Annotated in this window: 65 protein-coding genes and 1 tRNA gene (2 of these 66 cut by a window edge); 14 read left to right on the top strand and 52 right to left on the bottom strand. The window is 29.9% G+C overall.

What is annotated here, in order from left to right; genetic code table 11:
* The 9 genes in view from rnc to dapA are tightly spaced (at most 20 nt apart) and all read right to left on the bottom strand, a layout consistent with a single transcriptional unit that may run on beyond the window.
* Window positions 1-438, bottom strand: the 5' portion of a protein-coding gene (gene rnc, locus ACTTBM_RS02560) for a ribonuclease III (RefSeq protein ID WP_440634583.1). Its footprint begins 228 nt before the window's first position; the window shows 438 of its 666 coding nt (coding positions 1-438); it begins with the start codon at window positions 436-438; its stop codon lies off the left edge, out of view.
* Window positions 438-1,175: a signal peptidase I gene (gene lepB / locus ACTTBM_RS02555; protein WP_440634582.1), complete on the bottom strand. Its 738-nt coding sequence runs from the start codon at window positions 1,173-1,175 to the stop codon at window positions 438-440. Before lepB ends, rnc begins: the two co-directional genes overlap by 1 nt.
* Window positions 1,175-1,558 carry a holo-ACP synthase gene (gene acpS, locus ACTTBM_RS02550; RefSeq protein WP_440634581.1) on the bottom strand — a complete coding sequence of 128 codons (384 nt, stop codon included), beginning with the start codon at window positions 1,556-1,558 and terminating at the stop codon, window positions 1,175-1,177. The genes lepB and acpS overlap by 1 nt, the downstream gene beginning before the upstream one ends.
* The gene (locus tag ACTTBM_RS02545) at window positions 1,558-2,277 is read right to left on the bottom strand and encodes a pyridoxine 5'-phosphate synthase (RefSeq protein ID WP_440634580.1); all 720 of its coding nucleotides are present in this window, start codon (window positions 2,275-2,277) and stop codon (window positions 1,558-1,560) included. Before ACTTBM_RS02545 ends, acpS begins: the two co-directional genes overlap by 1 nt.
* Window positions 2,274-2,861: an orotate phosphoribosyltransferase gene (pyrE, locus tag ACTTBM_RS02540; protein WP_075506756.1), complete on the bottom strand. Its 588-nt coding sequence runs from the start codon at window positions 2,859-2,861 to the stop codon at window positions 2,274-2,276. The genes ACTTBM_RS02545 and pyrE overlap by 4 nt, the downstream gene beginning before the upstream one ends.
* Window positions 2,818-4,563: a RelA/SpoT family protein gene (locus ACTTBM_RS02535; RefSeq protein WP_440634579.1), complete on the bottom strand. Its 1,746-nt coding sequence runs from the start codon at window positions 4,561-4,563 to the stop codon at window positions 2,818-2,820. The genes pyrE and ACTTBM_RS02535 overlap by 44 nt, the downstream gene beginning before the upstream one ends.
* Window positions 4,564-4,583: 20 nt before the next feature.
* Window positions 4,584-5,102, bottom strand: a complete 519-nt coding sequence (folK, locus tag ACTTBM_RS02530; protein WP_440634578.1) for a 2-amino-4-hydroxy-6-hydroxymethyldihydropteridine diphosphokinase — start codon at window positions 5,100-5,102, stop codon at window positions 4,584-4,586.
* Window positions 5,068-5,538, bottom strand: a complete 471-nt coding sequence (smpB, locus tag ACTTBM_RS02525; protein WP_075506759.1) for an SsrA-binding protein SmpB — start codon at window positions 5,536-5,538, stop codon at window positions 5,068-5,070. Before smpB ends, folK begins: the two co-directional genes overlap by 35 nt.
* Window positions 5,538-6,413: a 4-hydroxy-tetrahydrodipicolinate synthase gene (gene dapA / locus ACTTBM_RS02520; protein WP_440634577.1), complete on the bottom strand. Its 876-nt coding sequence runs from the start codon at window positions 6,411-6,413 to the stop codon at window positions 5,538-5,540. The genes smpB and dapA overlap by 1 nt, the downstream gene beginning before the upstream one ends.
* Window positions 6,414-6,456: 43 nt before the next feature.
* Between dapA and ACTTBM_RS02515 the strand changes: the two genes are divergently transcribed.
* Window positions 6,457-8,643 carry a lytic transglycosylase domain-containing protein gene (locus ACTTBM_RS02515; RefSeq protein ID WP_440634576.1) on the top strand — a complete coding sequence of 729 codons (2,187 nt, stop codon included), beginning with the start codon at window positions 6,457-6,459 and terminating at the stop codon, window positions 8,641-8,643.
* Here ACTTBM_RS02515 and ACTTBM_RS02510 read toward each other — a convergent pair.
* Window positions 8,644-8,735 (bottom strand) — tRNA-Ser (locus ACTTBM_RS02510). It lies immediately after the preceding gene.
* Between the two features lie 67 nt (window positions 8,736-8,802).
* Between ACTTBM_RS02510 and ACTTBM_RS02505 the strand changes: the two genes are divergently transcribed.
* Genes ACTTBM_RS02505 through ACTTBM_RS02490 form a run of 4 tightly spaced genes read left to right on the top strand, consistent with a single transcriptional unit; the run spans window position 8,803 to window position 13,898 of the window.
* Entirely contained in the window at window positions 8,803-10,056 is a 1,254-nt protein-coding gene (locus tag ACTTBM_RS02505) for a sarcosine oxidase subunit beta family protein (protein ID WP_440634575.1), read from the top strand.
* Complete coding sequence (locus ACTTBM_RS02500; RefSeq protein ID WP_440634574.1) at window positions 10,056-10,331, top strand: sarcosine oxidase subunit delta; 276 nt, start codon at window positions 10,056-10,058, stop codon at window positions 10,329-10,331. The genes ACTTBM_RS02505 and ACTTBM_RS02500 overlap by 1 nt, the downstream gene beginning before the upstream one ends.
* 5 nt (window positions 10,332-10,336) lie before the next feature.
* Complete coding sequence (locus ACTTBM_RS02495; protein ID WP_440634573.1) at window positions 10,337-13,342, top strand: sarcosine oxidase subunit alpha family protein; 3,006 nt, start codon at window positions 10,337-10,339, stop codon at window positions 13,340-13,342.
* Window positions 13,335-13,898 carry a sarcosine oxidase subunit gamma gene (locus tag ACTTBM_RS02490; RefSeq protein WP_440634572.1) on the top strand — a complete coding sequence of 188 codons (564 nt, stop codon included), beginning with the start codon at window positions 13,335-13,337 and terminating at the stop codon, window positions 13,896-13,898. The genes ACTTBM_RS02495 and ACTTBM_RS02490 overlap by 8 nt, the downstream gene beginning before the upstream one ends.
* A 3-nt stretch (window positions 13,899-13,901) precedes the next feature.
* Here the strand turns inward: ACTTBM_RS02490 and ACTTBM_RS02485 are convergent, their stop codons facing one another.
* Genes ACTTBM_RS02485 through gatC form a run of 7 tightly spaced genes read right to left on the bottom strand, consistent with a single transcriptional unit; the run spans window position 13,902 to window position 20,551 of the window.
* The gene (locus ACTTBM_RS02485; protein ID WP_440634571.1) at window positions 13,902-14,429 is read right to left on the bottom strand and encodes a thermonuclease family protein; all 528 of its coding nucleotides are present in this window, start codon (window positions 14,427-14,429) and stop codon (window positions 13,902-13,904) included.
* Window positions 14,429-15,766 (bottom strand): MATE family efflux transporter, encoded by a 1,338-nt coding sequence (locus tag ACTTBM_RS02480; protein WP_440634570.1) that lies wholly within the window; start codon window positions 15,764-15,766, stop codon window positions 14,429-14,431. Before ACTTBM_RS02480 ends, ACTTBM_RS02485 begins: the two co-directional genes overlap by 1 nt.
* Before the next feature lie 20 nt (window positions 15,767-15,786).
* A complete protein-coding gene (trhO, locus tag ACTTBM_RS02475) occupies window positions 15,787-16,692 on the bottom strand; it encodes an oxygen-dependent tRNA uridine(34) hydroxylase TrhO (protein ID WP_440634569.1) in 906 nt (301 codons plus the stop codon).
* The gene (locus ACTTBM_RS02470; RefSeq protein ID WP_440634568.1) at window positions 16,692-17,342 is read right to left on the bottom strand and encodes an O-methyltransferase; all 651 of its coding nucleotides are present in this window, start codon (window positions 17,340-17,342) and stop codon (window positions 16,692-16,694) included. The genes trhO and ACTTBM_RS02470 overlap by 1 nt, the downstream gene beginning before the upstream one ends.
* Before the next feature lie 4 nt (window positions 17,343-17,346).
* Window positions 17,347-18,810: an Asp-tRNA(Asn)/Glu-tRNA(Gln) amidotransferase subunit GatB gene (gene gatB / locus ACTTBM_RS02465; RefSeq protein WP_440634567.1), complete on the bottom strand. Its 1,464-nt coding sequence runs from the start codon at window positions 18,808-18,810 to the stop codon at window positions 17,347-17,349.
* A complete protein-coding gene (gene gatA / locus ACTTBM_RS02460) occupies window positions 18,807-20,264 on the bottom strand; it encodes an Asp-tRNA(Asn)/Glu-tRNA(Gln) amidotransferase subunit GatA (RefSeq protein WP_440634566.1) in 1,458 nt (485 codons plus the stop codon). The genes gatB and gatA overlap by 4 nt, the downstream gene beginning before the upstream one ends.
* Window positions 20,264-20,551: an Asp-tRNA(Asn)/Glu-tRNA(Gln) amidotransferase subunit GatC gene (gene gatC / locus ACTTBM_RS02455; RefSeq protein WP_075506772.1), complete on the bottom strand. Its 288-nt coding sequence runs from the start codon at window positions 20,549-20,551 to the stop codon at window positions 20,264-20,266. The genes gatA and gatC overlap by 1 nt, the downstream gene beginning before the upstream one ends.
* Before the next feature lie 50 nt (window positions 20,552-20,601).
* Between gatC and ruvX the strand changes: the two genes are divergently transcribed.
* Genes ruvX through ACTTBM_RS02420 form a run of 7 tightly spaced genes read left to right on the top strand, consistent with a single transcriptional unit; the run spans window position 20,602 to window position 27,278 of the window.
* Window positions 20,602-21,057, top strand: a complete 456-nt coding sequence (gene ruvX, locus ACTTBM_RS02450; RefSeq protein WP_440634565.1) for a Holliday junction resolvase RuvX — start codon at window positions 20,602-20,604, stop codon at window positions 21,055-21,057.
* 42 nt (window positions 21,058-21,099) lie between these two features.
* Window positions 21,100-22,038 (top strand): aspartate carbamoyltransferase catalytic subunit, encoded by a 939-nt coding sequence (locus ACTTBM_RS02445; protein ID WP_262589128.1) that lies wholly within the window; start codon window positions 21,100-21,102, stop codon window positions 22,036-22,038.
* Window positions 22,039-23,325: a dihydroorotase gene (gene pyrC, locus ACTTBM_RS02440; RefSeq protein ID WP_440634564.1), complete on the top strand. Its 1,287-nt coding sequence runs from the start codon at window positions 22,039-22,041 to the stop codon at window positions 23,323-23,325. It begins immediately after the preceding gene.
* 2 nt (window positions 23,326-23,327) lie between these two features.
* Complete coding sequence (gene plsY, locus ACTTBM_RS02435; RefSeq protein ID WP_440634563.1) at window positions 23,328-23,906, top strand: glycerol-3-phosphate 1-O-acyltransferase PlsY; 579 nt, start codon at window positions 23,328-23,330, stop codon at window positions 23,904-23,906.
* A gap of 37 nt (window positions 23,907-23,943) precedes the next feature.
* Window positions 23,944-26,529: a type I DNA topoisomerase gene (topA, locus tag ACTTBM_RS02430; protein ID WP_440634562.1), complete on the top strand. Its 2,586-nt coding sequence runs from the start codon at window positions 23,944-23,946 to the stop codon at window positions 26,527-26,529.
* Complete coding sequence (locus ACTTBM_RS02425) at window positions 26,526-26,813, top strand: hypothetical protein (protein WP_440634561.1); 288 nt, start codon at window positions 26,526-26,528, stop codon at window positions 26,811-26,813. The genes topA and ACTTBM_RS02425 overlap by 4 nt, the downstream gene beginning before the upstream one ends.
* A 3-nt stretch (window positions 26,814-26,816) precedes the next feature.
* Complete coding sequence (locus tag ACTTBM_RS02420; RefSeq protein WP_440634560.1) at window positions 26,817-27,278, top strand: RidA family protein; 462 nt, start codon at window positions 26,817-26,819, stop codon at window positions 27,276-27,278.
* Window position 27,279: 1 nt separating this feature from the next.
* Here the strand turns inward: ACTTBM_RS02420 and ACTTBM_RS02415 are convergent, their stop codons facing one another.
* Window positions 27,280-28,578: a UDP-glucose dehydrogenase family protein gene (locus ACTTBM_RS02415; RefSeq protein WP_440634559.1), complete on the bottom strand. Its 1,299-nt coding sequence runs from the start codon at window positions 28,576-28,578 to the stop codon at window positions 27,280-27,282.
* The gene (locus tag ACTTBM_RS02410) at window positions 28,575-29,390 is read right to left on the bottom strand and encodes a sugar phosphate nucleotidyltransferase (RefSeq protein WP_440634557.1); all 816 of its coding nucleotides are present in this window, start codon (window positions 29,388-29,390) and stop codon (window positions 28,575-28,577) included. The genes ACTTBM_RS02415 and ACTTBM_RS02410 overlap by 4 nt, the downstream gene beginning before the upstream one ends.
* Before the next feature lie 34 nt (window positions 29,391-29,424).
* Between ACTTBM_RS02410 and ACTTBM_RS02405 the strand changes: the two genes are divergently transcribed.
* Window positions 29,425-30,240, top strand: a complete 816-nt coding sequence (locus tag ACTTBM_RS02405) for a pantoate--beta-alanine ligase (protein ID WP_440634556.1) — start codon at window positions 29,425-29,427, stop codon at window positions 30,238-30,240.
* Here the strand turns inward: ACTTBM_RS02405 and mgtE are convergent.
* On the bottom strand, window positions 30,237-31,610 hold the full coding sequence (mgtE, locus tag ACTTBM_RS02400) for a magnesium transporter (RefSeq protein WP_440634554.1): 1,374 nt from the start codon (window positions 31,608-31,610) through the stop codon (window positions 30,237-30,239). The two genes, ACTTBM_RS02405 and mgtE, sit on opposite strands and share 4 nt — an antisense overlap.
* A 61-nt stretch (window positions 31,611-31,671) precedes the next feature.
* On the opposite strand from mgtE, the gene lipB reads away from it, so the two are divergent.
* Window positions 31,672-32,289 (top strand): lipoyl(octanoyl) transferase LipB, encoded by a 618-nt coding sequence (lipB, locus tag ACTTBM_RS02395; protein WP_440634553.1) that lies wholly within the window; start codon window positions 31,672-31,674, stop codon window positions 32,287-32,289.
* On the opposite strand, the gene ACTTBM_RS02390 is transcribed toward lipB, so the two are convergent.
* The 32 genes from ACTTBM_RS02390 to rpoB all read right to left on the bottom strand — a co-directional run.
* Entirely contained in the window at window positions 32,267-33,184 is a 918-nt protein-coding gene (locus ACTTBM_RS02390; RefSeq protein WP_440634552.1) for an RluA family pseudouridine synthase, read from the bottom strand. The two genes, lipB and ACTTBM_RS02390, sit on opposite strands and share 23 nt — an antisense overlap.
* A gap of 10 nt (window positions 33,185-33,194) precedes the next feature.
* On the bottom strand, window positions 33,195-33,638 hold the full coding sequence (gene rplQ / locus ACTTBM_RS02385; protein ID WP_262589113.1) for a 50S ribosomal protein L17: 444 nt from the start codon (window positions 33,636-33,638) through the stop codon (window positions 33,195-33,197).
* Window positions 33,638-34,666, bottom strand: a complete 1,029-nt coding sequence (locus ACTTBM_RS02380) for a DNA-directed RNA polymerase subunit alpha (RefSeq protein ID WP_075506787.1) — start codon at window positions 34,664-34,666, stop codon at window positions 33,638-33,640. The genes rplQ and ACTTBM_RS02380 overlap by 1 nt, the downstream gene beginning before the upstream one ends.
* Window positions 34,666-35,115, bottom strand: coding sequence for a 30S ribosomal protein S11 (rpsK, locus tag ACTTBM_RS02375; RefSeq protein ID WP_075506788.1), 450 nt, complete (start codon window positions 35,113-35,115; stop codon window positions 34,666-34,668). Before rpsK ends, ACTTBM_RS02380 begins: the two co-directional genes overlap by 1 nt.
* A gap of 2 nt (window positions 35,116-35,117) precedes the next feature.
* A complete protein-coding gene (gene rpsM, locus ACTTBM_RS02370; protein ID WP_075506789.1) occupies window positions 35,118-35,501 on the bottom strand; it encodes a 30S ribosomal protein S13 in 384 nt (127 codons plus the stop codon).
* Between the two features lie 55 nt (window positions 35,502-35,556).
* Window positions 35,557-36,120, bottom strand: coding sequence for an adenylate kinase (locus tag ACTTBM_RS02365; protein WP_440634551.1), 564 nt, complete (start codon window positions 36,118-36,120; stop codon window positions 35,557-35,559).
* On the bottom strand, window positions 36,121-37,401 hold the full coding sequence (secY, locus tag ACTTBM_RS02360) for a preprotein translocase subunit SecY (protein WP_075506791.1): 1,281 nt from the start codon (window positions 37,399-37,401) through the stop codon (window positions 36,121-36,123).
* 9 nt (window positions 37,402-37,410) lie between these two features.
* Window positions 37,411-37,863: a 50S ribosomal protein L15 gene (rplO, locus tag ACTTBM_RS02355; protein ID WP_075506792.1), complete on the bottom strand. Its 453-nt coding sequence runs from the start codon at window positions 37,861-37,863 to the stop codon at window positions 37,411-37,413.
* Complete coding sequence (rpsE, locus tag ACTTBM_RS02350) at window positions 37,863-38,378, bottom strand: 30S ribosomal protein S5 (protein ID WP_075506793.1); 516 nt, start codon at window positions 38,376-38,378, stop codon at window positions 37,863-37,865. Before rpsE ends, rplO begins: the two co-directional genes overlap by 1 nt.
* A 2-nt stretch (window positions 38,379-38,380) precedes the next feature.
* Window positions 38,381-38,737, bottom strand: a complete 357-nt coding sequence (gene rplR, locus ACTTBM_RS02345; protein WP_440633445.1) for a 50S ribosomal protein L18 — start codon at window positions 38,735-38,737, stop codon at window positions 38,381-38,383.
* The gene (rplF, locus tag ACTTBM_RS02340; RefSeq protein WP_262589108.1) at window positions 38,737-39,276 is read right to left on the bottom strand and encodes a 50S ribosomal protein L6; all 540 of its coding nucleotides are present in this window, start codon (window positions 39,274-39,276) and stop codon (window positions 38,737-38,739) included. The genes rplR and rplF overlap by 1 nt, the downstream gene beginning before the upstream one ends.
* Window positions 39,276-39,671 carry a 30S ribosomal protein S8 gene (gene rpsH, locus ACTTBM_RS02335; protein WP_428080012.1) on the bottom strand — a complete coding sequence of 132 codons (396 nt, stop codon included), beginning with the start codon at window positions 39,669-39,671 and terminating at the stop codon, window positions 39,276-39,278. Before rpsH ends, rplF begins: the two co-directional genes overlap by 1 nt.
* Window positions 39,672-39,682: 11 nt before the next feature.
* Window positions 39,683-39,988, bottom strand: a complete 306-nt coding sequence (rpsN, locus tag ACTTBM_RS02330) for a 30S ribosomal protein S14 (RefSeq protein ID WP_075506797.1) — start codon at window positions 39,986-39,988, stop codon at window positions 39,683-39,685.
* 2 nt (window positions 39,989-39,990) lie between these two features.
* Window positions 39,991-40,545, bottom strand: coding sequence for a 50S ribosomal protein L5 (rplE, locus tag ACTTBM_RS02325; protein WP_440634550.1), 555 nt, complete (start codon window positions 40,543-40,545; stop codon window positions 39,991-39,993).
* On the bottom strand, window positions 40,545-40,790 hold the full coding sequence (gene rplX, locus ACTTBM_RS02320) for a 50S ribosomal protein L24 (protein ID WP_262589105.1): 246 nt from the start codon (window positions 40,788-40,790) through the stop codon (window positions 40,545-40,547). The genes rplE and rplX overlap by 1 nt, the downstream gene beginning before the upstream one ends.
* A gap of 1 nt (window position 40,791) precedes the next feature.
* Complete coding sequence (rplN, locus tag ACTTBM_RS02315) at window positions 40,792-41,160, bottom strand: 50S ribosomal protein L14 (RefSeq protein WP_008544079.1); 369 nt, start codon at window positions 41,158-41,160, stop codon at window positions 40,792-40,794.
* A complete protein-coding gene (rpsQ, locus tag ACTTBM_RS02310) occupies window positions 41,160-41,396 on the bottom strand; it encodes a 30S ribosomal protein S17 (protein WP_428080011.1) in 237 nt (78 codons plus the stop codon). The genes rplN and rpsQ overlap by 1 nt, the downstream gene beginning before the upstream one ends.
* Window positions 41,389-41,580: a 50S ribosomal protein L29 gene (gene rpmC / locus ACTTBM_RS02305; RefSeq protein ID WP_440634549.1), complete on the bottom strand. Its 192-nt coding sequence runs from the start codon at window positions 41,578-41,580 to the stop codon at window positions 41,389-41,391. The genes rpsQ and rpmC overlap by 8 nt, the downstream gene beginning before the upstream one ends.
* Complete coding sequence (gene rplP / locus ACTTBM_RS02300) at window positions 41,581-41,991, bottom strand: 50S ribosomal protein L16 (protein ID WP_075506803.1); 411 nt, start codon at window positions 41,989-41,991, stop codon at window positions 41,581-41,583.
* Entirely contained in the window at window positions 41,991-42,671 is a 681-nt protein-coding gene (rpsC, locus tag ACTTBM_RS02295) for a 30S ribosomal protein S3 (protein WP_075506804.1), read from the bottom strand. The genes rplP and rpsC overlap by 1 nt, the downstream gene beginning before the upstream one ends.
* Window positions 42,655-43,053: a 50S ribosomal protein L22 gene (gene rplV / locus ACTTBM_RS02290; RefSeq protein ID WP_440634548.1), complete on the bottom strand. Its 399-nt coding sequence runs from the start codon at window positions 43,051-43,053 to the stop codon at window positions 42,655-42,657. Before rplV ends, rpsC begins: the two co-directional genes overlap by 17 nt.
* A gap of 2 nt (window positions 43,054-43,055) precedes the next feature.
* On the bottom strand, window positions 43,056-43,346 hold the full coding sequence (gene rpsS, locus ACTTBM_RS02285) for a 30S ribosomal protein S19 (protein ID WP_075506806.1): 291 nt from the start codon (window positions 43,344-43,346) through the stop codon (window positions 43,056-43,058).
* Entirely contained in the window at window positions 43,346-44,185 is an 840-nt protein-coding gene (gene rplB / locus ACTTBM_RS02280) for a 50S ribosomal protein L2 (RefSeq protein ID WP_075506807.1), read from the bottom strand. Before rplB ends, rpsS begins: the two co-directional genes overlap by 1 nt.
* Window positions 44,186-44,189: 4 nt before the next feature.
* On the bottom strand, window positions 44,190-44,483 hold the full coding sequence (gene rplW / locus ACTTBM_RS02275) for a 50S ribosomal protein L23 (RefSeq protein ID WP_262589101.1): 294 nt from the start codon (window positions 44,481-44,483) through the stop codon (window positions 44,190-44,192).
* A 1-nt stretch (window position 44,484) separates the two neighbouring features.
* Entirely contained in the window at window positions 44,485-45,108 is a 624-nt protein-coding gene (rplD, locus tag ACTTBM_RS02270; RefSeq protein WP_262589100.1) for a 50S ribosomal protein L4, read from the bottom strand.
* Window positions 45,108-45,818: a 50S ribosomal protein L3 gene (gene rplC / locus ACTTBM_RS02265; RefSeq protein WP_440614291.1), complete on the bottom strand. Its 711-nt coding sequence runs from the start codon at window positions 45,816-45,818 to the stop codon at window positions 45,108-45,110. The genes rplD and rplC overlap by 1 nt, the downstream gene beginning before the upstream one ends.
* Window positions 45,819-45,820: 2 nt before the next feature.
* Window positions 45,821-46,129 (bottom strand): 30S ribosomal protein S10, encoded by a 309-nt coding sequence (gene rpsJ / locus ACTTBM_RS02260; protein ID WP_023853699.1) that lies wholly within the window; start codon window positions 46,127-46,129, stop codon window positions 45,821-45,823.
* A complete protein-coding gene (gene fusA, locus ACTTBM_RS02255; RefSeq protein WP_440634547.1) occupies window positions 46,129-48,207 on the bottom strand; it encodes an elongation factor G in 2,079 nt (692 codons plus the stop codon). The genes rpsJ and fusA overlap by 1 nt, the downstream gene beginning before the upstream one ends.
* A gap of 6 nt (window positions 48,208-48,213) precedes the next feature.
* A complete protein-coding gene (gene rpsG / locus ACTTBM_RS02250) occupies window positions 48,214-48,684 on the bottom strand; it encodes a 30S ribosomal protein S7 (RefSeq protein WP_075506812.1) in 471 nt (156 codons plus the stop codon).
* Window positions 48,684-49,055, bottom strand: a complete 372-nt coding sequence (rpsL, locus tag ACTTBM_RS02245; protein ID WP_075506813.1) for a 30S ribosomal protein S12 — start codon at window positions 49,053-49,055, stop codon at window positions 48,684-48,686. Before rpsL ends, rpsG begins: the two co-directional genes overlap by 1 nt.
* 169 nt (window positions 49,056-49,224) lie before the next feature.
* Window positions 49,225-53,397: a DNA-directed RNA polymerase subunit beta' gene (rpoC, locus tag ACTTBM_RS02240; protein WP_440634546.1), complete on the bottom strand. Its 4,173-nt coding sequence runs from the start codon at window positions 53,395-53,397 to the stop codon at window positions 49,225-49,227.
* Window positions 53,397-56,233, bottom strand: the 3' portion of a protein-coding gene (gene rpoB, locus ACTTBM_RS02235; RefSeq protein ID WP_440634545.1) for a DNA-directed RNA polymerase subunit beta. Its footprint extends 1,249 nt past the window's final position; only the last 2,837 of its 4,086 coding nucleotides appear in the window; the start codon falls outside the window, past its right edge; the stop codon is at window positions 53,397-53,399. The genes rpoC and rpoB overlap by 1 nt, the downstream gene beginning before the upstream one ends.

The following is a 56,233-nucleotide window of genomic DNA, read 5'->3' as shown; positions in this document are numbered from 1 at the left end:
ACTATCGCTAATTTTTGCTTCCCACTGCTTTAAAATAAATTTTTCAACAATATTAAAGCCTTTATCGAGATAAATTGCTCCTATTAAAGCTTCACAACTATCTGCAATAATTTTATCTTCAATTTTTATTTTTTTATTTCTTGGATTAAAAGTTTTAATATATTTTTCTAAATTAATTGATTTTGCAATTTCAAGACAAGATTTTTTATTAACAAGTGAAGCAAATTTCTTATCAAGTATTCCCTCTTTTTCATTGGGATAAATTTCTAATAATTTTTTAGCCATGACCAGTCCTAGTACACGATCACCTAAAAATTCAATTTTCTCATTATTTTTAGAGGAATTAAAACTTTTATGAGTAAGAGATTGGTCTAATAAATTTTTGTTTTTAAAAACTATATTTATTTTTTTTTCTAGTTCTTGATGCTTTATTTTCATTAATTAATAACATTAAAGGTTCTTTTAAATCTTATAGATTTATGCCATTTCCAAAATTCAATAAAACTTCCTATTTTTTTATCAGATGAAAAAAAAATAAATTGAGCCTTACCAACCAGGTTATCTTTATGAACATAACCAACACTTGAAAGAAATCTGCTATCCTTAGAACAATCTCTATTATCACCCAAAAAAAAATAATGATCATCTGGAACTGTAAAAACATCTGAATTTTGATAGGTATAATTTTTTAAATAAACTGTATGAAATTTTTTACCGTTAGGTAATTTTTCCTCAAACTTTAAGACATCTATTGTTGTGTCACCACAATAAATTTTAGTTTTAAGTGGGATTTTAGATTTAAGTATTTCGCTACTATTTAAATATAAATTGGCATCAATAAACTGGATTTTATCTCCTGGGAGCCCAATTAAACGTTTTATATAATCTGTTCTATTGTCAGCTGGTGTTTTAAATACAATTACATCCCCTCTTTCAGGACTTTTAAACATTATTCTTTTACTAAGTATTGGCGGACTAAAAGGGAAAGAATGTTTACTATACCCATATGAATATTTCGTAACAAATAATCTGTCACCTACAAGTAATGTGGGTTCCATTGAAGAAGAAGGTATATAAAAAGGTTGCACTAAAAGTGATCTAATTATTACTGCAATTATCAAAGCATAAAATAAAGTTTTTATATTTTCTGAAAAAAAGTTTTTATCTAGTTTCATTATGATTGAATAATAGCAAATGCTGTTGAATATTTTTTTTCATCAGAAATGGATAGAAAACAATTATATTTTTTAATTTTAAATTTATTTTGGATCATTTTGGTGATTTTTTTGTTTGTAACATAATTTGGTTTACCCATTTTATCGTTAACTACTTCTATATCCTTAAAGTTCAATTTCATTCTAAATCCGGTACCCAAAGCTTTTGAAAATGCCTCTTTTGCTGCAAATCTTTTTGAAAAAAAAGCCACTTTATTCTTTATTAAGTTTGATTGTCTTTGTTCTCTAACACTATAAACTCGATTAATAAAAGATTTACTTTTTATAGCTTCTTTAATTCTTTTATTTTCAATTATATCAATTCCAATACCTAAAATTTTCATTAATTTTTAATAATTTTTTTAAAATCTTTAATTACTTTGGTTAGACCATAAAATATCGCCTCTCCAATAATAAAATGTCCTATGTTAAATTCCTCTATTTCTTTAATTTTTGTTAAAATTTTAGTAGTTTTGTAATCTAATCCATGACCTGCATGTACTTCTATATCTAATTTAGATGCAAGTTTTGAGCTTTTTTTAATTCTATTTAATTCGCCTGAAAAATTTTTATGCGACTTAACATAATTAGCTAGTTTTCCAGTATGAATTTCAACACAATCAACATTTAATTTTTTTGAAAGTTTAATATCATTTAAATTGGGGTTGATAAATAAACTGGTTCTAATATTTGACTTTTTAAATTTAAAAATTATTTCTTTTAATTTTTTATAATTGTCTTTTAGATTTAAACCACCTTCTGTAGTTATTTCTTTTCTATTTTCTGGAACAATACAAATGTAATTTGGTTTATATTTTAAAGCTTTTTTAATTATTTCACTATTCATTGAGACTTCGAGATTCACTAACACTTTATTTAAAGCACAAATCTCTTTAGTATCTAAATCATTTATGTGCCTTCTATCTTCTCTTAAATGAATAGTTACTGAGTCTGCACCCAACTTTATAACTTCTTTTGCTGCAAAAACAGGATTGGGATGTTTTTCACCACGTGCATTACGCAGTGTTGCAATGTGATCTATATTTACGCCTAGTCTTTTCACTTAATAAATCTACTTCCTGGAGTAGTAATGGGAATTGATTTTAAAGATTTAGGTATATTTTTAAGGTTGTAGCTAGGCACATCTATTTTTAAATGAGAAACAATTTTATTTTTTATTTTCAGAGATTTTTTTGTTGATCTGTCAATTATTGAAGCAAATCCAACAAGTCTTGCATTTGATTTTTTAATAAGTTTTACGCATTCCAAACTAGATTTACCTGTCGTAATAACATCTTCTATAATTAAAACTCTTGCTCCTTTTTTTATACTAAAACCTCTTCTGAGAGTAAATTTTCCATTCACCCTTTCACAAAAAATTGTTTCTTTTTTTAAAATTTTACCAATTTCATAACCTATTATTACACCACCCATAGCAGGAGCGAGTATTAAATCTATTTTTTTAAAATTTTTTTTAATTTTATTTGCTAGTGATTTGCAAATTTTTTCAGCTAAATAAGGAAAGCTTAAAAGTTTAGCACATTGAATATACTTTGGAGAGTGTAGTCCTGAGGATAAAACAAAATGTCCTTCTAATAACGCATCAGTCTTTTTTAAAATATTTAAGGATTTTTTGAGTGAAAGCATTTCTTTTTTCTTCGTGTCTAATTATCTTAAATTTTATACCTTTTTGCTTTAGCTCTGCAATAAAATTTGTAAAATTCTTAAGATTTCTGATTATTAATCTAAATTTAAAATTAATATAGTTTGGATTTTTACCCGCCATCTCTAAATTAGAAATGTTAAGTTTATGACTTCCAATTAAAGAACTTATATCGCCAAGTTGACCAGGTTTATCAGGCAATGAAATCCAAAGTGTAGTGTTATATTTTTTTGTTTTTTCCTCTTTTTGTTCACCTTTATCATGCCAATATCTTCTAATAGCAGCTCTTGCTTTACCTGTTTTGGTAGAAGGTATCCAATGCAAAGATGGTGAACTATTTTTAGATGTGAGAATGTTAACCCTATCACCATTTCTTAATATTGTTTGTAATTCACTGTTATTTCCATTTACTTCACATCCAATTGCAGAATTACCAATTTTAGTGTGAACAGCATAAGCAAAATCGATTGCTGTTGCATCTTTTGGTAATTTAATTACAGATCCTTTTGGTGTGAAGCAAAAGACATTTTCCTGAAACATTTGAAGCTTTGTATACTCATAAGAGTCCTCAGGATTTTCGTTTTTTTCAATAATCTCAACTAAATCTTTTAACCAATCATACTCTTTCCAACTTAATGAATTGAATTTTTCAGAAGATTTATACTGCCAATGCGATGCAACACCTCTTTGTGCAAAGTCATGCATTTCTTTTGTTCTAATTTGAATCTCTATAGGCTTTTTATTTGAGCCAATTACTGAAGTGTGAATTGACTTATATCCATTTATTTTAGGAGAAGAGATGTAATCTTTAAATTTGCCAGGAATACAGTTCCACTTCTTATGAAATATACCAAGAGTTTTATAACAGTCATCAATAGTATCTAGTATAATTCTAAAGCCAATTATGTCTGTTATCTGTTCTAAAGAAACTCTTTTTTTTTGAACTTTTCTCCATATTGAAAATGGAGTTTTTTCTCTTCCATATATTTCAGCATTTATTTCTTGATCATTCAATATTTCACTAAGTTCAAATGATTGTTCTTCAAAAATATCTTTTCTATCTAATTTTATTTCATCAAGTCTTTTTTTAATTAATTTTCTTGCATCATAATTTAAAATTTCAAATGATAAATCTTCGAGCTCATCACGTATTCTGTGCATACCCATTCTGTCTGCCAATGGAGCGTAAATTTCCATTGTTTCTTGAGCAATCCTTTGTCTTTTTTCCGCTTTAGTGATTGCTTTAATCGTTCTCATGTTGTGCAATCTGTCTGCAATTTTTACCAACAAAACTCTTATATCTTTTGATGTTGCTAAAATTAACTTTCTAAAGTTTTCTACTTTAGAATTTGATCCGGCTGTATTTTCAAAAACAGATATTTTAGTGACACCATCTACTAGGTCAGCAACCTCATCACCAAATTCAGCTTTTATTGTTTCATAAGTTGCAAAGGTATCTTCAATAGTATCATGCAATAACCCAGTAGCAATTGTAGCACTGTCTAATTTTAATTCTGTTAAAATATTTGCAACCTCAATTGGATGTACAGAGTAAGGATCACCGGAAGCTCTCTTTTGACTCTTATGGGCCTTTACAGCAAAATTATAAGCTTTATCTAATTTTTCAGGATTTAAAAATTTATTATAATTTTTAACTTTATTAATTAGTTCATTAGAATTTAGCATAACCCTATTATAACATTAATTTAAATTTGTTTAATAGACCTAATGTCTGCTTCAGAGAGTGAAGAAATCAAGCTTTTAAGATCTTTTTTAATAATTGGATGATGCCATTCTTTTTGAATTTCAAAAAAAGGAATAAGTACAAAATTTCTTTTATGCATAAGTTTATGAGGCAAAGTTAATTTGTTTTTTACTTTTAAAACCTTTTTATTAAAATCAATAATGTCAATATCACAAATACGTGGATCATTTTTTTTACCTTTTTTTCTTCCTAATAAAATTTCAATTTTCTTACATATTTTAAGGAGACTTTCTGGATCAAAACAAAACTTTGCCTTAATAACTACATTTAAAAATTTAGGTTTTTTGGGGTCCGGCCAAGAAGGTGTTTCATAAAAACTTGATATAGATAAAAAATCCAGATTATTTTCACTTAAATGAGATTTTGCAATTTCTATATTTTTTTTTCTATCACCCAAATTAGAGCCAATACCTAAATAAACAATTTTAGCTTGATTTTCTGATATATCTTGCCTTTTCACGGTTCCAGTCTCTGCTCTTTTTTGTTGCTCTTTTATCGTATTGCTTCTTTCCTTTAGCAACTGCTAATTCAATTTTGGCCTTTCCTTTTTTAAAATACATTTTTGTTGGAACAATAGTAAAGCCATCTCTTTGCATTTTTCCAATCAATTTGTTTATTTCTCTTTTATTTAGTAGCAACTTTCTTTCATCGGTTGGGTTATGATTGGAATAACTTGCTTGTTTGTAAGGTGAAATATGAGAATTAATTAAAATAATTTCTCCATTTTTTTCAACTGCATAAGAGTCTGCTATATTAACTTTTCCATCTCTTACTGATTTAATTTCTGAACCTTTAAGAACAATTCCTGCTTCTAAAATATCTTCAAAAAAATAATTAAAACTAGCTTTCCTATTTAAGCAAATTATTTTTAAACCAGAATTGGTTTTTTTGTTCATTAAATCAATTTTGCTGACTGAAGAGACTTTTTAACAATTTCCTTAGTTTGTTCGGTAACTTTTACCAGAGGTAATCTAACATCATCTTCGCATATATTTAATAATTTAGCAGCATATTTTACTGGACTAGGATTACTTTCAACAAACATTGAATGATGAATTGGCTGTAAAATTTTATCTAATTTTTCAGCTTCACCAATATCATTTTCAGATTTAGAAAATTTTTGAAAATCTGAACAAAGTTTTGGTGCTATGTTTGCTGTTACACTTATTGCACCTACTCCACCTCTTTTATTAAATTCTAGCGCATTGTCATCATTACCAGTCAATTGAACAAATTCTTTACCCATTTTTGATAACTGTTGATCAACCCTATCCAAATCTCCAGTGGCATCTTTTACACCAACTATATTTTTTAACTCGAACAGTCTTGCCATTGTATCAACATTCATATCAATAACTGATCTACCTGGTATATTGTAAATTATTATTGGTATCCCGCATTTGTCATTTATAGCTTTATAATGCTGGTACAAACCTTCTTGGGTAGGTTTATTATAATAAGGTGTTACGATTAGAGCACCATTTGCACCTGCCTTTTCAGCGTGTGAAGTTAAAGAAATAGCTTCCTCAGTAGAATTTGAACCTGTTCCAGCTATAACTGGAATTTTTCCATTACTTTCTTTTATGCAGAGATCAATTACTTTTTGATGTTCATCATGACTTAATGTTGGGGATTCTCCTGTTGTACCAGCAGGTACAAGCCCACTAGTTCCATTTTCAATATGAAAATGTATTAATTTAATATACGCCTCCTCATCTAAGAGATTGTTTTTAAACGGCGTAATTAAAGCAACATTTGATCCTTTGAACATAAATACTTATAACATAGTTTAAAGATTCATATACCAAAAGATTATGATTAAAAAATTATTATTTTTAATAATAACTTCCTTGATTAGCTTTAATTTCAGTTGGGCACAGATTGTTCCTTTAAAAAAACCATCGCTAACCTCTGAAGAATTAAACAAAAAAATAATATTAAATACAATCAAACCTCTAAAAAAACCGTCAAAAGTTAAAGTTGAGAAAAAGGTAACTAAAAAAGAAACTAAACTTAGTTTTCTTTTACCTAAAAAAAAGCCAGTTATAAGCGGGTTAATCAATTCAGGAACAGTAAAAATTTCTAAATTTTATAATAAAAAAGATTTTGGGATTGCAAAAAAAGCTATTGGCGAAATGCAAAAGGGTCAGTGGAAATCTGCAATTAACATCTCAAAAAAAGCTAAAGATAGATCTATATATAATTTTATAAAGTGGAGACATTTATTAACAACAGGTAATCAAGAGTCATTTTTTGATTACCAAGTCTTTATCGAGGAAAATTCAGATTATCCAAGAATAGATAGATTGAGATATTTGGCTGAGCATAAACTTTCTACGGAAAAAGTTTCTCCAAGAAAAATAATCAATTGGTTTTCAAAAAATGAACCTTTAAGTGGATATGGTAAGATGATTTTAGGTGAAAGTCATATTTTATCAGGAGATAAAGCAAAAGGTATTGCTCTAATTAAAAATGGATGGATTTCCGCAGATTTATCAAAAAGTGAGTTAAGGTTTTTCAGAAAAAAATATAAAAAATATCTTGATGCAAATGACTATATTAAAAGAGCTGATCATCTTGCATGGAATAGTGATCATTGGGATTTAAAAAGATTAATCAGATATTTACCTAAAGACTATGAATTGCTCTATACTGCAAGACATATTTTGATGACCAAGGGATACGGAGTAGATCAAGCAATTAAAAATGTTCCAAACAAATTTAAAAATGATGCTGGATTAAACTATGATCGTTTAAAGTGGAGGAGAAAAAAGGGACGATTGGAGTCTTCTACTGAAATTTTGCTCAAGATAAGAAATGATAAAGATTATTTAGTTAGACCTGACAAATGGTGGAAAGAAAGAGAAATCATTTCTCGAAAGTTAATTTACAAAAAACAATTTGAACTAGCTTATAAAATTAGTAGCAATCACGGAATGTCTGAAGGGTCTGAATTTGCAGAGGCAGAATGGATGAGTGGTTGGATAGCACTAAGTTTTTTAAATGATCCACTTCTTGCTAAAGATCATTTTAAAAACTTTTTTGATAATGTTAATTATCCAATAAGTGTTTCTAGGGGCGCATATTGGTTAGGTAGATCATATGAAAAACTAAAAGATAAGGATCAATCGGAAAAATGGTATAAAGAGGCTACAAAATATTTAACTACATATTACGGACAACTAGCATTTTTAAAAATTAATCCTAATGGAAAATTTGAACTTGATAAAACAATGTTGGTTGAAGATGAATATAGAAAAGCTTTTTTTAATAAAGAATTAGTAAAAATCACACATCTTTTACATGAGTTAGATAAAGACAAGTATACAAAATTCATCTTAAGACATCTTGCTAATGATAACGTTTCTGAAGGCAGTGAACTTTTAGCTGCTGAACTTGCTACAAGTATCAGTAGATATGATTTTGCAATACAAGTATCAAAAATTGCCTCTTATCAAAAAAGATTTCACAACAAATACAATTATCCATTAATAAGCACACCTAAATACATTAATGGAAGAAAGATTCCTGAAAGTGCATTAATTTTATCAATTATAAGACAAGAAAGTGAATTTGATTTAAAAGCAAATAGTCATGCGGGTGCAAAAGGTTTAATGCAATTAATGCCTTACACAGCAAAATTAGTTGCTAAACAAGCAAAGCTTCCTTATGCAAAATCTCGATTAACAACCGATCCAGAGTACAATATAAATTTAGGATCTCATTATATTGCCGGTTTAATTCAGCAATATGATGGTGCTTACCCATTTGCAATAGCTGCATACAATGCTGGTCCAAATAGAGTCAAATATTGGAAAAAATTAAATAAGGATCCACAAAAAAAACAGATAAATTATGTCGATTGGGTTGAGCTAATTAAATTTAGAGAAACTAGAAACTATGTTCAGCGTGTATTGGAAAATTATAATGTTTACAGATATGTACTGGAACAAAAACCAATAGTAATGAAAGATTTTTTTAAAGATCAGCCTTTATATTAATGGCGGAGAGAGAGGGATTCGAACCCTCGGTACAAGTTTCCTCGCACGGTCATTTAGCAAACGACTGGTTTCAGCCTCTCACCCATCTCTCCGTATGACATTGTGTAATAAGTGATTTTATTGAAAATTCAATATTTATAAAGTAATTATTCAATTATTATGGGAAATAAATACTCAGTATTTTCATTAATCAAAAATGCTCTTTCATATCATGAGAATTGGCAAAGAGCATGGAAAGACCCTACTCCAAAAAAAGAGTATGATGCTGTCATAGTTGGTGGAGGTGGTCATGGTTTAGCGACAGCGTACTATTTAGCAAAAAAACACAATATGAAAAATATTGCTGTTGTTGAAAAAGGATGGATTGGTGGAGGAAACACTGGTCGTAACACTACAATTATTAGATCGAATTATTTATGGGACGCTAGTGCTGGACTTTATGATCACGCGCTAAAAATTTGGGAAGGATTATCTCAAGAGTTAAATTACAATGTAATGTTTAGTCAAAGAGGTGTAATGAATCTTGCTCACAATTTGCAAGATGTAAGAGATTTAAAGAGAAGAACACACGCAAATAGACTAAATGGCATTGATGCCGTTTACTTGAGTACAGAAGAAGTTAAAAAGTTTTGTCCAATTATAAATACATCTCAAGATATAAGATATCCGGTACTTGGTGGTACGTTACAAAGAAGAGCTGGTACAGCAAGACATGATGCTGTTGCCTGGGGTTATGCTAGAGGTGCTGATGAAATGGGTGTTGATATAATTCAAAATTGTGAAGTAAAAGGTATAAAAAGAAATGGTGATAGTGTTGAAGGTATAGAAACAACAAAAGGATTTATTAAAACAAAAAAAATTGGAGTTGTAGCAGCTGGACACTCAAGTGTGATCGCTAATATGGCTGGAATAAGACTTCCTCTAGAAAGCAAACCTCTTCAAGCACTAGTGTCAGAACCGGTGAAACCAATAATTGATACAGTTGTTATGTCAAACGCTGTACACGCTTATGTAAGTCAATCTGACAAAGGTGAATTAGTTATTGGCGCTGGAACAGATGATTATGTTTCATATACTCAAAAAGGAAGTCATCAAATAGTTGAAGGTACTTTAAATGCTATTTTAGAATTGTATCCAATTTTTAGCCGTATGAGAATGTTAAGACAATGGGGAGGAATTGTAGATATATGTCCTGATGCAAGTCCAATATTAAGTAAAACTTCTATCAAAGGACTCTATTTTAATTGTGGTTGGGGTACAGGAGGTTTTAAAGCTACACCTGGATCAGGAGATTTGTTTGCACACACCATTGCTAATGATGAGCCACATAAACTTAATGCAGCATTTAATTTAAATAGATTTGTAAGTGGAGACCTTGTTGATGAACATGGTGCTGCAGCAGTTGCTCACTAATGTTTGTTATTAATTGTCCATATTGTGGTGAGAGAGATCAGCAAGAATTTAAAGCTGGTGGTGAAGCCCATATAGAAAGACCTAAACAACCGACAGAACTTAGTGATGATGAATGGGCAGAATATTTATTTATGAGAAAAAATATTAAAGGTGTTCAATATGAAAGATGGAACCACGCTCACGGTTGTCGTAAATGGTTTAATATGGTTAGAGATACTGCGAACGATGAGATTAAAGCAATCTATAAAATGGGAGAAAAACCCCCTTCGATATAAAATAAATGTCAGAAAATTTAAGAGTTAAATCTAGTCAATATATTGATGAAACAACAAGAGTTTCGTTTAAATTTAATGGTAAGACTTATTATGGATTTAAAGGAGACACACTTGCTTCTGCTTTATTGGCAAATAATGTTCATTTAGTAGGTAGAAGTTTTAAATACCATAGACCAAGAGGTATTATGACATCAGGTTCTGAGGAGCCCAATGCAATTGTTCAAATCAATCCCAATACTAATAGAACTGAACCAAATGTTAGGGCAACTGAAGTTGAAATATATGAAGGAATGGAGGCATCGAGTCAAAATTGCTGGCCAAGTGTAAACTTTGATATTGGTGGAATAAATAATTTTTTATCCCCCCTACTTCCTGCAGGATTTTATTACAAAACATTTATGTGGCCTGCAAGCTTCTGGGAAAAATATGAATACTTTATAAGACACTCAGCAGGACTGGGGAAATCACCAACATCAAACGATCCTGACATTTACGATCACAGGAATATTCATTGTGATGTTCTTGTTGTTGGTGCAGGTATATCTGGAATTCTAGCAGCTAAAAATGCTGCAAAGAATAACTACAAAACTTTACTTTTAGATGAAAAAAATGAATTGGGAGGATCAACTATTTATGAAAACAATGAAAGTAATAAAATTGATAACAAAATTTCATCTGAATGGTTAAAAAAAGAAATTGAAGAACTTAAAAATATTAAAAATTTAGAAATAAAAACTAGAACAAGTGTTGCTGCATACCATCAATATAATTATTTGCTAGCAAGAGAGAACTTAACAGATCATTTAGAAAAAAAAGATAAGACAAATAAAATTAGACAAAGGTTACTTAAAATAAGAGCAAAGAAGGTAATTTTGGCAACAGGTGCTTTGGAAAGACCGATGGTATTTAATAATAATGATAGACCTGGAATAATGCTTTCTTCTGCAATTAAAAAATACAGTGATTTTTATGGTGTTGCCTGTGGTAAGAAGATTGTATTTTTTACAAATAATGACAGTGCATATGAAAGTGCACTTTCATTAAACGATAAAGGTATCAAAGTTGAAGCAATAGTTGATATTAGAAAGCAATCCGAAACAAATTTAGAAAAAAGAGTTATTGATGCAGGTGTAAAAATATACTGGGAACATACAGTTGTTGATACCTCTGGTTATAAAAGATTAAACAATGTCTCAATAATGAAATTATCAAATGATGGAACTTCAGTAACCGGAAATAAAATTTCTATTTCATGTGATTGTTTAGGGGTTGCCGGTGGATGGACTCCGGCTGTTCACCTATATACTCAGTCAGGTAGCAAACTTGCTTTTGATGAGGATAAAAAAATATTTATTCCAAATAAAAATAATTCAGATCAAATAAGTGTTGGATCTTGTTGTGGTGATTTTAAACTTGATGAAATACTTAAAAACTTAAATGAAAAACTAAAAGATTTTTTAGATATAAATAAAACAGATTTTGAAAATATTACTGTTAATAACGACCAAGAGATTTCAAAAAGAAATATATGGTTATTACCGTCTGATAAAGCTTTAGGCAAAACTAAGCCTTTTGTTGATTATCAAAATGATGCAACTGCAAAAGATATAAAATTAGCACTAAGAGAGGGTTTCAGATCTATCGAACATGTCAAAAGATATACAACAACTGGAATGGGAACTGATCAAGGAAAATTAGGAAATATGCATGCTTTGGGAATAATAGCAGATACAGCAGGTGTTAAAATGGGAGAACTTGGAACGACTACTTTTAGACCTCCTTATACTCCTTTAACATTTGGAACAATTGTAGGACGTAATGTTGGTAAGTTTTTTGATATTTTTAGAAGAACACCTATGAATGATTGGCATGTTGAACAAAAAGCAGAATTTGAAAATGTTGGTCAATGGAAAAGAGCTTGGTACTACCCTATCAATGGAGAAACTATGCAGCAAGCAGTTCAAAGAGAAAGCAAAGCTGCAAGAGAAAGTTCAGGAATATTAGATGCGTCCACACTTGGTAAGATTGATATACAAGGAAGCGATGCCTCAGAGTTTTTAAATAGAGTTTATACAAATGCATGGTCAAAACTTGGCATTGGCAAATGTAGATATGGTTTAATGTTAAATGAAGATGGTATGGTATATGACGATGGAGTTACCACACGATTAGGCGAAAATCACTATCTAATGACAACAACAACTGGTGGGGCAGCAAATGTTCTTGGAAAATTAGAGGATTACCTTCAAACTGAATGGCCAGAATTAGATGTGTATTTAACTTCAGTTACAGATCAATTTGCAACAGCAAGTTTGTGTGGCCCTAATAGTAAAAAAATTCTTAAAAAAATTATTCCTAATTTAGATTTGTCTGATGAAAATTTTCCACACATGTCTTTTAAAGAAGCAAAAATTGGAAGTATTGTTTGCAGAATTATGAGAATAAGTTTTACAGGTGAACAAAGTTTTGAAATTAATGTTCAAGCAAGTTATGGAAAAGATCTATGGGAGAAATGTATAGAGGCAGGTAAAGAATTTAATATTACTCCTTATGGTACAGAAACTATGCACTTATTAAGAGCTGAAAAAGGTTTTATTATTGTTGGCCAAGATACAGATGGAACAATGACGCCAATAGATTTACAGATGGATTGGATTGTTAGTAAAAAGAAATATGATTTTATTGGTAAAAGATCTCTATACAGATCGGATACTATGAGAGAAGACAGAAAACAATTGGTGGGATTATTAACAGATGACCCTAAAGTTGTATTAGAGGAAGGAGCACAAATTGTTTCTGAACTAAATAAAAACCCCGTTGAAATGCTTGGACATGTTACATCAAGTTACTTTAGTCCAAATTTAAATAAATCTATAGCACTTGCCGTTGTCAGAGGTGGTAAAGATATGATGGGTAAAAAACTATTTATTCCTATGGAAGATAAAACAATTAATGTAACTGTTTCAAATCCAGTATTTTTTGATCAAACTAATGAAAGATTAAATGCTTAATTATAATCAAGTAATAAATAGTGAAATTAATAATAACGGTGTTTCCATAAAAGAAATTGCACCAATAATGAAGTTAAATTTAAGAGGTAAAACAAGAGAATTTTTTACAAATGTTGGAAAAAGTTTAAATATGATTTTGCCAACTGAAGCAAATACATCTTCATCTAGTGATAAGCTTACTGCTATATGGTTAAGTCCAGATGAATGGATGATTGTATCTAATGAGACTACTAGCAAAGAAACCAATACATACGAATTAAATGATATATTATTTAACAATATTTCAAAAACATCATTAGGAGCAGTAACTGATGTAACTGACCAATTTGTTCAATTAGAGATAAAAGGTGATAAAATATATGAACTTTTTTCTGCGGGATGTCCTTTTAATTTTAACTTATTTCGTGAAAAAAAAGGGTCGACAACACAAACTTTGCTAAATCATATAGATGTTGTTATTCACAATAAAGACAAAGATTTTGTTAATTTATTTGTTAGAAGATCATTTGCTAAACATCTTTGGGAGTGGATGGAAGATAGCTCCACAAGATTATAAAGATTAATTTTTACGCCGATAATCCCACGGCATTTCAAATTTACCTTGCCAAATACCTAATTTATTATTTTTTGCATTAATTTCATCAGATACATATTTTTTAGAATACTTTCTATATGCTACTGCATAACCATTTGAAACCATCCAAGAATTTAAATTTATATTTCTTTTAAAACACTCGCCTATTAACCTTTTATACCTATCAACACCTAAAATATCACAATTTAATTTTTGTTTATTAATCTTTTTAATTAACTTTTGAGTAGATACTTCTCCACACATATAATCTTTAGTAAAAGATACAAAAGATATTGTTAAATAAGTTTTTTTACATTTTTGTTTTTTTTCAGGTGCATCAATACCGTATAATCTAATTTTTCTTGAATTGATCTTAATTGTATCTCCATCAACAACTTTAGCAAAACCTGAGATTTTATTTATATTTTCAGATCTTACGTCGTTATATGTAAGTATAAAAAATATAGATGAAATAATTATCAAAATTATTAATTTCTTTTTTGTATAAAACATTAACCGGTAGTTAATTTATTGTTAATATAATATTTAACATAAAAGAATAGTAAGATTGATATTAACCATTGCAATATTGCCCAGATATAAAAGAAAGTTTTAAAGTCTGCATCAATAGAACGTGCTATATAATAAGATAAAAATGGAACCAAAACGTTCCTTAATATATTGTTAATCATTGCTTTCTCAGATTTTTTTAAAGCCATAAAGAAACCATTTGATAGAAAAAAAATTGGGTATGCTGGTAAGATAAATGCAGAAATTTTTAAATACATTGACCCATATTCAATAACTTCCGTGTTAGATGAGAAAAATTTTGGCATTAAATCTGCAGTTACAAACACCAATACTCCAGACGCTAACATTATAATCAAGCCGTATTTTACTGATGTAAAATAAGATTGCTTTACTCTATCATAATATTTCGCACCTATATTCTGTGCAATAATTGATATAATTGCTGTATTTATCCCCAATACAGGCAGTAAGACAACCTGCTCTATCCTTGTTGCTGCTCCATAACCAGCTACAGCATATTCTCCTGTAAATGCAACATAAGTAAATACGATTGTTGCAGCAATTGAGTAGCCAAGAATAGCTATTGTAATTGGCATTGATTGGAAAAAAATATTTTTAATGTAGAAAAATTTAATCTTAAAATTTTGAATAGTGATCTCTTTAATACGTGCATTTTTTAATAATTTAATTAAAACGATTATTAGAGAAAGAAATTGGGCAATCAAAGTTGCATAACCTATGCCTGCAACACCAAAAGCTGGGATAAATAAAAATCCAAATATAAATATTGGATTTAATAAAATGTTTAAAAAAAAAGATAATACAAGAGCATTTCTATATGTAACTGTATCTCCCTCAGCATGAAGAAATGAGTTTAAAGCAACAACCAGAATAAAGAGAATAGTTCCATAAAATATTACATTAGTATACTCAAGGCCAAGAGTAATTACCTCTCTTGATGAATTCATGGTTAAAAATAATTTTTCAGAAAAACTAAATCCAATTATTGATACAATTATTGAAATTAATACTGAATAAAGAATGATATTTGTAAAATAACCTAATACATTTTTTTCATTTTTTTCCCCAATACTACTACCAATTAATGAGGTCCCAGCAACAGTGACACCAATAGACGTGGCAATAATTAGAAAGTAGATTGGAAAGGATTTACTTAATGCAGATAAAGCTTCAGGTGAAATTTTCCCAGCATAAAAAGTATCAACTAACGTGTATAATGTTTGAAATAATGTTCCAACACTTGCTGGTATTGCAAGTTTTTTTATAAGTTGAGAGACGTCATCTTTTAATAAATTCATTTCTTTAAACTAAAAATATTTTAATATTCTTTTTGAAAGATATGACTTTTTCCAGTTTTTTTGGCAAGGTTAATTTGTTTTTGTCTCATTCTAAATCTCGATTTTTGATCATTTGATAAATTATCGTGACAATTTGGACAAGAAACCCCTTCTTCATATTTTTTAGATTTTTTATCTTTTGGAGAAATAGGTTTTCTACAACCACTACACATTGAGTAAGAACCTATTTTCAAACCATGCTTTAAACTAATTCTGTTATCAAAGACGAAGCACTCACCTTTCCATAAACTTTTTTTTGGGTCTGTCTTTTTCAAATAGTTTAAAATACCACCCTTTAGTTGGTAGACATTATTGTAGCCTTTATTTTCCAAAAAGACTGAAGCTTTTTCACACCTAATGCCTCCAGTACAAAACATAGCAATAGGTTGATTTTTTTTTAATTTTTTAAGATATTTTGGAAAATCTCGAAAATTATCCACCTCTGGATTAATTGAACCTTTAAAAGTTCCAACTTTATACTCAAAAGGTTTTCTAGCATCAATTAAGACTGTTTTTTTGTCTTTAATCAATGAGTTCCACTTTTGAGGGTTAACATGACTATCTTTTTTTTTAATTCTCTTTTTCAAACTTAAGTTCATTGGAACCACTTCTTTTTTAATTTTTACTTTTGGTTTGTGAAACGGCTGAAAAGTGCTTTTTGAATTATTAATGCTATCAAATTTTTCAAATTTAAATAATTTGTGTAAATAATCTTTAATCAATTTAATATCTTTATTTTTTCCAGAAATAGTTCCATTTAACCCTTCATTTGAAATAATAATTGTTCCACGTATGTTTTTATTTAATAATTGATTGTGAAGTTTTTTCTGATTTTTCTTTAAATAAGAAATTTTAATAAACTTATAAAATCCAAATACTTCAAACATTATAATTTTCTACAAACTGTCATACCATCACCTAATGGTACTATAATTTTTTCAACTCTTTTATCTTTAGAAACATAATTGTTAAAATCTTTAATAGTTAAAGTGATTTTGTCATCACAATTGTCATCAACAACCTGACCGTACCATAGAACATTATCAATTATTATTAAGCCATGTTTCTTTAATAATGTTAAAGATTTTTCATAATATTCTTTATAATTTTTCTTATCAGCATCAATAAATATTAAATCAAAATCATTTTCTTTTATTTCGCTTAAACTTTCTAAAGCAGGTTTAATTATTGTTTGAATTTTTTGACTTTGTTTTGCTTTTTCAAAAAATTTTATTGCAATTTCGTTAGTTTCTTGATTTTTGTCTAAAGCAATAATTCTACCATCTTCTGGTAAAGCAAGAGCCATTGACAAAGCACTTAAGCCAGTAAAAGTTCCAATCTCTAGGATTTTTTTAACATTAGATGTTTTTACTATTAAGTGTAAAAATTGAGATTGTGAGATAGATATTTGCATCCTTTTAATATCTCCAAGAGACTCATTATAAGAAATAATCTCTTTTTGAACTGAATGAAGATCTAGTCCATTATTTAAAATGTACTCTTGAATTTTGTTGCTAATTTTTAGGTCTGAGCCCATGAACCTAAAGTTTTTTCTTTAAAATCTCATTTACTAGCTGAGGGTTAGCTTTTCCACCTGAAACTTTCATTACTTGTCCAACAAAGAAGCCAAATAATTTAACTTTACCAGATTTATATTCAGTAGCTTTATCTCTATTGCTATCAATTACTTTATCAATTAAAGCCTCTAAAGCTTTTGGATCACTTTCTTGTTTTAAACCTTTTTCTTCAACAATTTTTTTAGGATCCTTGTCCCCTTCCATCATTTGTTCAAAAACAGTTTTTGCAATTTTTCCAGAAATTGTTCCATCCTTAATTAAATTAATTAATTTTGATAAATTACCGGCACTAATTGGACTATCGGTTATTTCTAAATTTTTTTCATTAAGTGCAGCAAATAATTCACCTATGATCCAGTTTGTTGCTAATTTAACGTCTGATTTTTTAACAACATCTTCAAAATAATTTGAGGTTTCTATATCTGAAACCATGATATTTGCTTCATATGGTGTTAATTTAAATTGATCTATAAATCTCTTTTTCTTTTCATCGGGTAACTCTGGTATTTCTGATTGCAATTGGTTTATGAATTCATCAGAAACTTCTAATGGTAATAAATCAGGGTCTGGAAAATATCTATAATCATGAGCATCTTCTTTTGATCTCATGGATCTAGTTTCATTTTTTTTAGTATCAAAAAGTCTTGTTTCTTGATCAACAGATTGTCCATCTTCAATTAAATCGACTTGTCTATTTGCTTCATATTCAATTGCCATTTGCATGAATTTAATAGAATTAACGTTTTTAATTTCACATCTAGTACCAAAATCTTTTGTTCCTTTTTTTCTTACAGAAACATTAACATCTGCTCTCAAAGATCCTTCCTGCATATTACCATCACAAGTTCCTAAATATCGCATAATTGATCTTAATTTCTTAATATAAGCATTAACTTCCTCTGGTGATCTTAAATCAGGTTTGCTAACAATTTCCATTAAAGCTACACCTGACCTATTTAAATCAACAAAGGTGTTTTTTGGATCTAAATCATGGATACTTTTACCCGCATCTTGTTCTAAGTGTAATCTTTCAATACCAACCTCTTTTTGACCATCTGGCATATCCAAAATAACTTTACCTTCACCAACTATTGGGTCCTTAAATTGAGAGATCTGGTATCCTTGAGGTAAATCAGCATAAAAATAATTTTTTCTATCGAATACTGATCTTTTGTTAATTTTAGCTTTTAATCCTATTCCAGTTTTAATTGCTTGCTTAACACAAAATTCATTAATCACTGGAAGCATTCCAGGAAAAGCAGCATCTACTAAACTTACCTGTGTGTTTGGTTCAGCACCAAATTTAGTAGCTGATGTAGAAAATAACTTTGATTGGGAAAGTACTTGAGCGTGAACTTCTAAACCAATAACAACTTCGTATTGATTGTCATTTCTATTAATTAAATATTCTAACTTTTCTTTACTCACTTAATCCACCAATCAGTAATTTTGTTTTTAAAATTAATTTTTTCTTCCATTGCATAAGCAATGTTTAAGATATTTTGTTCATCAAATGCTTTTCCAATAATTTGTAAACCTAAAGGATAACCTTTGCTGTCATGACCAGCTGGAATAGAAATTCCTGGCAAACCTGCTAAATTTACAGGAACGGTAAAAATATCATTTAAGTACATTGAAACTGGGTCATTTGTTTTTTCACCAATTTTAAAAGCAGAACTTGGTGTTGATGGGGTTAATATTGCATCTACTTTTTTGTATGCTTCATCAAAATCATTTTTAATTAGTTTTCTAACTTTTTGAGCTTTCAAATAATATGCATCGTAATAACCTGAAGATAAAACATATGTGCCTATCATTATCCTTCTTTGAACTTCGGCTCCAAATCCCTCTGATCTAGTTTTTTCATACATATCAATAAGATTTTCTCCATCAGCTCTAAAGCCATATTTAACACCATCATATCTTGCAAGATTAGAAGATGCTTCAGCTGGTGCCACTATATAGTAAGTTGGTAAAGCGTAATTTGTGTGCGGGAGAGAAATATCAATTATTTCTGCACCACAATCTTTAGCGTATTCAATACCTTTTTGCCAAAGATCATCAATTTCTTTTGGCATTCCATCAACTCTATATTCTTTTGGTATACCTATTTTTTTTCCTTTAATATCTTTTGTTAATTCTTTGCTGTACAGGTTTCTTTTAAAATCAATAGAAGTTGAATCTTTTTGATCGTATGAGCTAATTACCTCTTGCAACAAAGCACAATCTTTAACATTTTGAGCCATTGGACCAGCTTGATCAAGAGAAGATGCAAAAGCAACTATTCCGTATCTAGAACAACTACCATAAGTTGGTTTTAAACCCACTGTACCTGTAAATGACGCCGGTTGTCTAATAGATCCACCTGTATCAGTTCCAATTGTAATTGGAGTTAATTGTGCTGCTACAGCAGAAGATGAACCACCAGATGAACCACCTGGAACTAAATTTTTATCAATCGGATTTTGAACATTGCCAAAAAAACTAGTTTCATTTGATGATCCCATTGCAAATTCATCGCAATTTAATTTACCAATAAGAATTGCTCCCTCATTCCAGATATTCTGAGTAACAGTAGACTCATAAGTAGGTACAAAATTGTTTAATATTTTGCTACCAGCTGTTGTTCTTACATTAGCTGTACAAAATAAATCTTTTACAGCCATTGGTATTCCTGGTAATTTTAAATCCAATTTTGGGTTGTCATCAAATTTTTTAGCTTTATCTAAAGCATTACTAAAATCTTCAGTAATATAAGTGTTTAATTCTTTTGATTTTTCTGATCTATCAACAAAAGCTTGTGTAATTTCTGAAGAAGAAAGTTTTTTTTCTTTAATATTATTAACTAATTCAGAAAGCGTTTGCTTGGTTATATCAGACATTATTCTATAACTTTTGGTACAACAAAATAATCTTCATTATCTTTTGGAGAATTTTTTATTATTTGTTCCCTTAAATTTTTACTTTTAACTTCATCAGGTCTTAATTTTAAAGTCGTTTCAGCCACTGATGTAAGTGGTTCAACATTTTCAGTTTTAAGTTCATTGAGTTTTTCAATGAAATCAAAAATTGAATTCAAATCACTAGCAAGTTTTTCAGCTTTTTTCTCATCTACTGAAATTCTTGATAATTTAGATATATGCTTTATGGTTTTAAGATCGATGCTCATATGATATTTAAATATGACGCAAACTATCACTATAGTTTAAAATATACAACATGATCACAATAGAAGAATTTAAAAAAAAACAGTCAGAAAAATGTCGTTTGATAGGTTTAGATTTGGGCTCAAAAAGAATTGGTGTATCAATTTGTGACGAAAAGCAATTAATTGCTACCCCTTATAAAACTATACATAAATCAAAAAATAATGAATTAATTGAAGAGTTAAAAAACATTATTCAAGAGAATGACATCAAGGCAATTATCATTGGTTATCCTTTAAATATGGATGGATCTTCAGGCTCTTCAGCACAGTCAGTCAATGATGTATCTAAAAATATAGATAAAGAGATAGATGTTGATGTGTGCCTTTGGGATGAAAGGCTATCAACTGTTGGGGCTTTTAATTTATCAAGCCAATTAGATGTTAATGTGTCTAAGAGAGAAAAGAATATAGATCAGAACGCAGCAGCTTTTATTCTTCAGGGAGCCATAGACTATCTAAATAATTAATCCTTGCCATTCAATGGCTTTATAGTTATAGAGTTAATTTTAATGGCAAAAAACATCAAAGCTATTAAAATTTCTCAAAAACATTTGTTAGGTATCCAAGATCTATCAGTTAGTGATATTAACTACATTTTAGATGAGTCTGAAACTTTCATTAAATTAAATCAGAGCAAGAACAAGAAAATTGATGTTCTTAGAGGCAAAACTCAAATTAATCTATTTTTTGAACCATCAACAAGAACACAAAGTTCATTTGAGTTAGCTGGAAAAAGACTTGGTGCTGATGTGATGTCAATGAATATGAATAATTCAGCAATTAAAAAAGGTGAAACTTTAATTGATACAGCAATGACTCTAAATGCGATGCATCCTGACATTATTGTAATAAGACATCAAGACTCTGGAGCATGCAATTTATTATCTCAGAAAGTAAATTGTGTAGTATTAAATGCTGGTGATGGAAGGCGTGAGCACCCTACTCAAGCATTGCTGGATGCTTTAACAATAAGAAATAGAAAGAAAAAAATTGAAGGATTAAAAATTGCTATATGTGGAGATATTCTTCACTCAAGAGTCGCAAGATCAAATATTTATTTACTAACTATGCTTGGTGCTGAAGTAAATATTGTTGCCCCAACAAATTTGATGCCAAAAGAAATTGAAAAGTTTGGTGTTAATACTTTTACTGATATGAAAAAAGGATTGAAAGATTGTGACATTGTAATGATGCTAAGATTACAAAATGAGAGAATGACAAGTTCTTATTTGTCATCAAATAGAGAGTATTATGAATATTACGGTTTAACACCTGATAAATTAGATCATGCTAAACCTGATGCACTAATAATGCATCCTGGCCCAATGAATAGAGGCATCGAAATAGATACCAGATTGGCTGACGATATAAATAAAAGTGTAATCAAAGAACAAGTTGAACTTGGAGTTGCTGTAAGGATGGCCTGTTTAAAAATATTTTGTGAATAAATGAAAAAACAATATTTTATCAACGCAAATATAATTGATCCTCAAAATGCAATTAATGAAAATGGAGGATTAATTATTAGCGAAGAGGGCAAAATTGAAGCAATAGGAAAAAAAGTAAATACAAATAATTTACCATCCAGAGAAAAACCAATTGATTTAAAAGGAAAATATATATTCCCTGGTTTAGTCGATATGAGAGTTTTTGTTGGAGAACCTGGGTATGAGTATAAGGAAAATTTTAGAACTCTAAGTAATGCAGCTCTATCTGGAGGAGTAACATCTGTAGTAACAATGCCTAATACAGATCCCGTAATTGATAATGTTTCAATAGTAGATTTTTTAAAACGAAGAGGACGAGATAAATCTAAGATTAATATATTTCCATGCGCATCTCTTACGCAAAATGTAGAGGGAACAAATATGACGGAATTTGGATTATTAGCTAATAAAGGGATTGTAGCTTTTACAGATGGTGTAAAGACAATTCAAAATACTAGGCTAATGTCAAGAATAATGAATTCAGCAAAGGATTTGGGATGCCTAATAATGCAACATGCTGAGGATTATGAGTTAGCAAAAAACGGTATGATAAATTCAGGTATAATCGCTACAAAACTTGGGCTATCAAGTATACCAGATGTGGCTGAGAGAATAATTATTGAAAGAGATTTAACATTGTTAGAAAAAGCAAAGTGTCGATATCATATATCTCAACTATCATCAGGAAAATCAGTAGAAATCATTAAACAAAGGAAAAATGATATTAAATTTTCTTGCGGAGTTTCAATAAATAACCTTTCCTTAAATGAAAATGATATTGGAGATTTTAAAACATTTTTAAAATTATCTCCGCCACTAAGAAAAGAAGAAGATAGATTGGCTTTAGTCCAAGGATTAAAAGATCAAACAATTGATGTCATTGTTTCAGATCATAAACCTGAGGATGAAGAATCAAAACGATTGACATTTTCGCAAGCAGCAACAGGTGCTTCAGGTATTGAAACTTTATTATCTTTAAGTCTAGAACTATTTCATAATGGATCTGTAAAACTTGAAACAATAATCCAAGCACTAACATCTAATCCAGCTAAAATTTTGAATATCAATAAAGGAAATCTTTCAATTGGTAATGATGCTGACTTTTGTATAGTTGATATAAATAAACCTTGGATTGTAAAAAAAGAAAATTTAATTTCAAAATCTAAAAATACCTCTATAGAAGACAAAAAACTTCAAGGAAAAGTAACCAATACATTTGTAAAAGGTAAAGAATTATTTAAGATATAAAAATGGAATTATTGACAATAGGTATTGTCTCGTACCTAATGGGTTCTATCCCTTTTGGATTGATATTAACTAAAATATTTTTAAAAAAAGATATTAGAGAAATTGGATCAGGTAACATTGGAGCAACAAATGCTCTAAGAACTGGTAATAAATTTATTGGTTATTCAACTTTAATACTTGATATAGTTAAAGCTGTTATCCCAGTTTTATATGTAAAAGTAAATTTTCCAGATTTAATTTATGTATCGGCTTTATGTGCTTTTCTAGGTCATGTTTTTCCAGTTTGGTTAAGGTTTAAAGGTGGTAAGGGAGTAGCAACTTATGTTGGTATATTATGTAGTATAAACATAATATTTGGGTTAGTTTTTGGCATTTGTTGGCTTGTAACTTTTTTTATTTCTAAATTTTCGTCATTAGCATCACTGATTGGATCATTCTCAGTTCCTATTTATTTGTTAATTTTTGATTCAATAGAAAATGAATTATTTTTTGGAATAATGTTTATTTTAATTTTCTATACTCATAGAGAAAATATTAAACGACTGATAAATAAAGAGGAAAACAAGACTAAAATTTATTAATTTGACTATCAAACACTTTTAAGTAGTTTGTTAAATTATGAATCTAGTGATAGTTGAAAGTCCTGCAAAAGCTAAAACTATAAACAAATATCTTGGCGATGATTATACTGTTTTGGCAAGTTATGGACATATAAGAGATTTACCATCTAAAAATGGATCAGTTGATCCTGATCATAATTTTAAAATGGAATGGGAAGTTGATAGTTTTTCAAAAAAATATTTAAAAGAAATAACTGATGTTGCAAAAGAATCCTCTAAAATAATACTTGCTACTGACCCTGACCGTGAAGGTGAAGCTATAGCATGGCATGTTAAAGAATATCTTGATGAAAAAAAACTTTTAAAAGATAAAGAAATTGAAAGAGTTGTTTTTAATGAGATAACAAAAAAAGCCGTAATTCATGGTATTGAAAATCCACGACAAATCGAACCTTTATTAGTGGATGCCTACATGGCAAGAAGAGCTCTTGATTACTTGGTTGGTTTTAACATTTCTCCAATACTTTGGACTAAACTACCTGGGTCAAAATCAGCTGGAAGAGTTCAGTCTGTAGCTTTAAAATTAATCACTGAAAGAGAGCATGAAATAGAATTATTTAATCCTGAGGAATTTTGGACACTTACTCTTAAATTTGGAGATGATAATAAAAACACTATTACTGCAAGCATCTCACAATTAAATGGTAACAAAGTAGAAAAATTTACTTTTAGAGACAAGAGTAGCATTGAAAAAGCAATCAAAGAAATAAAAGAGAAAAAATTTCAAATAACAGATATTTCATCAAAAGTTGTAAAAAGAAACCCCTCTGGTCCATTTACAACCTCAACATTACAACAAGTTGCATCTAGTAGATTAGGTTTTGGAGCTTCAAGAACAATGCAAATTGCACAAAAATTATATCAAGGTGTTGAGATTGATGGAGATACTGTTGGATTGATTACTTATATGAGAACTGATGGAACTAACTTATCAGCTGATGCAGTAAATGATTTTAGAAATTTTATTAAAAGTGAGTATGGTAATGAATATTTACCTGCATCTGCAAATAATTATTCTGGTAAAAAAGCTAAGAACGCACAAGAAGCTCATGAAGCTATTAGGCCAACAGATATAAATAGAGCACCAGACACTTTAAAAAAATATTTAAGCAATGATCAACAAAAACTATACAATTTAATTTGGTCCAGAGCTTTGTCCTCACAAATGGAAGTTGCCCAATTTGATAGAAATACCATAACAATAGAATCTGAAGATAAACAAACAATATGTAAGGCAAGTGGCTCTGTACTTAAATTTGATGGTTTTTTAAAAGTTTACTCAAATACAAGTAAAGATGATGATGAAGAAATTTTACCAGAAATGTCTAAAGGGCCAGTTAATATTGAAGCATTAATGGATGAACAACATTTTACACAACCACCTCCAAGGTATTCTGAAGCAAGTTTAGTAAAAAAATTAGAAGAATTGGGAATCGGTAGACCTTCTACTTATGCAAGTATAATTTCAACTATAGCTAATCGTGGTTATGCAGAAATAGTAAATAAAAGGTTTTTTCCAACTGATCGTGGAAAACTTATCTCTGCCTTTTTAGAAAAATTATTTTCTAAATATGTAGATTATAACTTTACTGCAGGTTTGGAAGATCAATTAGATGAAATTACAACTGGTAAAGAAAGCTGGATAAAAGTTTTAGAAATGTTTTGGAAAGATTTTAATAATAACGTTTCTGAGGTTAAAGAGAAAAGAACTAGAGAAGTTTTAGATCTTTTAAATGAAAGTTTAGGTGCTTTAATTTTTGATACTGATAAAGATGGAAACGTTGTTCGAAAGTGCCAACTATGTGATACGGGTTCACTAAGTCTTAAAAATAGTTTTAGAGGTGGAGCTTTTATAGGATGTTCAAATTATCCAGATTGTAAATTTACTAGACCCTTGTCTAAAGCAAAAGCAGCAGCTCAATCGCAGTTAGCAGAACCAAAATTTTTAGGAAAACATGAGAATGGTAATGATATATATTTGAAAAATGGAAGATTTGGTCCCTATCTTCAATATGAAAAACTTAAGGAAGAAGAAATAGAAGAGCCAAAAACAAAAAAAAAGAAAAAAACCAAAAAATCTAAACCAGATGTTAATGAATTAATTAAAAATGTTTCTATACCAAAAGGTTTAGAGCTAGAAAGTATAGATTTAGAAAAAGCTCAGTTTTTATGCTCCCTACCAAAATCAATTGGAGTTAACCCTGATAATCAAAAAGAAATTATTTTAAATACTGGAAGATTTGGTCCTTATCTTAAGTGTGAAAACAAATCTGCTAGAATAGAGAATATTGATGAAATTTTCTCTATAGGATTAAATCGAGCAATTACTCTTATTGCTGAAGCAAAACCAGGAAGAATGTCTTCTTCAATTATTAAGGATTTAGGAGAACACCCAGAAGATAAAAAACCAGTTAGAGTTATGAAAGGACAATATGGTCCTTATATTAAATATAAATCTTTAAATGCAACAATTCCTGAAGAAAAAGATCCAACAGAGCTTACAATGGAAGAAGCTTTAATCTTAATTGAAAAAAGAAAAGAATACGACAAAAACAAAAAAGGGAAAAATAAAAAGAAAAAATGAGAAAACTATTTATAATTTTCATAGTTTTTTTTTTCAAAAGTGCCTTTTCATTTGCAGAAGAAAATAAATGTAATGAATTTAAAAAATTATCAAAAGAGTACATAGAATGTAATGCAAAAAAGTTAAAAAAAGCGAGTTCAAAAAAAGCCAAAGAAATAAAGGATGGAACTTCAAAAAAAACTCAAGAATTAAAAGAAGGAACATCTAAAAAAGCCAAAAAACTGAAAGAAAATCTTGTAGAAATTGGAGATAAAGTTAAAAATAAGATTAAAAAAAAAGAATAGTTAATGAATTTTGAAAAAAAAATAGAAGAATTAAAAATAATACTTCCAGAGGCGAAGCCTCCTGTTGGATCTTATGTAGCAACAAAAAAATCTGGAAATTTACTTTTTATCTCTGGTCAAATTTCGATTAATGAAAATGGAGAATTAATTAAGGGAAAAGTTGGAAAAGATTTAACCACAGAACAAGGTTATGAGGCTGCAAAAAGATGTGGATTAAGTTTGGTTGCTCAAGCAAAGGGTGCTTGTAATGGAGATTTATCTAAAATAAAATCATGTATCAAATTAACTGGATTTGTTAATTCAACAAATGACTTTACTGAACAACCAAAAGTAATAAATGGAGCTTCAGATTTAATTGCATCAATATTTGGAGATGCTGGCATGCATACAAGAGCTGCAGTAAGTACTAATAGTTTACCATTAGGAGTTTCTGTAGAAGTTGATGCTATTTTTGAGCTAAACTAGACTATCTTCCAATACCAAAATAATTGATATTTAATTTTTTCATTTTTGAAGGAGAATACATGTTTCTCATGTCATAAATTTTAAAATTCTTCTTTTTTACTAATTTTTTAAAATTTAATAATTTAAAATCATTCCATTCAGTATGTAAAATTATTAAATCACTATTCAAGCATGCGGTATTTATATTATTAAAATGCTTAACATTTTTTAAATTTTTGAATTCCTCCTTCTCACCAGTTGGATCAAAGTATCTAATTTTACAATTTTTTTTATTAAAATACTTAATCATGGGTATGCTAGAGGCTTCTCTCATATCATCTGTATTTGGTTTAAATGTTACTCCAAGAAAAGTAATTGTTTTATTTAAAAGTTTACTATTTAAAATTTTCTCAACTCTTTTTATTGATAAAAATCTACGTTTATCATTCGATGAAACTACAGTTTTAACAATAGACAAATCTGTATTAAATTTTTTACCTGTATCAATTAAAGCCCTGGTATCTTTTGGAAAGCATGATCCTCCATAGGCTGGTCCTGCTCTCAAAAATCTATCACCAATACGCTCATCAGATCCCATACCAAATGAAATATCTTTTACATCTATATCCGCTTTTTCACAGAGATTTGCAATTTCATTAATAAATGAAATTTTTGTAGCTAGAAAAGCATTTGAAGCATATTTTATTAGCTCAGCACCTCTTCTAGAAGTACTAAAATATCTACTATTTTTCTTTATTATGGGCATGTAAAGTGTCTTTAAAATCTTATTAGCTTTTTTACTATCAGTTCCAATCACTACTCTATCTGGATAAATAAAATCTCTTATGGCCTCACCTTCTCTTAAAAACTCAGGATTAGAAACGATATCAACTAATTTTTTTTTTTTTAAATTTTTTAAAATATTTTCAATTTTATCACCAGTCGTCACTGGAACTGTAGATTTAGTTATTATTATTTTGTAACTTTTAATTATTTTTTTTAATTCTTTTGCAACACTAAAAACATATTTTAAATCAGCTGAATTGCTATTTTTTTTAGTTGGAGTTCCAACACATATAAAAATTATATCAGAACTTGAAACGGCTTTTTTTAAATCTGTAGTAAATTTCAAACGATTTTGTTTATAATTTTTTTTTAATATTTCTTCTAAACCAGGCTCATAAATAGGAACATTGCCTTTATTCAATTCTTCTATTTTTTTTTTATCTTTATCTACACAGTAAACAGTATTACCTACATCAGAAAAACAGACACCACTAACCAAACCAACATAACCTGTACCTATCATACAAAGTTTCATATTTTTCCTATTTCTTTATTTGAATTAATAAATCCTTGCATCGTACCACAATCTAAATATTTACCAGAAAAATTATGTGCAATAAATTTTTCACCTTCTTTAATTAAAGTTTGAATAGCATCTGTTATGTGTATTTCACCACCATTACCAGGTTTTTGCTTGGATAGTTTATTAAATATTGTTTTAGGAAGGATGTATCGTCCAATTACTGCTTTATTAGAGGGAGCATTTTTAATTGAAGGTTTTTCTACTACACCATCAATGAAATAATCATTTTTAGATATTTTTTTGTTTAAACTGTAGATGCCCCATCTTGAAACTGTTTTTGAATTAACTTTCATACTGGCCATTACAGAAGATTTATGTTGATGATGTACTTTAATCATGTCTTTGGAGCAGTTTTTTTTTATTATTAAATCATCAGGTAATAACATTAAAAAATATTTATCTTTTATATATTTTTTTGTTTTAAAAACGGCATCGCCTGTTCCTTTCGGTATATTTTGATATACAAATTTTATTAATTTTTTATATTTTAATATTTTTTTATATTCAGCAATTATTCGAGGATCTTTTTTCTTTTTAATAATTTTTTTATAAAAAGAATCACTATAAAAATAATTTTTAATCATCTTTTTTTTATTTGATATGATGAAAACAACTTCTTTAATTCCAGCCTCAATACACTCATCTAAAATATATTCAATTCCTGGCTTTCCATTTATTGGTAGAAGTTCTTTAGCAAAAACACTTGTTAGAGGTAAAAGTCTGGTTCCTTGACCGGCTAGTGGAATAATTGCTTGTTTAATCATATAAATGTTTTACTTATCTAGATTTTTAATACAAATGAAAATTATATTAAATAATAGAGTATTATTTAAATCTTTAAGGTCTTTTAATGATATTGGCTTCGTTCCGACAATGGGAAGTATCCATGAGGGTCATTTATCACTTATAGATAGATCAAATCGAACTTGCAAAAAAACGATAGTAAGTATTTTCGTAAATCCAAAACAATTTAACAGTAGAAAAGATTATAGGAACTATCCTATAAATATCAAAAAGGACATAAAAATTTTAAAAAAAACTAAAAAAGTAGATTTCTTATACATCCCAAAATTCAAAAATATTTACGATAATGATAAAAAATCTAACATAAAAATCTCAAAAAAAGATAAAATTTTATGCGCCAAATACAGAAAAGGCCATTTTGAAGGAGTGCTAGATGTAATGGAAAGACTAAATAATTTGATAAATCCAAAAAAAATATTTATGGGTAAAAAAGATTATCAACAATATTTCTTAATAAAAAAATATCTTAAAAATAAATATAAAACTACTGTTATTCCATGCAAAACGATAAGAGATGAAAACAAAATAGCGTTATCTTCAAGAAATAATCATTTAGATTTGAATGCAATTAAAAAAGCAAGTTTTTTAAGTAAAAGTTTAATTAAATTAAAAAAAAATTTAGCAAATAATAAAAAGATAAAACAAAATTTAAGAACTAAAATGAAATATTTAGAAAAATTTTTAAAAATTAAAATTGAATACTTAGAATTAAGATCAATTAAAAATCTTAAAATATCCAATACTATCAGTGGATCACGTCTATTTATTGCGTATTACATTGATAATGTAAGATTAATTGATAACTTTTAAAGAAAGTAAGCCCCAACACCTAAAAATGAGACAAAACCTATGACATCAGTAATGGTGGTAACAAAAACACTTGATGCAATTGCTGGATCAATTTTCATTTTTTTTAAAGTAAAAGGAACAAGAATACCAAACAAGCCAGCTATAATCATTGTAAGTACCATTGATATTGAAATAATTAGTGAAAGAATACTATCTTCAAACCAAATTTGTACTATTAAAGCACTTATGGTAGCAAATATAATTCCATTTAATATACCAATTGAAAATTCTTTAAAAACATTTGATGAAAAATTATTTTGAGTTAAGTCATTTGTTGCAATTGTTCTGACTGTAACAGCTAATGTTTGCATCCCTGCATTTCCTCCCATAGAGGCGACAATGGGCATGAGAAAAGCAAGCACAACCATTTGCTCAATGGTAGCTCCAAACAAACTAATACACCAGGTTGCTAGAAAAGCTGTAAATAAATTTAACAAAAGCCAGTTAAATCTTCTTTTAGTTTTTGTTACAATACCATCGGTTATTTCTTCATCACCAACTCCAGATAATCTTAATGCATCTTCTTCTGCTTCTTCTTTAAGTACAGTAAGGACGTCATTGTTCATAATCATTCCAACTAATTTATTATTTTTATCTACAACAGCTGCGGAATTAAGATTATAATTTTCAAATAAGTTCGCCACCTCTTCTCTATCCATATCAACAGGCACTAATAGTTGAGACTCTGACATGATGCTTGCCATTTTTGTGTCTCTTGGTGAAGTTAATACTCTTGATGATGGAACTGTTCCAATAGGTTTAAATTCTTCATTAACAATAAAAATTTCCAAAAATTCTTCAGGTAAATCTTTATTTTCTCTTAAATAGTCAATTGTTTGACCTACAGACCAGTTGCTTGGTATAGCTGTAAACTCACGCTGCATAAGTCTAGCAGCAGTATCTTCTGGATAGCTTAAGCTTTCTAACAGAGCAAATCTGTCTTTAGGTGGTAATGAGCTTAATATAGTATTCTTGTCTTCTTCGGGTACATTTTCTAAAATCGAAATAGCATCATCTGACTCTAAGTTAGTAAGAATAGTTACAATTGAATCTGAAGATAAATATTTAATTATTTCAGTTTGTATAGACTCATTTAATTCTACAAAAACCTCTGCATCAATATTAAAGTTATTTAATTTAATTAAACTTTCTCTATCACTAATGCTTAAGTGTTCAATTATGTCTGCTGCATCAGCTGGATGCATTTCATTGAATGAGTCATTAATAAATTTTGCATCATTGTTAGCTATTTTAGAGGTAACAACTCTCAAATATTCTTTATTGAATTCAAAATTTACTTTTTTATCTTTAGTTTTTTTAATTAAAGACATAAATGTACCTATAATTTAGTTGTGCACTATTAATACATAATTAAAATATTACAAATTTTAAATGGATATAGAGATCAAAAAGTCAATAAAACCGGTAAATTATTTTGAGGCAATTGATCTATTAGAGTCTAGATTAAAAAATATTACAGCTAATAAAGAAAAAGAATTAATTTGGATTTTAGAGCATCCTGAAATTTTTACTGCAGGTACATCGTATAAAGAAAATGAAATAATTGATAAATCAATTGATCTATTAAAAACTAACAGAGGTGGAAAAATTACGTATCATGGTCCAGGTCAATTAATTTGTTATTTTGTTATTGATCTAAGAGAAAAAAAAGACATTAGAAAATTTATTACAACCATTGAAAACACAATTATTCAAAGTTTAAAAAAATATAATATTGAAGCCTTTCCTGATAAAGAAAATATTGGAATATGGTATAAAGACAAAAATGAAATTCAAAAAATTGCTGCGATAGGTATTAGAGTGAGTAAGTGGATTGCATATCATGGATTTGCAATAAATGTTGATAACAACTTAGAAAATTATAAAAAAATAGTACCTTGTGGAATTTCAAATAAAGGTGTTACAAATTTAAAAAAAATTTCAAATCAAGATTATTCTAACTTAAATAATGAAATTATCGAAAATTTTATTTCAAATTTGAAAAACTAAGTCTTTTTGATTTTAACAACTTTTTAAAATATTCTGGTAATAAGGCTGAATAAGTATACTTCATATCATTTATTTTAAATTTAATTTGATACGAGTGCAGCATAAGATTTTTATTTATACCTTTGTCTGACTTAGACAGTTTGTATTTTGTATCACCAAATATAGGATTTCCAATTGCAAAAAGTTGTTTACGTAACTGATGTTTTCTTCCAGTTATTGGTTTTAACTCCAATAAAGATGCTTCAGAATTTTTATCTATTACCTTGAATATAGTTTTTGCTTTTTCTACTAACTTTTTATCTCCATCGTATCTTATTAAGTCATCATCCCAAACACCTGAGTTTTTATTTATTTCTCCTTGGCATATAGCAAGATAAGTTTTATGTACTTTTCTTAATCTAAATAATGACGTTAGTAACTGTGCGCTCTCTCTATTTTTCGCCATTATAAATACACCAGATGTATCTTTGTCTAATCTATGAACAGAATAAGGTTTTGTTCCTTTAAAAATTTCACTCTTAGCAAAAATATCAACTAAGTTTTTTTTAGATTTTGTACCACCCTGTACTGATATTCCAGATTCTTTATTTAATACAACAAAATTATCGTTATCATCAATTATTTGATCTTCGTTTGATTTTATTATTTCTTTAGTTGGTAAAAATTTTATTTTTTTTTGTTCTACCCTTTCTTTAAATTCAATATTAAATATATTTATTTGATCTCCTTTTTTTATTTTATGAGAACTTTTAACTTTTTTTTTGTTAATTTTAATTTTTCCTATCCTGAGATATTTTTCAATTAAACCTTGAGGTATTTTTCCAATATTTAATCTTATCCATCTATCAATACGCATATCATTACACGTTGAATCAACGATGTATGACTTGTTCATGACTTAGGATTTAAGCTGTAGCTTGTTTATTTTCTTCTGTTTTTGGAGCTTCTTTTGACGTATCTTTTTTCTTCTTATCTACTCTTTTTGCTTCAACATCTCTATCTACAAATTCTATAATTGCCATTGGAGCATTATCACCATATCTGAAACCCGCTTTAATAATTCTAGTATAGCCACCTTTTCTATTTGAATACCTTTTAGAAAGGGTTTTTTTTACTTTATTAGCTGATTTAATATCCTGCAGTTGAGACACAAGCATCTTAGTTGTTTGCAATGTATCTTTTTTACCTAAAGTAATAATTTTATCAGCTTGAGGTCTTAAAAACTTTGCTTTTGGCAATGTAGTTTTAATCTGTTCATATTTTATTAAAGAATTTAACATATTCTTTAACAGAGCTTTTCTATGCTCAGAAGTTCTATTTAACTTTTTGTTGGCTAAGCCGTGTCTCATTAAATTGCTTCCTCTAATTTTTTAGACATTTCTGCAATGTTATCTGGTGGCCAGTTTGGTATTTCCATACCTAAATACAGAGACATTCCAGTTAAAACTTCTTTAATCTCATTTAAAGATTTTCTTCCAAAATTTGGTGTTCTTAACATTTCACCCTCAGATTTTTGAACCAAATCACCAATATAAATTATGTTGTCATTTTTTAAGCAATTCATTGATCTAACTGATAGCTCTAATTCATCAACTTTTCTTAATAAATTCTTATTAAACTCAGGTTCAGATGAAACTTCTTTTACTGGGGCTTCAACTGGCTCATCAAAATTAACAAACATTTTCAACTGGTCTTGAAAAATCCTAGCAGAATACGCAACGGCATCTTCTGCAGAAATTGAACCGTTAGTCTCTACTTCCATTGTTAATTTATCATAATCAAGAGCCTTACCTTCTCTTGCTGTGCTAACAGAATAAGAAACTTTTTTTACAGGACTATACAGAGAGTCAATGGCAATTAAACCTAGTGGTGGCTCCTCTGGTTTATTTAGCTCAGCTGGAACATAACCTTTTCCAGTGTTTACATTCATTTCCATGTGAAAAGTAGTGTTTTCATCTAAGTTACAAATTACTAACTCAGGATTTAATATTTCTACATCCGTCACAGGAGCAATGTCTGAAGCTTTTATTTCACCCGGACCTTTTGCGTCTAAAACTAATTTTTTTGTACCTTCAGAATTACATTTTAAAGCTAGTGATTTAACATTTAATACTATGTCCGTTACATCTTCTCTTACACCTTTAATTGATGTAAATTCATGTAGAACACCATCTATTTGTATCGAAGTAACTGCAGCTCCTCTGATTGAAGAAAGCAAAATTCTTCTTAAGGAGTTTCCTAAAGTTAATCCGTAACCTTTTTCTAAAGGCTCAGCTATAATCTTAGCATGTGTTAAGTCATCACTAATTTGAACATCTAATTTAGATGGTTTAATCAAAGATTTCCAATTTTTAACATTAACGTTTTCTACTTCCATTAAACTCTCCTTTTTTTTGGTGGTCTAGTTCCGTTATGAGGCATCGGTGTTGTGTCTTTAATTGACAAAATTTTAAAACCTCTTGCTTGTAAAGCTCTTAATGCTGTTTCTCTTCCTGAACCAGGCCCTTTTACTTCAACAGATAAAGTTTTCATTCCATACTCTAATGCTTTTGATGCTGCGGAGTCCGCTGCTATTTGAGCTGCATAAGGTGTAGATTTTCTTGATCCTTTAAATCCTTTCTGTCCAGCAGATGCCCAGGATATTACATTTCCATTTGTATCAGCAATTGAAATTATTGTGTTATTAAATGTTGACTGCACATAAGCAATTCCATTTAAAATATTCTTTTTTATCTTTTTCTTTTTTGAATAAGAGCTCTTTGCACTTTTTTTAGAAGATTTTTCTACCTTCTGATCTTTATTGTCAGTTTTTTCTGTTTTTGCCATTATTATTTTTTAGTTGGTGTTAATTTCTTCCCTGCAATAGCGATTGCTTTTCCTTTTCTTGTTCTTGCATTACATCTTGTTCTTTGACCTCTTACAGGTAATTTTTTTCTATGTCTTGTTCCTCTATAACATGCAAGATCTATCAATCTTTTAATACTTAAAGAATAATCTCTTCTAAGATCTCCTTCGACTTTAAAATTTTGATCGATGTATTCTCTTATTTTTAAAATTTCATCATCAGTTAACTCATTCACTCTTTTGGCTCTTGGAATTTCTAAAGAAGAACAAATTTGTTGTGAGAATTTATCTCCAATTCCATAAATATATGTCAGTCCAATGTGGACAAGTTTATTTTGTGGAATGTTTATACCTGCGATACGAGCCATAATTTTTGTGATAAATTGTGCCTTTTATATAAGAAGATTAATCAAAGTCAACGTCTTAAAAATTTATAAAAGTGTCTATTTTCCTTGTTATTTCGTCTATTTCTAAGCTTCCATCAATTTCCTTAAATTTAGGATTCTCTGAGTAGTAATTAAGCACTGGCTCTGTTGTGTTCATGTATGTATCAAAACGTTTTAGAATAGTACTTGTTTCATCGTCTGATCTATTTTCAATAATTTTTCTTTTTTCTAGTCTTTTTACCACTGTATCTTTATCAACTTTAAGATACAAAATTAAATCTATTTTTTGATTTGATGCCTCGAGTAAGATATCTAAATTTTTTGCTTGGCTCAAAGATCTAGGGTATCCATCAAATATTAATCTGTTTTTTTTTTGAGGGTCAGAAACTAAATTTTCAATAAGTTTATTTACAATTTCATCACTTACAAATTTACCATTTTTCATGTCATTAGTTATTGTCTTACCAATGTCTGAATTTTTATATATTTCTTCTCTTAAAAGTTCACCAGTTGAAATTTGAAAGGAATTTAATTTCTTTACTAAATATTTAGCTTGAGTACCTTTACCAGCACCAGGCGGTCCAAACAAAACTATATTCACTTACTTTCCAAATTTAGTTTTCTTAATTAATTGTTCGTATTGAGAGCTCATTAATCTTGTTTGAATTTGAGTTACAGTATCAATGGCTACAACAACAACAATAAGAATAGATGCACCACCCAAATAAAAAGGAATTGGGTAATTAGCTATTAAAAATTCTGGCATTAAACATACAAGTGTCAAATATAGAGCACCTATTGTAGTAAGTTTAGTTAAAATATTTTCAATATATAATGCTGTACTCTCACCAGGTCTAATTCCTGGTACAAAGCCACCATATTTTCTTAAGTTTTCTGCAGTTTCAGTTGGGTTAAATGTAATTGAAGTATAGAAAAATGTGAAAAATATTATACCAGATGCATATAGCAACATGTACAAAGGTTGACCTTGAGTGAAATAAGAACTTAAATTTAAAAAAGTTTCATTGTTCGAAAAAGAAAAATTAGAAAAAGTAACTGGTAACAATAATAAAGCAGAAGCAAAAATTGCTGGTATTACTCCTGCTTGATTAATTTTCAGTGGCAAATGAGAAGACTCTCCACCGTACATTTTGTTTCCCATTTGTCTTTTAGGATAATTGATAAGAATTTTTCTTAAAGCTCTCTCCATAAAAACAACAAATAAAATAGTTAATATTAAAAGAACAAAAATTGCTAAGATCATGAAAGTTGATACGGCACCTGTTCTACCTAATTCAAAAGTTGTAACTAAAGCTCTAGGTATTTCAGCAACGATACCTGCAAAAATAATTAAAGAAATTCCATTTCCAATTCCTCTTTGAGTGATTTGTTCTCCTAACCACATAAGAAAAATTGTACCAGCAACAATAGTTGTTACTGTTGTAATTTTAAAAAATGCTCCTGGATTAATTACTAAATCGGCAGAAGACTCTAAACCTACCGATAAACCATAACCTTGAACTGTAGCGAGTAAAACTGTTCCATATCTTGTAATTTGAGTAATCTTTGCTCTGCCAGTTTCTCCCTGAGCCTTTAAATTCTTAAAATAATCAGAAACCCCTGTTAACAACTGAACTATAATAGCTGATGATATGTATGGCATTATACCAAGAGCAAAAATTGCCATTCTACTGACGGCACCGCCAGCAAAAACATTGAACATACCAAGTAACCCTTTTTGATTACCGTCCATCATGATTTTTAATTGTTCTGGGTCAATTCCTGGTAAAGGAACAAACGTACCAAATCTATATACCGCAAGGATTGCTATGGTAAAAATTATTCTATTTCTTAGATCATTTGTTGAAGATGATGCGCTCATTTAAACAAATTATTTTTTTAATTGAATAGATCCACCAATTTTTTCTAGTTTTTCTATTGCTGATTTTGATGCCAAGTCAGCCTCAATATTAATTTTATCTTTTAACTCTCCAGTACCTAATATTTTTAATTTTGTAGAGTTTTTGTTTATTAATTTTAATTTTTTTAGAGATGAAGAATTAAGCACTTCATTTGGATTAATATTTTTTTTATCAATATAAGACTGAATTTTTTCCAAGTTTAAAATTGCAATGTTTTCTCTTGAAATTGGATTAAAACCTCTTTTAGGTAATCTTCTGTATAAAGGCATTTGACCACCTTCAAAACTTTTTATTGCAACACCAGATCTAGATTTTTGACCTTTAACACCTCTCCCAGATGTCTTACCTTTTCCAGAACCAATACCTCTTCCTACTCTAATTTTAGGTTTATTAATTTTCTGTCTTGTATTTAATGTAATCATTATCCTCTTTTTTCAATAATTTCTGATATTTTTTTATTTCTTATTGCTGAAATTTGTTTTGGTGAATTTTGTTTCATTAAAGCTTTCATAGTAGCTCTAATCACATTGTGTGCATTTGATGTGCCCATTGATTTAGCAACAATATCTTTTACACCCAATACCTCGCATACTGCTCTAACTGGACCACCTGCAATAATACCTGTACCTTTTGATGCTGCTCTTAAAACTATTCTACCAGAGCCATCTTTAGCTTTTACATCATGATGAATTGTTCTTCCTTCTCTCAAAGGTATATGTGTTAATTTTCTTCTCGCCATTTCATTAGCTTTTTTAATTGCATCTGGAACTTGTTTTGCTTTCGCGTGTGCTATTCCAATTTTTCCAGCCTGATTCCCTACTACTACAAGAGCTGAAAAACCAAATCTTCTTCCACCTTTTACAACTTTTGTAATTCTGTTGATATGAACTAACTTTTCTAAAATATCGTCTGTTTTTTTGTCTTTGTTATTTTCCATAATTAAAATTCCATTCCATTTTCTCTTAACGTGTCTGCAAATACTTTAATTCTACCATGATATTTATAAGATCCTCTATCAAAATAAATTTTTGTAATATTTTTTTCCTGAGCTTTTTTTGCAAGCTTTTGGGCAACTAATTTTGAAAGCTCTGTTTTGTTAATTTTATCAGATGATTTTACATCTTTCTCAATGGATGAAGCTGATAACAAAGTTACTTTTTTTGTATCATCAATGATTTGAGCTGAAATATTTTTGGCAGATCTTGAAATACTTAATCTAAATCTATCTTTTGGAGCAACTTTTTTTACTTTGTTGCTAACTCTAAATCTTTTTCTAATACTAGTGTTTAGTTTCATTATTTTTTCTTACCTTCTTTTTTAAGAACATATTGGCCTTTTTCTCTAACACCTTTACCCTTATATGGCTCAATTTTTCTAAATGTTTTAATTTTTGATGCAACTTCACCAACTAATTGTTTGTCTGATCCAGTGATCTTAAGTGTAGTTTGTTTTTCTACAGCAATTTTAATTCCTTCTGGAATGTCAAAATCAATATCATGACTGTAGCCTAATTGTAAATTTAGCTGATTTCCTTTTAATGCCGCTCTATATCCAACACCTACAAGCTCTAACACTTTTTCGTAGCCAGTACTTGAGCCAATCACGGCATTATTAATTAAACTTCTGTTCATACCCCAAAGTCTTTTTGAATTTTGGTCAATTTTTTTTGGTTTAATTGAAATCTCTTTTCCTTCTTTGATATCCAAATTAAACATATCTAAATCAATATTTATTGATTTCTTTCCTAGTGGCCCTTCTATATTTATAATGTTGCCAGCTAAAGCAACTTTAACCTTTTCTGGGATTGATATATTTATTTTTCCAATTTTAGACATTAAAATACCTTACAAATAATTTCACCACCAACACGTTGTTTTCTGGCGTCAATATCAGTCATTACACCTTTTGGTGTAGAAACTATTGCAATACCTAGACCGTTATTAATTTTAGGCAAACCTTCAGCACTAGAAAAAATTCTTCTTCCTGGTTTAGAAACTCTTTCAAATGCACTAATTACTGGGTTACCAGAATGATATTTAAGTTCTAAAGATAATGTTGGTTTATTATCCTCTGAACTAATTTTAAAATCTTTTATAAAACCTTCATTTTTTAGTATATCTGCAATTTTTGATTTAAAGTTTGATGATGGCAGATCTACTTTTTTATGATTTCTTGCTTGAGCGTTCTTAACTCTAGCTATCATATCTCCTATTGGGTCACTTAAACTCATAATTTTCCTTCCTACCAGCTCGACTTAACTAAGCCAGGTATTTTTCCTTGTAAACCTAATTGTCGAAGAGCAATTCTTGATATTTTCAATTTTCTATAAACACCATGTGGTCTACCTGTTATCTCACATCTATTCATCACTCTTGTTTTAGCTGAATTTCTTGGCAATTTTGATAATTTCTGCTGCGCCTTAAATCTTTCCTCTAATGGAAGTTTTTTATCCATTATTATTTTTTTTAAATTTTGTCTTTTCTTGAACATCTTGTCTGAAAGTTTAATTCTTTTTTTGTTTTTATTTACAGCACTAAGTTTAGCCATTTTTAATTGTCTCCTTTTTTAATAAACGGAAAATTCATTTTTTCTAACAATGCAAAGCTGTGCTCTTTGTTAATAGCTTTTATAACAATAACGATATCTAAGCCTCTAACTTTATCAGCTCTATCAAAACTAACTTCTGGAAAAATGATGTGTTCCTTTATGCCAAAAGTATAATTTCCGAATTTATCAAAACCTTTTGGCGACAATCCTCTAAAATCTTTAATTCTAGGAAGAGCAATATTTACTAATCTATCTAAAAATTCATACATTTTATTTTTTCTTAAAGTTACTTTTAAGCCTGCATTAGATCCTTTTCTTGTCTTAAAATTAGCTACAGATTTTTTGAATTTTGTAGTTACAGGTTTTTGGCCTGTTATCTTAGCTATATCCTCTTCACACGATTTAAGAATTTTAGAGTCTGAACCATCTAAACCAAGACCCATATTTAAAACAATTTTTTCAATTCTAGGCGCCATGTAAATATTTTTGAAGCCAAATTGGTCTTTTAAAGCTGGTTGTATTTCTTTATTAAAAATTTCTTTTAATCTTGGAGTCATTATTTCTTAGCCTCTTTTTTCTTTTCTGCTTTTTCATCTATTAATTTTAAATTTGATAAATGAATAAAACCTTCTTTTGAAAAAATACCACCTTTTTTCTCTTTTGTTGTTTTAACGTGTTTTTTAACCATATTAATTTCTTTTACTTTGGCTCTATTATTTGCTCTGTCGATTTCGATAACTTCACCCTCTTTTTTTTTGTCTTTTCCAGTTAGCACTCTTACTTTTAGACCTTTTTTAATCATCTTATAAAACCTCCGGCGCTAGTGAAATTATTTTCATTTGCCCTCTACTTCTTAATTCTCTAGTAACAGGGCCAAATATTCTAGTACCAACTGGTTCACCCTTATCGTCAACTAATACTGCTGCATTATTATCAAATTTTACTTTTGAACCATCGTTTCTATGAATTCCTTTTTTAACTCTTACTACTACAGCTTTATGAACGGTTCCTTTCTTTACTTTGCCCTTAGGGATAGCCTCTTTCACAGCAATTACAATTGTATCTCCAATGCTGGCATATCTTCTCTTAGATCCACCCAATACTTTGATGCACTCTATTCTTTTTGCACCAGTGTTGTCAGCAACTTGTAATTCTGTCTGTACACCAATCATTATTTATTATTCTCCATAACTTGAAATTTTTTATTTTTTGAAAATGGTTTGCTTTCAATAATTGAAACTTTATCACCTGTTTTAAATGTATTATTTTCGTCATGAGCATTGTAATTTTTTCTGACTCTAATGACTTTTTTCAATACAGGGTGTGAATATTTTCTCTCTACCATAACTGTAATTGTTTTATTAGGTTTGTCGCTTATCACCACTCCTGTTAATATTTTTTTAGGCATTTGATTTTCCTTTTAAAATTGTTTTCAATCTTGCAATTGTTTTTCTTGTTTCTCCAATTTTTGCAGGATTAGTTATTTGAGAATTAATTTTTTGAAATCGAAAATTAAATAAGTCTTTTTTAAGCTTATCAATATTTTTGATAACTTCATCTTTGCTTAATTTTTTAATTTCTTGTTTTTTCATTTATGCAAATCTCTTTATTGTCTTTGTTTTTATTGGTAGCTTTGCTGAAGCTTTGTAAAGTGCCTCTTTGGCAATTTGTTCAGAAACACCATCAACTTCAAATAAAATTCTTCCAGGTTTTACTCTACAAGCAAAATATTCTGGTGATCCTTTTCCTTTACCCATTCTAACTTCTATTGGTTTTTTAGAAACTGGAATATTTGGAAAAACTCTTGTCCATACTCTGCCTTGTCTTTTCATATGTCTAGTTAAAGCAACCCTAGCAGCTTCAATTTGTTTTCCAGTAACTCTTTCAGGCTGTAATGCTTTCAAGGCATATGCACCATAATTAATAGTACTTGCTCTAGTAGCATTACCATGAATTCTTCCTTTATGAGCTTTTCTCCATTTAGTTCTTACAGGCTGAAGCATTATTGTTTACCTTCCTTTGGAGTGACTTTGTTTGTTTCCTGGCTAAATTCTCTTGCAAAAACTTCACCTTTATAGATCCAAACCTTAATTCCAATAATTCCATATGTTGTAAGAGCTTCCGCTTCTGCATAATCTATATCTGCTCTTAAAGTGTGTGATGGTATACTACCATCTCTTAACCATTCAGTTCTAGCGATCTCATTACCACCTAATCTTCCACTTACCGAAACTTTAATGCCTTTTGCACCTAGTCTAATACATGATTGCATAGCTCTTTTCATGGCTCTTCTGTATGAAATCCTTTTTACTAACTGTTGTGCAATGTTTTCAGCAACTAAATATGCATTAGTTTCAGGTTTTTTAACCTCTTTGATATTTAAGTTGACTTCATTTGTCGTAAATTTTGATAAGTTATTTTTAATTTTATCAATATCACTACCTTTTTTACCAATTACAAATCCAGGTCTAGATGTGTAAATTGTAACGTAACATTTGTTTGATGTTCTCTCTATCATCACTTTAGATACACCTGAATTAATTACATTCTTCTTGATGTATTCTCTTATTTTAAAATCTTCAATTAGATAGTTGCCAAAATCTTTTTTCTTAGCATACCAAACAGAGTCCCAACCTCTGTTTACACCTAATCTAAAACCTACAGGATTAACCTTTTGTCCCATGTTTCTCCATTTGTTTTGCCTCTGATAAAATTATAGTTACTGTTGACCAAGGTTTTAAAATTGGTGCCGCTCTACCTTTTGCTCTTGGTCTAAATCTTTTCATAACAATTTTTTTTCCACAATACGCTTCTTTGACAATTAAATTGTCAATATCATATTGAAAGTTATTTTCGGCGTTTGCAATAGCTGAGCTAATTGTCTTTCTAATATCTCTTGTAACTCTTTTTTCTGAAAACTGCAGGTCTCTAATAGCTACATCAACCTTTTTACCAACAATACTTTTTAGAATTGGATTAATCTTTCTTACGCTAGATCTAATTCCATTGTTTATAGACTTTACAGTCTTATTGTTGTTTTTATCAATTTTCTTTTTCTTTCCCATAATTATTTTTTCTCTGCTGGTTTAGCTTTCTTATCGGCTGGTGTGTGTCCAAAAAAAGTTCTTGTTGGCGCAAACTCTCCTAATTTATGACCAACCATATCCTCTGATACTGTTATTGGAATAAATTTTTTACCATTATATATTTGAAAAGCTACCCCTACAAAATCTGGAAGAATAGTAGATTTTCTAGACCAAGTTTTAATTGGAATTTTCTTCGGATCATCTTTGTACTTGTCTACTTTTTTCATCAAGCTTTCTTCAACAAATGGTCCTTTCCATACAGCTCTAGCCATTACTTAGTATCCTTCCTTTTATTTCTTCTCTTAACTATAAATTTATCTGTTCTCTTATTATCTCTAGTTTTTAAACCTTTTGCTGATTGTCCTGTTGGAGACACTGGATGCCTTCCTCCTGCTGACTTACCTTCACCACCTCCATGTGGGTGATCAACTGGATTTTTAACAACACCTCTAGTATGAGGTCTTCTTCCTAACCATCTTGATCTACCAGCTTTTCCAATTTTAATATTTTTTTGATCAGGATTACTTAAAATTCCAATAGTAGCTAAAGCTCTAGAGTCTATTTTACGTACTTCACCTGACGCTAATTTAATTAAACTATAATTTCCATCTAATCCACTAATTGTAACTGAAGAACCAGCAGCTCTAGCTATTTTACCTCCACCACCTGGTTGAATTTCAACGTTATGAATATTGATACCAACAGGTATATCTTGTAACGGCATGCAATTTCCAATTTTAATTTCTTTTTTCGATCCACTCTCAATCTTATCTCCGACTTTAATTTTTTGAGGAGCTAAAAAATACGAATGTGTTCCATCTTCAAATTTAACCAACATTATGTAGCAAGATCTATTCGGATCATATTCTATTCTTTCAACAGTAGCCTCCATGTCAAATTTTTTTCTATAAAAATCAACATGTCTATACATCTTCTTATGACCACCTGCTCTGTTAATTGAAGTGATGTGTCCATTATTATTTCGACCCTTCATAGCATTTTTTGGAGAAACAAGAGTTTTAAAAGGTTTGCCTTTCCATAGACCTGTTCTATCTACTAAAATAGTACCTCTGGTAGATTTTGTGTATGGTTTAAAAGTTTTTAATGCCATTTTCTTAAATTCCTGTTGTTAGATCAATGCTTTGACCTTTTTTTAGAGTTATAATTGCTTTTTTGTATCCTGAAACTTTCACTTTTTTACCTCTAGTGAGTTTAGTTCTATTTTGTTTATTGATGATGTTAATTTTAGTGACATTAACTTTAAAAATTTTTTCAATATTTTTTTTTAGGTTTTTTTTATTAGCACCATCAGGAACCTTAAAAGTAATTTTGTTCAATTCTGATAGATTTGTTGATTTCTCAGTAACAACTGGAAAAAGAATTTTGTCGTATAAATGAATTTTATCCATATTAAGAATACCTTTTCTCCAATTCTTTTACTGAGCTTTCAGTAAAAACTACTTTCTTAAATTTTATAATATCGTAAGCACTAAAATGATTTACGTCAGTAACTTTTACGTTAGGAATATTTCTTACAGATTTTTCTATCTTATCTTTAGAGTTTTTATCAAGTATAATTAATGAATTAGAAATCTCTAGTTTATTAATTATTGAATTCATTTCTTTTGTTTTTTTAATTTCAGAATTAAAATCATTTAAAATTAATAAGTTCTTATTATTATTTTTTTCAGTAATTAAAGAAGCAACACTTTGTTTCTTTTCATTTTTATTTAACTTTCTTTTTTTGTAAGCTAATTCACCTTTTGGACCATGAGCTATACCACCACCAACAAAAATAGGAGCTTTTCTACTAGCGTGTCTTGCTCCACCAGTTCCTTTTTGTGCATAAATTTTTGATGTTGGACCTTTTACTTCATTTTGTTGTTTAGTTTTAGCGTGTCTACCTTTGTAGTTGGCATTTGTTTTGTATAAAACACTAGCAACTAACTTTTGATTAATTTTTGCAGAAAATATTTTATCTAAGACTTCAATAGTATCTTTTTTTCCGTCTATGCTAATTTTATCTAATTTCATTATTTTTTCTTTTTATCTGGTGTTTTTTTTGCTTCCTCAGCAGCAGCTTGCTTTTCACTGATTGTCATTTTGTTTATATTTTTTACTGATTTTTTAACCATCACTTCAGCATTTTTTGATCCTGGAATGGATCCCTTTAAATAAAGTAACTCATTTTCTAAATCTGTTTTTATTATTTCGATATTTTGCATTGTTCTTAACTTATCACCCATATGACCAGCCATTTTTTTTCCTTTAAAAACTTTACCTGGATCTTGACTATGTCCTGTTGAACCATGAGCTCTATGAGAAATAGAAACACCGTGGCTAGCTCTTAAGCCTCCAAAATTATGTCTCTTCATTGCACCAGCAAAACCTTTACCAATCGTTTTTGATCTTGTGTCTACAAATTTTATATCTTTGAAAATTTCTAAACCAAATTCATTTCCTTCTTTGTAAGCAGAAGTATCGTTTACTCTAAATTCTTTTAATTTTTTCTTAGCTTCAGTGTTTTTCTTTGCAAAAACACCTTTCATTGCTTTTGTTAATTTTGAATTTTTAATTTTTCCATATCCAAGTTGAACAGCTTTGTAACCTCTTTTTTCTTCTTCAATTACTTGAATAACTCTAGCTTTTTCAACTTTAAGAACTGTAACAGGCACCAACTGACCAGATTTATAAAATTCTCTAGTCATGCCAATTTTCTTACCTAATAAAGCTATCTCGCTCATAATTAAATTTTTATCTCCACATCTACACCTGAAGCTAAGTCTAATTTCATTAAAGCTTCTACTGTTTGTGGTGTTGGTTCTATAATATCTATTAATCTTTTGTGAGTTCTAGACTCAAATTGCTCTCTACTTTTTTTATCAATGTGTGGAGATCTTAAAACTGTATATCTTTCAATTCTAGTAGGAAGTGGTATTGGACCTTTTATAGTAGCTCCAGTTCTTTTAACTGTATTAACTATTTCTTCGGTAGAAGCATCCAAAACTTTATTATCGTATGCTCTTAGTTTAATTCTAATATTTTGTTTTTCCATTAACCTGCTACCTTTTTAGTTACTTCATCTTGAACGTTTTGTGGAACTTTAGAATAATGATCAAAGAACATTGAATATTGCGCTCTTCCTTGAGACATTGATCTTAGATTGTTTATGTAGCCAAACATATTTGCTAAAGGAACCATTGCCGTGATTACAGTTGCATTACCTCTTTGCTCTTGAGTGCTAATTTGGCCTCTTCTACTGTTTAGATCACCAATTACATCACCCATATAATCTTCTGGAGTAACAACTTCCACTCTCATAATGGGCTCTAAAAGCTTTAATCCACCTTGAGTGCAAGCTTCTTTAAAACATGCTCTACTGGCAAGTTCAAATGCTAGAACACTTGAGTCTACATCATGATGCAAACCATCAACAATCGTTACTTTGTAATCAATCATAGGAAAACCTGCTAATATTCCGCTATCAGAAACTGTCTCAATACCTTTTTCAACACCGGGGATAAATTCTTTTGGAATAGCTCCACCTTTAATGGCACTTTCAACCTCTCTACCCTTACCTGGTTCTTGAGGTTCAACAAATAATTTTACTTTAGCGAATTGACCAGCGCCACCACTTTGTTTTTTATGTATATATTCAAATTCAGCTGATTTTTCTATTGTCTCCCTGTAAGCAACTTGTGGAGCTCCAACATTTGCTTCAACTTTAAATTCTCTTTTCATACGATCAACAATAATATCTAAGTGTAACTCACCCATACCTTTGATGATTGTTTGACCAGATTCCTCGTCAGATGATACTCTAAATGATGGATCTTCTTTAGCTAATCTTGCTAAAGCTTCACCCATTTTTTCTTGGTCACCTTTTGTTTTAGGCTCAACAGCAATTTCAATTACTGGTTCAGGGAATTCCATTGGCTCTAATAAAACAGGATTTTCTTTGTCACACAAAGTATGACCTGTCATAGTATTTTTTAAACCTGCCAAAGAAACAATATCACCTGCATTTGCTTCTTTAATATCTTCTCTAGAGTTTGCATGCATTAAAAGCATACGACCAACTCTTTCTTCTTTATCTGATGAAGAATTGTACACAGCTGTACCAGATTTAATTGTACCAGAATAAATTCTAACGAATGTTAATGAACCAACAAAAGGATCATTTGCAACTTTAAATGCTAAACCTGAAAAAGATGATCCATCCTCAAACTTCATTTCAATTTCATCATCTGAACCAACTTTAGTTCCCTTAATAGACCCAATATCTACTGGACTTGGAAGGTAATTAATAACAGCATCTAATAAAGGTTGAACACCTTTATTTTTAAAAGCTGAACCAGTTAAAACAGGAACAAAGCTAAAATTTAAAGTTCCTTTTCTGATACATTTAACTAAATCTTCCTCTTTAATTTCATCGCCGTTTAAATACGCTTCCATTAACTTTTCGTCTTGCTCGACTGCAGACTCAATTAGTTCGGTTCTGTATTTTTCTGAAATTTCTTTTAAATCATCAGGTATATCTTTATATTCCCACTCTGCGCCTAGTGCTTCATTTTTCCATACTTGGGCTTTCATTTTAACTAGATCAACAACACCGATTAATGAAGCTTCAATTCCAATAGGTACTTGTAAAACTAATGGTTTAGCACCCAATCTATCTCTGATCATATCAACACATCTAAAGAAATCAGCACCAGTTCTATCAAGTTTATTTACAAAACAAATTCTCGGAACTTTGTATTTGTCTGCCTGTCTCCATACTGTCTCAGATTGAGGCTCTACACCAGCAACTCCATCAAATACAGCCACAGCACCATCTAGTACTTTTAAAGATCTTTCTACTTCAATTGTAAAATCGACGTGGCCCGGAGTATCAATTATATTAACTCTGTGGTCATTCCAGAAACAAGTTGTTGCTGCAGAAGTAATTGTGATACCTCTTTCTTGTTCTTGCTCCATCCAGTCCATTGTTGCAGCACCGTCATGTACTTCACCAATTTTATGACTTTTTCCTGTATAATATAAAATTCTTTCTGTAGTAGTTGTTTTACCAGCGTCTATGTGGGCCATGATTCCAATGTTTCTATATTTATCTAATGTATGAGTTCTAGCCATAATTTTTTACCATCTAAAATGAGCAAATGCCTTATTAGACTCTGCCATTTTATGAACATCCTCTCGTTTTTTTACTGCAGCACCTTTTTTTTCATAAGCATCATACAGTTCGTTAAAAATTTTATCTGCCATGTGTTTATCTTTTCTTTTTCTAGCTGAATCAACTAACCATCGTATTGCAAGTGCTTGGGCTCTTTTACTTTTTACCTCAACTGGCACTTGGTATGTTGCACCACCTACTCTTCGTGATCTAACCTCTACAGTTGGTTTAATGTTGTTAATTGCTTCATTAAAAATATTTATAGGTTCATCTTTAGTTTTTGTTTTGATTTTCTCTATTGCTTCATAAACTATTTTTGCAGCAATACCTCTTTTGCCATCATACATAATGTTGTTTATTAATTTTGGAATTATAGTTGAATTAAATTTTGGATCAGGAACAACATTTTTTTTGGGTTGAGTTTTTTTTCTAGACATTATTTACCTTTTTTTGTTCCGTATAAAGATCTTCTCTGTTTTCTATTTGCAACACCTTGGGTATCTAAATTTCCTCTTAAGATATGATATCTAACACCAGGTAAATCTTTAACCCTTCCACCTCTAATTAGTACCACTGAGTGTTCTTGTAAGTTATGCCCTTCGCCTGGAATATAAGCAGTTACTTCAAAACCGTTTGACAATCTAACTCTAGCAACTTTTCTTAATGCAGAGTTTGGTTTTTTTGGAGTGGTTGTATAAACTTTAACACAAACACCTCTTTTTAAAGGTTGCTTTTGTAAAGCAGGAACTTTGTTCCTAGAAACTTGTTTAACTCTTTTTTTTCTTAACAACTGATTAATAGTTGGCATAATTTTTTTCTAAAATTAATTAATTTATTTTTGAGATGAAAATAACTGACAGGTTATTTTGTGGCAGCGTTTAGTACCTCAAGAGCACTACATTCCAACCAAAAACATCGCCAAAATACTTATTAATCAGCTATTGTCAAACTAAAACTGCAATTTTTAGGTGATTTTTTTATTGATTTACTTGTGATTCTTCAGGCTCAGAAGCTTCAAGTCTATCTTGTTCTGCTAAGAAGCTATTATCATCTTCCAAAGCCTTATTGTTCCATCTGTTCTTGATATTACCCGTACCAGCAGGAACTAATCTTCCAACAATTACGTTCTCTTTTAAACCGTTTAATGGATCAACTTTCCCTTTAATTGCAGCATCTGTTAATACTCTTGTTGTCTCTTGGAAAGATGCAGCAGAAATGAATGATTCTGTTTGGAGTGAAGCTTTAGTAATACCCATTAAAACTCTTTCTCCAACTGCAGGACTTTTTCCTTCAGCAACTAATTTTTCATTAGTGTTATCAAACTTGATTCTATCAACCACTTCACCTGGTAAATAACTTGAATCTCCAGATAACTTAACTTCAACTTTCTTAAGCATTTGTCTTAGAATTGTTTCAATATGTTTATCGTTAATTATTACACCTTGTAATCGATATACTTCTTGAACTTGATTAACAAAATATTCTGTTAATTCTTTAATGCCTAAAATTCTTAAAATATCATGCGGTAATGGCTGTCCATCTAAAAGATATTCACCTTTTTGAATTTTTTCACCAGGATTAAAGTTAATGTGTTTTCCTTTTGGAATTAAATAATTTGATGGTTCTGATCCGTCTTCAGGAACAATCGAAATTCTTTGTTTACCTCTAACTTCTTTTCCAAAAACAACACTTCCATCGTTTTCAGCAATAATAGCACTGTCTTTAGCTTTTCTAGCTTCAAAAAGTTCAGCTACTCTTGGAAGACCTCCAGTAATATCTTTGGTTTTCGTTGTTTCTTTAGGCAATCTTGCAATAACATCACCAGCATAAACTTTTTGACCATCTTTGATTGATAAAATTGAATCTGGCACTAAGTAATATCTAGCTTCATTGTCATCTGCTTTTTTAATTACATTTCCTTTTTCATCTCTTAAAGTAATTCTTGGTTTTAAATCTGTACTCTTAGATTGACCTCTCCAATCAATCACAGATTTTGATGAAATACCAGTTGCATCATCAGTAGTTTCTTGAATTGAAACACCATCTATTAAATCAACATAACTTGCAATACCACTCTTTTCAGCAATAACTGGAGTTGTATATGGATCCCACTCACAAATTTTTGTATTTGCTTTAACTTTATCTCCATTATTAAAAAATAATCTTGACCCATAAGCAACTTTATAAACTGCTATTTGAACTCCTTTATCATCCTCAATAGAAAGTTGAGTATTTCTTCCCATAACAATCAAATTCTTTTTAGAATCTTCTAGAATATTTGAGTTAATAATTTTTAATGTTCCATCACTTTTGCTGATAATTTGGTTATCTTGTTTAACCGAAGCTGTTCCCCCAACGTGGAATGTTCTCATCGTTAACTGCGTACCTGGTTCTCCAATTGATTGAGCTGAAATCATACCAATTGCTTCACCCACATGCACCATTTTACCTCTAGATAAATCTCTTCCGTAACAAGTAGCACAAACACCCTCTTTAGAACTACAAGTCATTACTGAATAAACTTTTATAGATTTAACACCTGCTGCATCAATTTTATCACAGCCTGCCTCGTCAATCATTTCAGACTTTTTGATTATTACCTCACCACTTAAAGGATTTTTCACTTCAGCAGCTGTAACTCTACCTAGTGCTCTTTCTGCCAAACTAACAACTACATTACCACCCTCTAAGATCTCTGATAGTTCAATAAAACCTGGTTCTTCACATTTAATTTTTGTTACTGTTAAATCTTGAGCAACATCACATAATCTTCTTGTTAAATAACCAGAGCTTGCTGTTTTAAGCGCGGTATCTGCTAATCCTTTTCTTGCTCCGTGTGTAGAATTAAAATACTCTAAAGCTGTTAAACCTTCTTTAAAGTTAGAGATAATTGGACTCTCAATAATTTCACCTGAAGGTTTTGCAATTAATCCTCTCATACCAGCTAATTGTTTCATTTGCGCTGCTGAACCTCTAGCACCGCTATCAGCCATCATAAATACTGAATTTATTTTTAAACCCTCTTCAGTTTTTTCAGTTGCAGAAATTCTTTTCATCATTTCACCCGCAACTTTATCAGTACATTTGGACCATGCGTCGACAACCTTGTTATACTTCTCGCCTCTTGTAATCAAACCTTCGGCATATTGAGTTTCATAATCTGCAATTAATTTTTTAGTATCATCAATTAATTGAGTTTTATTTTCAGGAATAATTAAATCATCTTTTCCAAATGAAATTCCTGCTTTAAATGCATGTTTAAATCCTAAATCTTTAAGTTTATCACAGAAAATTACTGTCGTTTTCTGACCACAGAATCTGAAAACCACATCAATTATTTCAGAAACAACTTTTTTTGGTAGCAATCTATCAACTAATGAAAATTTAATATTGCTATTTTTTGGTAATAGGTTGGCTAATAAAAATCTTCCTGCTGTTGATTTATATTTTTCAATTTTTTTATTTCCTTGTTCGTCAACAGTTTCATATCTTGAAATAATAGTGCTATGAACGTTAATTTCACCTGAAGATAATGCAAACTCTATTTGATCAGAATTAGTAAAGTATCCAGATGGTTTATCCGATACTGGTTCCTGTGAAAGATAATATATTCCTAAAATCATATCCTGACTTGGAACGATTATAGGTTTACCATTTGAAGGAGATAGAATGTTGTTCGTTGATAGCATTAATATTCTTGCTTCCAACTGAGCTTCTAAACTTAAAGGTACATGAACAGCCATTTGGTCACCATCAAAATCGGCATTAAAAGCTGCACAAGTCAAAGGATGTAGCTCAATTGCATCACCTTCAATTAATTTTGGTTCAAAAGCTTGAACACCAAGTCTATGAAGTGTTGGTGCTCTGTTTAATAAAACAGGGTGTTCTCTTACGATTAACTCTAATGCATCCCATACAGCATTAGTTTCTTTCTCTACTAATTTTTTAGCTTGTTTAATTGTAGATGCTAAACCTAATTTGTTTAATCTTGCGTATAAAAATGGTTTAAATAACTCCAAAGCCATTTTTTTTGGTAATCCACACTCATGCAATTTTAAGTCTGGTCCGACAACAATTACTGATCTTCCAGAGTAATCTACCCTTTTTCCTAATAAGTTTTGTCTAAATCTACCCTGCTTACCTTTAAGCATTTCTGCAAGAGATTTAAGTGGTCTTTTACCTGTTCCAGTAATAACACGACCTCTTCTTCCATTGTCGAAAAGAGCATCAACAGATTCTTGAAGCATTCTTTTTTCATTTCTAACAATGATGTCTGGAGCTTTAAGATCCATTAATCTTTTTAATCTATTATTTCTGTTAATAACTCTTCTATACAGGTCGTTAAGATCTGAAGTAGCAAATCTACCACCGTCTAGCGGAACCAAAGGTCTTAATTCGGGTGGAATAACTGGAACTACAGTCATAATCATCCACTCTGGTTTTTGACCAGTTTCGATAAAAGACTCTATTAATTTTAATCTCTTAATTGCTCTTTCTTCATTAACTTTAGATTTAGTCTCTTTAATAAAGCTAACAAGATTTTTTCTTTCTAATTCTAAGTCAAGATTTTTTAACATCTCAAGAACAGCTTCAGCTCCAATACCTGCAGTAAAGCTTTCCTCTCCAAATTCATCCTGATATTTTGCTAACTCTTCCTCATTTAAAAGTTGGTTTTTTTGTAATCCAGTAAGTCCTGGTTCGATTACAATAAAGTTTTCAAAATAAAGAACTCTCTCAATTTCTTTCAACTTCATGTCTACAGCAAGTGCAATTCTACTTGGTAATGATTTTAAAAACCAAATGTGTGCCACAGGAGTTGCAAGATTAATGTGACCCATTCTCTCTCTTCTTACATTAGATTTTGTTACCTCAACGCCACATTTTTCACAAATAATACCTCTAAACTTCATTCGTTTATACTTTCCGCATAAACATTCATAATCTTTGATTGGTCCAAAAATTCTTGCACAGAACAGACCATCTTTCTCTGGTCTAAATGTTCTATAATTTATAGTTTCAGGTTTTTTAATTTCACCGAATGTCCAAGATTTAATTTTCTCAGGGCTAGCTAGAGAAATTTTAATACTATTAAAATTTTGCGCTTCTGAAATTTCGCTTCCTTTAAATAAATCAGTTAATTCTTTTTTCATTAATTAAGCTCCACGTTTAATGCTAATGATTTAATTTCTTTAACTAAGACGTTAAATGACTCTGGAATACCAGATTCGAAATTCTCTTCACCTTTAACTATAGTTTCGTAAACTTTAACTCTTCCAGCAACATCATCTGATTTTACAGTCAAAATTTCTTGTAAAGTATAAGAAGCTCCGTAAGCTTCAAGAGCCCATACTTCCATTTCTCCAAATCTTTGACCACCTAATTGTGCTTTACCGCCAAGAGGTTGTTGTGTAACCAAACTGTAAGGACCTGTAGATCTTGCATGAATTTTATCTTCAACTAAGTGGTGTAGTTTCAACATATAAATTATTCCAACTGTAACTGGTCTGTCAAATTTTTCTCCAGTTCTTCCATCCCATAAATAAGTTTGTCCAGATCCTGGTAAGTTCGCTAACTCTAACATGTCAGTTACATTTTTCTCTTTAGCGCCATCAAAAACAGGAGTGGATATTGCAATACCATTTTGTAAATTTTCACACAGGTCCTTAAATTCATTCTTGCTTAATTTGTCTACTTTTTCATTGAAAGTATCTTCTCCATAAACAGATTTTAAAAATTTTTCTATTTTTTCGGTTCTTTCGATTTTTTTGTTATTTTCGTTAACTAAATTTTTAATCTGTTCACCAAATTCTTTACATGCCCAACCTAGGTGAGTTTCTAAAATTTGACCTACATTCATCCTACTTGGAACACCTAGAGGATTTAAAACAATATCAACTGGTCTACCATCTTCTCTATATGGCATATCTTCAACTGGTACTATTTTACTAACAACACCCTTATTACCATGTCTGCCTGACATTTTATCACCTGGTCTTAATCTTCTCTTAATAGCTACAAAAACTTTTACCATTTTCATAACACTTGGTAACAAATCATCACCACTTCTAATTTTTAAAACTTTATCTTCAAATCTTTCTGTAATGTCTTGTTTTGCTTTGTTGTATTGATCTTTAAGTTGTGCCAAAGTCGCTTCATCATTTACATTTCCAACTGTTATTTTAAATACATCATTTATAGAAAGATTATTAATTGCATCAAAATCAAGTTTTGTTCCTTCAGATAAATCTTTTACTTTTTTAGTTAATGATGATCCTGATAAAATTTGTGAAGCTCTTTGTTTAATGCTTCTCTCTAAAATTTCTTCCTCTACTAATTTATCTTGTTGAACTTGTTCAATTTCAGCTCTTTCAATAGTTATTGATCTTTCGTCTTTTTCAATACCATGTCTGTTAAATACTCTTACATCAACAACTGTACCACTAGCACCTCGTGACATTCTCAAAGATGTATCAGTTACATCAATAGCTTTTTCTCCAAAGATTGATCTTAATAGTTTTTCTTCTGGTCCTGACGCTGAATCACCTTTTGGTGTAACTTTTCCAACTAAAATATCTCCAGCGTTTACTTCAGCTCCAATGTAAACTATTCCTGACTCATCAAGATTTTTTAAAGCTTCTTCGTTAACATTAGGAATATCTCTGGTAATTTCTTCTTCTCCAAGTTTTGTGTCTCTAGCCATTATTTCATATTCTTCAATATGTACTGAAGTAAACACATCGTCAGTTACACATCTTTCTGAAATCAAAATTGAGTCTTCAAAGTTGTAACCTTGCCATGGCATAAATGCTACTGTTACATTTTTTCCAAGTGCTAATTCACCTAATTTTGTTGATGGACCGTCTGCAATAATATCACCAGATTTAACTTTATCACCAACTCTAACAAGTGGTCTTTGATTAATACATGTATTTTGATTTGATCTTTTAAATTTTTGTAAGTTATAAATATCTACACCTGATTCACTAAAATCAGTTTCTTCTGTTACTTTAATAACAATTCTCTTACCATCAATTTTATCAACAACTCCGTCTCTCTTAGCAACAATCGTTACACCAGAGTCTAAAGCCACATCACTTTCAATTCCAGTACCAACCAATGGTGATTCTGGTTTTAAAAGAGGAACTGCTTGCCTCATCATGTTAGAACCCATTAGAGCTCTGTTAGCATCATCATTTTCCAAGAAAGGTATTAAAGATGCTGCAACAGAAACAAGTTGTTTTGGTGAAACGTCGATATAATCAATTGCATCTGGTTTTGATAAAAGGAAGTTTAAATTTTGTCTGCAAGAAACAAGTTCCTCAACTATCTTTCCATTTTTATCTAGCTTTGTATTTGCTTGAGCAATTGTAAATTTAGTTTCTTCCATTGCAGATAAATACTCAACCTTATCTTGCACAACTCCATCTTTTACCTTTTTATATGGGCTTTCAATAAAGCCATATTTATTTATTTTTGCATAAGTTGATAAACTATTTATCAAGCCAATGTTTGGTCCTTCTGGTGTTTCAATTGGACAAATTCTTCCATAATGAGTTGGGTGAACGTCTCGAACTTCAAATCCTGCTCTTTCTCTTGTTAGTCCACCTGGTCCAAGTGCAGAAACTCTTCTTTTATGTGTAATTTCTGATAATGGGTTCGTTTGATCCATAAACTGCGAAAGTTGAGAACTAGCAAAAAAATCTTTCAATGAAACAGTTAGTGGTTTTGCGTTAATTAAATCCTGAGGCATCGCAGACTCAACATCTAAAGTAGTCATTTTTTCTTTGATAGCCCTTTCCATTCTGTAAACACCAATTCTAGCTTGGTTTTCAACTAATTCACCTACAGAACGTACTCTTCTATTTCCTAAATGATCAATATCATCAACATCATCCTTACCATCTCGCAAATCTAACATTTTGTGAATAATTGCAATTATATCATCATTTCTTAAGATCGTAATTTTATCAGAGCACTCTTGGTTTA

It is taken from the genome of Candidatus Pelagibacter sp. HIMB1746, from assembly GCF_052047555.1.
GTDB lineage: Bacteria > Pseudomonadota > Alphaproteobacteria > Pelagibacterales > Pelagibacteraceae > Pelagibacter.
The sequence above is the reverse complement of the archived record's forward strand: the minus strand, read 5'-3'. Positions and strand labels throughout refer to the sequence as shown.

What these genes read in the sequence shown, in the direction of transcription:
- rplW (WP_262589101.1), bottom strand. Translation starts at nt 44,483, where the DNA reads ATGGATAAAATTCATTTATACGACAAAATTCTTTTTCCAGTTGTTACT.
- dapA (WP_440634577.1), bottom strand. Translation starts at nt 6,413, where the DNA reads ATGTTCAAAGGATCAAATGTTGCTTTAATTACGCCGTTTAAAAACAAT.
- rpmC (WP_440634549.1), bottom strand. Translation starts at nt 41,580, where the DNA reads ATGAAAAAACAAGAAATTAAAAAATTAAGCAAAGATGAAGTTATCAAA.
- ACTTBM_RS02415 (WP_440634559.1), bottom strand. Translation starts at nt 28,578, where the DNA reads ATGAAACTTTGTATGATAGGTACAGGTTATGTTGGTTTGGTTAGTGGT.
- rplN (WP_008544079.1), bottom strand. Translation starts at nt 41,160, where the DNA reads ATGATTGGTGTACAGACAGAATTACAAGTTGCTGACAACACTGGTGCA.
- pyrC (WP_440634564.1), top strand. Translation starts at nt 22,039, where the DNA reads ATGAAAAAACAATATTTTATCAACGCAAATATAATTGATCCTCAAAAT.
- ACTTBM_RS02470 (WP_440634568.1), bottom strand. Translation starts at nt 17,342, where the DNA reads ATGGGCTCAGACCTAAAAATTAGCAACAAAATTCAAGAGTACATTTTA.
- ACTTBM_RS02505 (WP_440634575.1), top strand. Translation starts at nt 8,803, where the DNA reads ATGGGAAATAAATACTCAGTATTTTCATTAATCAAAAATGCTCTTTCA.
- rplX (WP_262589105.1), bottom strand. Translation starts at nt 40,790, where the DNA reads ATGATTAAAAAAGGTCTAAAAGTAAGAGTGCTAACTGGAAAAGACAAA.
- plsY (WP_440634563.1), top strand. Translation starts at nt 23,328, where the DNA reads ATGGAATTATTGACAATAGGTATTGTCTCGTACCTAATGGGTTCTATC.
- lepB (WP_440634582.1), bottom strand. Translation starts at nt 1,175, where the DNA reads ATGAAACTAGATAAAAACTTTTTTTCAGAAAATATAAAAACTTTATTT.
- smpB (WP_075506759.1), bottom strand. Translation starts at nt 5,538, where the DNA reads ATGAACAAAAAAACCAATTCTGGTTTAAAAATAATTTGCTTAAATAGG.
- rpsH (WP_428080012.1), bottom strand. Translation starts at nt 39,671, where the DNA reads ATGAGTTTAAGTGACCCAATAGGAGATATGATAGCTAGAGTTAAGAAC.
- ACTTBM_RS02485 (WP_440634571.1), bottom strand. Translation starts at nt 14,429, where the DNA reads ATGTTTTATACAAAAAAGAAATTAATAATTTTGATAATTATTTCATCT.
- rplB (WP_075506807.1), bottom strand. Translation starts at nt 44,185, where the DNA reads ATGGCATTAAAAACTTTTAAACCATACACAAAATCTACCAGAGGTACT.
- rpsE (WP_075506793.1), bottom strand. Translation starts at nt 38,378, where the DNA reads ATGGAAAATAACAAAGACAAAAAAACAGACGATATTTTAGAAAAGTTA.
- fusA (WP_440634547.1), bottom strand. Translation starts at nt 48,207, where the DNA reads ATGGCTAGAACTCATACATTAGATAAATATAGAAACATTGGAATCATG.
- rplD (WP_262589100.1), bottom strand. Translation starts at nt 45,108, where the DNA reads ATGAAATTAGATAAAATTAGCATAGACGGAAAAAAAGATACTATTGAA.
- rplR (WP_440633445.1), bottom strand. Translation starts at nt 38,737, where the DNA reads ATGAAACTAAACACTAGTATTAGAAAAAGATTTAGAGTTAGCAACAAA.
- ACTTBM_RS02380 (WP_075506787.1), bottom strand. Translation starts at nt 34,666, where the DNA reads ATGGAAGTAGAAAACGTTAATGTTAAAAATTGGAAATCTTTGATTAAA.
- acpS (WP_440634581.1), bottom strand. Translation starts at nt 1,558, where the DNA reads ATGAAAATTTTAGGTATTGGAATTGATATAATTGAAAATAAAAGAATT.
- gatA (WP_440634566.1), bottom strand. Translation starts at nt 20,264, where the DNA reads ATGTCTGATATAACCAAGCAAACGCTTTCTGAATTAGTTAATAATATT.
- ACTTBM_RS02490 (WP_440634572.1), top strand. Translation starts at nt 13,335, where the DNA reads ATGCTTAATTATAATCAAGTAATAAATAGTGAAATTAATAATAACGGT.
- gatC (WP_075506772.1), bottom strand. Translation starts at nt 20,551, where the DNA reads ATGAGCATCGATCTTAAAACCATAAAGCATATATCTAAATTATCAAGA.
- rplO (WP_075506792.1), bottom strand. Translation starts at nt 37,863, where the DNA reads ATGATTACATTAAATACAAGACAGAAAATTAATAAACCTAAAATTAGA.
- ACTTBM_RS02425 (WP_440634561.1), top strand. Translation starts at nt 26,526, where the DNA reads ATGAGAAAACTATTTATAATTTTCATAGTTTTTTTTTTCAAAAGTGCC.
- ACTTBM_RS02445 (WP_262589128.1), top strand. Translation starts at nt 21,100, where the DNA reads ATGGCAAAAAACATCAAAGCTATTAAAATTTCTCAAAAACATTTGTTA.
- ACTTBM_RS02495 (WP_440634573.1), top strand. Translation starts at nt 10,337, where the DNA reads ATGTCAGAAAATTTAAGAGTTAAATCTAGTCAATATATTGATGAAACA.
- rplV (WP_440634548.1), bottom strand. Translation starts at nt 43,053, where the DNA reads ATGGGAAAGAAAAAGAAAATTGATAAAAACAACAATAAGACTGTAAAG.
- rplQ (WP_262589113.1), bottom strand. Translation starts at nt 33,638, where the DNA reads ATGAGACACGGCTTAGCCAACAAAAAGTTAAATAGAACTTCTGAGCAT.
- rplP (WP_075506803.1), bottom strand. Translation starts at nt 41,991, where the DNA reads ATGCTTCAGCCTGTAAGAACTAAATGGAGAAAAGCTCATAAAGGAAGA.
- rpsC (WP_075506804.1), bottom strand. Translation starts at nt 42,671, where the DNA reads ATGGGACAAAAGGTTAATCCTGTAGGTTTTAGATTAGGTGTAAACAGA.
- ACTTBM_RS02480 (WP_440634570.1), bottom strand. Translation starts at nt 15,766, where the DNA reads ATGAATTTATTAAAAGATGACGTCTCTCAACTTATAAAAAAACTTGCA.
- ACTTBM_RS02405 (WP_440634556.1), top strand. Translation starts at nt 29,425, where the DNA reads ATGAAAATTATATTAAATAATAGAGTATTATTTAAATCTTTAAGGTCT.
- rpsJ (WP_023853699.1), bottom strand. Translation starts at nt 46,129, where the DNA reads ATGGAAAAACAAAATATTAGAATTAAACTAAGAGCATACGATAATAAA.
- ACTTBM_RS02390 (WP_440634552.1), bottom strand. Translation starts at nt 33,184, where the DNA reads ATGAACAAGTCATACATCGTTGATTCAACGTGTAATGATATGCGTATT.
- rplC (WP_440614291.1), bottom strand. Translation starts at nt 45,818, where the DNA reads ATGAGCGAGATAGCTTTATTAGGTAAGAAAATTGGCATGACTAGAGAA.
- lipB (WP_440634553.1), top strand. Translation starts at nt 31,672, where the DNA reads ATGGATATAGAGATCAAAAAGTCAATAAAACCGGTAAATTATTTTGAG.
- rplE (WP_440634550.1), bottom strand. Translation starts at nt 40,545, where the DNA reads ATGACTCCAAGATTAAAAGAAATTTTTAATAAAGAAATACAACCAGCT.
- rpsM (WP_075506789.1), bottom strand. Translation starts at nt 35,501, where the DNA reads ATGGCTCGTATCGCAGGTATAAACATTCCACAAAATAAACTTGTCCAC.
- rpsK (WP_075506788.1), bottom strand. Translation starts at nt 35,115, where the DNA reads ATGGCAAAAACAGAAAAAACTGACAATAAAGATCAGAAGGTAGAAAAA.
- rpsL (WP_075506813.1), bottom strand. Translation starts at nt 49,055, where the DNA reads ATGCCAACTATTAATCAGTTGTTAAGAAAAAAAAGAGTTAAACAAGTT.
- ACTTBM_RS02535 (WP_440634579.1), bottom strand. Translation starts at nt 4,563, where the DNA reads ATGCTAAATTCTAATGAACTAATTAATAAAGTTAAAAATTATAATAAA.
- ACTTBM_RS02420 (WP_440634560.1), top strand. Translation starts at nt 26,817, where the DNA reads ATGAATTTTGAAAAAAAAATAGAAGAATTAAAAATAATACTTCCAGAG.
- rpsG (WP_075506812.1), bottom strand. Translation starts at nt 48,684, where the DNA reads ATGTCTAGAAAAAAAACTCAACCCAAAAAAAATGTTGTTCCTGATCCA.
- secY (WP_075506791.1), bottom strand. Translation starts at nt 37,401, where the DNA reads ATGAGCGCATCATCTTCAACAAATGATCTAAGAAATAGAATAATTTTT.
- trhO (WP_440634569.1), bottom strand. Translation starts at nt 16,692, where the DNA reads ATGTTTGAAGTATTTGGATTTTATAAGTTTATTAAAATTTCTTATTTA.
- pyrE (WP_075506756.1), bottom strand. Translation starts at nt 2,861, where the DNA reads ATGCTTTCACTCAAAAAATCCTTAAATATTTTAAAAAAGACTGATGCG.
- ACTTBM_RS02500 (WP_440634574.1), top strand. Translation starts at nt 10,056, where the DNA reads ATGTTTGTTATTAATTGTCCATATTGTGGTGAGAGAGATCAGCAAGAA.
- rplF (WP_262589108.1), bottom strand. Translation starts at nt 39,276, where the DNA reads ATGTCTAAAATTGGAAAAATAAATATATCAATCCCAGAAAAGGTTAAA.
- rpsN (WP_075506797.1), bottom strand. Translation starts at nt 39,988, where the DNA reads ATGGCTAAACTTAGTGCTGTAAATAAAAACAAAAAAAGAATTAAACTT.
- rpsQ (WP_428080011.1), bottom strand. Translation starts at nt 41,396, where the DNA reads ATGCCTAAAAAAATATTAACAGGAGTGGTGATAAGCGACAAACCTAAT.
- rpsS (WP_075506806.1), bottom strand. Translation starts at nt 43,346, where the DNA reads ATGGCTAGAGCTGTATGGAAAGGACCATTTGTTGAAGAAAGCTTGATG.
- topA (WP_440634562.1), top strand. Translation starts at nt 23,944, where the DNA reads ATGAATCTAGTGATAGTTGAAAGTCCTGCAAAAGCTAAAACTATAAAC.
- ruvX (WP_440634565.1), top strand. Translation starts at nt 20,602, where the DNA reads ATGATCACAATAGAAGAATTTAAAAAAAAACAGTCAGAAAAATGTCGT.
- rpoC (WP_440634546.1), bottom strand. Translation starts at nt 53,397, where the DNA reads ATGAAAAAAGAATTAACTGATTTATTTAAAGGAAGCGAAATTTCAGAA.
- mgtE (WP_440634554.1), bottom strand. Translation starts at nt 31,610, where the DNA reads ATGTCTTTAATTAAAAAAACTAAAGATAAAAAAGTAAATTTTGAATTC.
- ACTTBM_RS02515 (WP_440634576.1), top strand. Translation starts at nt 6,457, where the DNA reads ATGATTAAAAAATTATTATTTTTAATAATAACTTCCTTGATTAGCTTT.
- ACTTBM_RS02410 (WP_440634557.1), bottom strand. Translation starts at nt 29,390, where the DNA reads ATGATTAAACAAGCAATTATTCCACTAGCCGGTCAAGGAACCAGACTT.